The organism is Nitrospiria bacterium (genome assembly GCA_035517655.1).
GTDB lineage: Bacteria > Nitrospirota > Nitrospiria > JACQBZ01 > JACQBZ01 > JACQBZ01.
Genome location: DATIYJ010000030.1, coordinates 1 through 57,130, shown reverse-complemented (window position 1 = coordinate 57,130; position 57,130 = coordinate 1). Strand labels below are relative to the sequence as shown.

The following is a 57,130-nucleotide window of genomic DNA, read 5'->3' as shown; positions in this document are numbered from 1 at the left end:
ATCGTGATCGGAGGGTTCTTGAGGTCTTCCGGTGCGCCTGCGGGCGCTCTTGGAAGAAACGGCCCCGTACGTTCGCCGGCCCGTACGTGAAATCGCGGCGGGGCATGAAACCGAAGGCTTCGCTCAAGGGGCCCTGGATTGTCGCCGTCGGCGTCTTGGCGGTTCTGCTTCGCGCCGCGGCGTTTTTACACAATCCCGCCGCTTACGGTGTGGCGGTCTTCATCTGGTTGCTCGGCGTTTTAGTTTTCTTCGCCGTTTTGAGAAAATAAGCGTCGCACTTGGGGGCACGGGTTCATCGCATGGCCGTTTCAGGACCGACGTCCCGAATGTCAGACAAGGAGGTTCCCGATGGAAGACATAAAAGTCCTTCACCACATCAAGAAACTTGTCGAAACGGAAGAAGCGCTTTACTCGAAGAACAACCTGGACGAAAAGGACAAGCAGCGTCTGCGTCATCTGGAGGTCGAGCTGGACCAGTGCTGGGATCTGCTCCGGCAGCGCCGTGCGCTGCGCGACGTCGGGGGAAATCCCGATGAGGCCTCGATTCGGCCGCCGAAAATTGTCGAGAATTACGAGCAATAACGGTCCGGGCGTCGGATAAGGACGGGATCGTTGTCCGTACGCCCGATCCAAGGAAGGAGGCGCGAAAATTCCAGCCCGTAAGCCGGAGGAAGTTCATCGCTTGTTCGCCGAGACCTTTTCCGCGGGAGATCTGAACGCCGTCATGGCGCTTTACGAGCCGGGCGCGGTCCTTGTGGCCCAACCGGGCCAAACCGTCCGGGGCCACGCGAACATCCGCGAAGCCCTCAAGGGGTTTCTGGCCTTAAAGCCCCGGTTTGTTCTCCGGTTCGGCAAGGCCCTTGTGTCCGACGACATCGCGCTCTTGCTTTCAACATGGACCCTCCATGGAACCGGTCCCGACGGGAAGGCGGTCGAATTGGCGGGCCAGACGACCGACGTGGTGCGCCGCCAAAAGGACGGGACCTGGCTTCTGGTCGTGGACAACCCTTTTGGGATAGAATAATTCGCCGATTCGGCGGGGCGAAAATTTGGGGTTCTTCATCCGGGTGGTGTCGAGGATGAAGGCCGCGATCCGGAAACAGGCGATCAATTAAACGGAGAGTCCATTTTCGAGTGAATACTCTTGAACTGACCCTGCTCGTCGGGCTCGGCTCGATCGTGGCCGGGTTTTTCGGATCCTTGACGGGCCTGGGCGGCGGGGTCGTGATTGTGCCGCTGCTGACCCTGGCGTTTGGGATGGATATCCGATATGCGATCGGGGCCTCCCTGGTCTCCGTGATTGCCACCTCGTCGGGGGCCGCCGCGGCCTACCTTCGGGAAGGCTTCATCAATATGCGGATCGGGATGTTCCTTGAGATCGCCACCACCTTGGGCGCGCTGGCGGGAGCGCTCGTGGCTTCCCGATTGTCCACGTCGGTGATCGCGATGATCTTCGGGGTCGTGCTGGTCTACTCGTCGTATCTGTCGAGCCGGCCCCGCCGAGACCGGCCGGAACCGGATCGGCCCGACCCGCTGGCGACGCGCCTGAAAATGGATGGAAGTTACCCGTCGTTCGAAGGGCCGAAGTCCTACCACGTCCATGCCGTTCCTCTCGGTTTCGGTCTGATGTTCGTGGCCGGCACGATTTCAGGGTTGCTTGGGATCGGATCGGGGGCCGTCAAGGTCCTGGCCATGGACCAGGCGATGCGCATCCCGTTCAAGGTTTCCACCACGACGAGCAACTTTATGATCGGCGTCACCGCGGCCGCCAGCGCGGGCGTCTATCTGAACCGCGGCTACATCGATCCCGGTCTGGCGATGCCGGTCATGCTGGGCGCGTTGCTCGGCTCGCTGGTCGGTGCGCAAGAGTTGGTCAAAGCCAGAACGCGCCAGTTACGCATCGTCTTCAGCGTGATCATCCTGTTGTTGGCGGTTGAGATGATTTATAATAGCCTCAAGGGAGTGATCTAGAATGCCGAACCCCGGGTCCGCGTGGACCGAACCCCGGATGGAAATGATCGCGAGTCGCCTCTTAAGAGACGGGGTTATTCTTGCCGCCGTGATCGTCCTGCTGGGAGGAATGCTCTATCTGGCGCGTTACGGCGCCGCTTTTCCCGACTATCGGATCTTTCGCGGGGAGCCCACGGATCTTCGCAGCGTGGCCGGGATCGTGGTCGATGCCTTGTCGTTGCGCAGCCGGGGGTTGATCCAGCTGGGGCTTCTGCTGCTGATCGCCACGCCGGTGGCGCGGGTTGCGTTCTCCGTATTTGCCTTTGCACGGCAACGCGATCGCACTTACATCATCGTGACGGCGATCGTGTTGGCCTTGCTCCTGTACAGTCTTTCGGGAGCGCGATTGTGATCGGGCGGGGCGTGGAATCGCGCGGGCGCCGATGGCGAAGCCCCGGGAGGTGAAGGTCATGCGTGACGGGTCGGAATGGGCGCGGAGAGTGTACGCCGCGGTGGATGCGAAAGACGCCGATGGATTTGTCTCTCACTTGACGGAAAACGCGTGGTTTCGGTACGCAAATGCCGACCCCGTGGTCGGTCGTCCGGCCATCCGGGCCGCCGTGGAAGGATTCTTCGCATCCATCGAAAGCCTTCACCACGAGATTACGGGGCAGTGGCAGCAGGGTGACGACCTTCTTTTGCGGTTTGATGTCCGCTACACGCGGCAGGATTCCCGGAGCGTGACGGTTCCGGCGATGACGGTTTTTCAGATGGAGGGGGAGCTGGCCCGGAGGGTCCAGATCTACGTGGACGTCTCTCCCGTCTTCGCGCCCTAATCGGGGCGGCCGTCCCGCCGGGAGATCGCGGCCTCTTCGCGGTTTGGGTCGCAGCCCTTAAAACACTGCGCGCCGTTGCGCCGGCTTGACCGGAAAGATGCGGCCATGGAGATAAAGAACAAGTGGTTTCGGTCCGGAAAAACGGGTTGATCGGGCTCCTTTTTCTAATCACGGCCGCCCAGGCCGGCTGTTATCCGGCCACCATCTATAAACCGGTGGCCGCCGGGGTGGCGCCCGCCAGCACGCCCTGCGCCGGCCGCGGGGGATATCTTTTCGTCGATCGCAACGGTCTGCGCTTTGCGTTTCACACAACCGAAGAATCGGGAAAGTTCTATGTTTATATCTCGGTCCAAAAACCGCTCTCTCCGGTTCCCGCCAAGATAGAGCCGCCCGTCCAGATGAACTTATCGGAGTTTGTCGTTATGGATGAAAGCACCTTGGAGCGATTTAAACCGATCGCGTTTGATCGGCTCGAATCCCACGGGTCCGTTCTCGTTCGAAAGACGGTTTTCCCCGTCGATCCGGCGTTTACCTTCAATGCAAAGTCCGCGGACGTCCGGATCGGCTTCTCCGGCGAGGTTGCGGACCGCGACCATCTTTTCCTTCTCATCCCGAAATTGGTCATCGATGAACAATCCGTCCAACTTCCGGGCATTGAATTCATCAAGACGACCGAACTGCGCGGCCCGGCGCTGGATTGCGAACCGCAATGAGGTTTAGGCCCGGATCAAAGGGAACCCGGGCCGCATGAGATCGGCAGGAGGAATCTGTGGAGAGCCTTACGCCGCCGAACGAAAAGGACGTCCTGCACCGGCTGCATGAATGGCCGAAGAAATACCTGGAGGAATGGCTGGACTTCCCGGCGCATATCCATCATGCCTCGTATCGCATGACCAACCCGCCCGTCGAGCGGCCTCAAAGCCGGATGGAATTTCTCCGGCTGCTCCAGGGCCTTCGCATTCCGGAGACCCATGCGGTGGTGTCCGAGAAGTTCGGGTACGGCGTTCGGGTCGAAGCCGACGGCGATCGGCTCGTGATCGCCTGGGAAGCGCATACCGAGTATTACAGCTATCAGGCCTGGCACATTCCGGACGACAAGTCGCTGCTTCCGGAATTCGGACCCCTCGCCGTTCCCGGTTTTCAATTTCCGGTCCGTCCGCTGGGCACGCAGGTCACTGCGCTCGATATCGTCGTTTCCCCGGAGCGCGGGGCGTCTCCCGACCTGATTCGGGATCTGATTCCCGGGCCGCACCGCTTCGGCAGCCGGGTGTTCGGCGAGGAGATCTCGGTCGTCACGAGTTTCAAGCCCGATGACGCGCATCGGGAGCGGTACCTGATTTGCTCGACCTCTCCGGAGACGCTGCTGCGTCATCTGGCCAAGGTCATCGACGGCGTCGTGACGGTCGAGAACTACTACCATCTCCTGTTGCTCCCGTTTCCGGAATTCACGCGGGCGGTCGACCGGATTCACGAACTGGAGCAGCAGCATCTGGACCAGCGCGCCCGCATCACCGAACAGCTCGGCACCTCGGAGTCCAAGACCCTGCAGGAGTGGCTGAACCGTTTGACGATCGATTTCATGGAGGTCAGCCGGTTTGCGGAGTCCATGCGCTACCGGCTGTCCGCCTCCGTTCCGTACAACGCGATCGTTCATGCCGCCGTTCGGGGGTTTCAGGAACGGCCCCTGCCTCCCTTCCTGCCCCTTTCGGATTATGTGTTGGGAGGCATCTCCGGAATCGCCGACGGCTACCAACAGCTGATGAAGCGAATCGAAGCGATCGAGTCCGACTTCCAGAGCATGATCTCGGTCATCCGGACGCGGGTGAACCTGATGCAGCAGGAGCAGAACCTGGTTCTCGAGGATCAGAACCTCCGTCTCCTGGTCAGCATGAACAAGACCGCCAAGAGCCAGGCGATCCTGCAACATACCGTGGAAGGTCTTTCGGTCATCGTGATCGCCTACTATCTTTCCGGTTTGGCGGGCTATCTTTTTAAAGCGCTCGAGGAGTTCGGCTGGATCAAGAACGCCGTCGCCGCGTCGGGACTTTTTGTTCCGGTATCCCTGGCGCTCTCGTTGACGCTGATGCTGTTGGGGCGGATGTTCATCCGCAAACGCATGTCTTCAAAGGACGATTAAAGCCGGCGGCGCCAACCCGACGGAGGTGCATCGAACTTGGCCCTGTATCTGATCGCTCTTTTTGGCGCCCTGGTCGTGATCTGGACCCTCCAGGCCCGTTTTCAGAAAAGAAGGGACAAAAAAAATCTTCAGCAACTCCGGGCGACGATCGCGGAAGGACTGACGGAGCCCCCCTCGTTGCACCCCGTCATCGACCCGTATGTCTGCATCGGGTCCGGCGCCTGCGTGGCGGCCTGCCCGGAAGGCGATGTTTTGGGCATGATCGGTGGGAAGTCCGCGCTGATTAATCCCACGCATTGCATCGGCCACGGCGCCTGTCAGGCTTCCTGTCCGGTGCAGGCCATTACACTCGTGTTCGGAACCGAGAAAAGGGGCGTGGACATTCCGTACGTCAGCCCCACCTTCGAGACCAACGTTCCGGGGATCTTCATCGCGGGCGAGCTCGGAGGGATGGGGCTGATCCGGAACGCCGTCGAGCAGGGCCGCCAGGCCATCGAGGCGATCCGAAAACTGAAACCGACCGGATCCCCGCTGGATGTGGTGATCATCGGCGCGGGGCCCGCCGGCTTTTCGGCCTCCCTGGCCTCGCTTCAACACAAACTGCGTTCCATGACGATCGAGCAGGAAACGCTGGGGGGGCGCGTCGCGCATTTTCCCCGCGGCAAGATCGTCATGACCCAGCCGGCCAAGCTCCCGCTCGTGGGGCCGATCAAGTTCCGCGAGATCGGGAAAGAGAGCCTTCTCGACTTTATGCGCGACGTGGAAAAGAAGACGGGCGTCCGGATCCGGTACAACGAGCGGATGGAGGACATCCAGAAAACGGACCGGGGATTCGTCGTCAAAACCTCACGGGGATCGTACGAGACCCGGGCCGTTTTGTTGGCCGTGGGCCGGGGCGGGACGCCGCGCAAACTGGAGGTGACCGGGGAGGAACTCCCCAAGGTGGTTTACCGGCTGATCGATCCGGAGCAGTACCGCCGTCAGCGCGTCCTGGTGGTGGGCGGCGGGGACGCGGCGATGGAGGCGGCTTGCAGCATCGCCGCCGAGCCGGGCGCGACCGTGACGCTTTCCTACCGCGGAGACGCGTTTTCGAGGGCCAAGGATAAGAACCGGCAAAAGGTCAAGGAGGCCGAGGCCGGGGGGCGATTGCGGGTGATCCTGAACTCGAACATCAAAGAGATCCAAGCGCAGAAGGTGATGCTGGAGCGGCAGGGAGAGAGCATCGAGCTTCCCAACGAGGCCGTCCTCGTCTGCGCGGGCGGCGTTCTGCCGACGGAGTTTCTGAAGAAGATGGGGGTCCGGATCGAAACCAAATACGGCACCGCCTAGCGGGCCGCTGAAAAAGTCCATCTGTGTTGTTCTCAGTCCCTCGGCGATCTGTTAGGACCGTGAGTCGTCGGGCGATCCCGGGGCTTGCTTCGGTCAATGCTTCGTCGCGTCGCCGGCGGACCTCTCGGACGCCCGCCAGAGCCGGACGGCCTCGGGCATCTCGGGCGAGACCGCCTCGACGCCGACCGCGCGAAGCACCTCGGCCGTCGGGATATTCCCGTGGCGGCCGCGCAGCAGTCCTTTCACCAAGCCCACCGCAATCAATCCGCCCGGCCGTGTGAAACGCTGCTCGATGAAGAACCACTTATCATCCCAGCACAGGATCCGGCTCTTCACTTGGTAGCGCTGAAACGGATCCAAGGACTGCCGGAAACGGATCACGGCCGAGCCGACCAGCGGAGTCCACCGGCGTTTGAAAGCGACGCGGCCGAGGCCCGTCCGGATCATCAGGTCCACCCGCCCCAGGTCCATCAGGGTCAGATAGCGGCCGTTGTTCATGTGGCCGTTTAAGTCGAGATCGGTCGGCCAGACCCGAAAGTGCAGCACGGATTCCTCCATCGGGCCGAGCCGCCGGCCGAAAAACGCCCCCGTCAGCACGGCCAGAAGACGAAGATAGAGATTCATCGGACCCGCCCGAGCCGCGCCGCGATCCCCCGGCGCCCTCGGTCGACCGGACCTACCATTTTTTGAAGATGATGAACACGGCGACGATGATCAGCACAAAACCGACCAGGTAGTTCCATTTCAGCCCTTCTTTTAGATAGACCACGGAGAAGACGCAGAAGACGACGAGCGTGATGACTTCCTGAATCGTTTTTAATTGCGCGGCCGAAAACTGGCCGTAGCCGATGCGGTTGGCGGGAACCTGGAAACAGTATTCAAAAAAAGCGATCAGCCAGCTGATCAGGATGGCCTTCCAAAGCAGGGAGTCCCTGTACTTGAGGTGGCCGTACCAGGCGATCGTCATGAAGATGTTGGAGATCGTCAATAGGAGAATCGTCTTCATATAAGAACCGCATCATAACAAAAAGTTATTGGCCAAGCAACACGAAGGCCGGGAAGGATTGCAATTGCCCGGGGATCCGACTACAATGAAATCCATGATTTTCTCCAAGACGGAGCCGTGCGCGGCCCTCTCATGATTGAATTCAACCGCGGGATACGGATCATCGGCACGGATCTGTGGCTGGATTCGACGAAGGCGAGGCCGCTGGGTTTCATCTCCCACGCCCACGGCGACCACACCGCGAAACATCAGCGGATCATCGCGACGCCGGCCACGTGGTCGCTCTGCCGCCGACGGCTCGGCGCCAAACCCCGGACGCTTCCGCTTGCGTTTCGAACCCCGCATTCGGTGGACGGTTTCACGATCGAACTCCTTCCCTCCGGCCATATTCTGGGCGCGGCGCAGATCGTGATCCAAAACGGGCGGCGGATCGTCTACACGGGGGATTTCAAGCTCCGACCCAACCGGACGGCCGATCCGGCCGAGGTTCCGCCCTGCGATATTTTGATCATGGAATGCACGTTCGGAAAACCGCGGTACGTTTTCCCTCCGCCGGAGGAGGTGGAACGGCGGCTGATCGCGTTCATCGAGACCGCGTTTGAAGACCGGAAGATTCCCGTCCTCCTCGTGTACGCGATGGGCAAAAGCCAGGAGGTCTTAAAACTCCTCGGCGACCGGGGATACACGGTCTGCCTTTCCCAACCGGCGGTCGAGATCGTCAAAATCTACGAGAACTGCGGCGTCGCGTTTAAAAACTACGAGCGGTTTTCGAACGACAACCTTCACGGGAAGGTCGTTCTGTTGCCGCCCTACCTCGCCCGGACTCGGATGGCCGAGAAGATTTCCAACCGCCGGACGGCGGTCCTGACCGGATGGGCGATGGACGCCGAGGCGACTTCGCGCTACGGGGCGGACGTTGCGATTCCGATGTCGGACCACGCCGATTTTGAAGAGTTGAACGAGTACGTCGACCGGGCGAGGCCGTCCAAAATCTACACCGTCCACGGCGCGCCGGACTTCGCTCGGCATCTCCGAAAGCGCGGTTACCGCGCGGAGCATCTCGCTCCCGGGACGCAGCTGGAGTTGTGGTGATCGGGAGGCGCCGTTTAAGATGCGGGAGGGGAGGCCGGTGACGCCGCGACAGCTTGGTGTGAAAACGTGCGAAGCGGTATGCCGACGGTAGGATCCGGAGGCGAGTTTGCGGTGGAAACCCGCCGGCTGACGCGAGCCTTCGGCGCGGTCGCCGCGGTCAAAGGCGTCGACCTTCAGATCCGGTACGGGATGATCTTCGGACTGCTCGGACCCAACGGCGCGGGGAAAAGCACGATGATCAAGATGCTGACGACGCTGCTGGACCCGACGTCGGGGACGGCGGCCGTCGCCGGCTTCGACATCGTCCGGTCGCCGATGGAAATCCGGAAGCGGATCGGCTACGTGCCCCAGATGCTTTCGGCCGACGGCGCCTTGACGGGGCATGAGAATCTGTCCCTCTCCGCCCGGCTGTACGGGATGGGCGCGGCGGAACGGCGCGGCCGCATCCGGGACGCGCTGGAGTTCATGGGCCTGACCGACGTGGCTCACAAGCTCGTCAAAACCTATTCCGGCGGAATGATCCGACGCCTGGAACTTGCCCAGGCGATGCTCCATCGCCCCGCCGTTCTGTTTCTGGACGAGCCGACAATCGGGCTCGATCCGGTGGCGCGTCGGACCGTGTGGGATCGGCTGCAGGCCTTGAGAAAGCAGTACGGGATGACCGCCCTGATCACGACGCATGACATGGAGGAGGCGGACCATCTCTGCGACGAGCTGGCCGTTCTTCATCTGGGGGAGATCGTCGTGACCGGGGAGCCCTCGAAGCTCAAGGCCGCGGTCGGACCGGACGCCACGCTCGACGACGTGTTCGCCCACTACTGCGGCGGCACGATCCAGGAAGGAGGCACGTACCGGGATGTTCAGCAAACTCGAAGAACGGCCCGTCGGCTGGGCTGAGCGTTGGCCCGCGTTGAAGTTCGCCAACGACACCGTCGCCATCGCCGATGCGGAGCTGAGAAAGATCTTTCGGGACCCGACCGAGCTTTTTTCGCGCGCGGTCCAGCCCGTTCTTTGGCTGATCATCTTCGGCCAGGTGTTCAGCCAGATTCGCGGCATTCCCACGGGGAATATCAGTTATCTCGCCTTCATGACGCCGGGGATTTTGGCCCAGAGCGTGCTGTTCAGCGCGATCTTTTACGGGATCGGGGTCATCTGGGAGCGGGATCTGGGGATCGTTCACAAGCTGCTCGTGACGCCGTCCAGTCGCGGCGCGCTGGTTCTCGGAAAGGCGGTTTCCGCGGGTTTCCGGGGCATCGTTCAGGCGGTCATCATCTATCTGGTGGCCCTGGCGCTCCGGATCGAAATTCGCTGGGAAGTCTTTGCGATCGCCGGCGTCGTGTCCGGGGTGATCCTGGGCTCGGCGATCTTTTCGACCTTTTCGCTGATCATCGCCTGCATTGTCAAGACCCGCGAGCGCTTCATGGGGATCGGGCAGGTTCTCACGATGCCGCTGTTTTTCGCCAGCAATGCGATCTATCCGCTGGAGATGATGCCGGATTGGTTGAAACGCGTCGCGGGCTTCAACCCGCTCACGTTTCTGGTCGACGTCCTTCGTCGGCTCATGATCGAAGGGGGGCGCGGCGCGCACAGTCTCGCGGCGGACTTCGGGGTGATGGCCGTCGTCCTCCTCATCATGATCTTGATCGCGTCGCGGCTTTATTCCACGCTCGCGCGTTGAGGGGTGAATGAGAACCGGCACGAAACGCTCCGGCCTCGGGTTGATGCTGGACTTGCTCCTTCCCACCCGGTGCCGCATCTGTCAACGTTATTTCCGCGGGGACGCGAACCCCTGTTTTTGCCGGGACTGCTGGGCCACGGTCTCCCGGATCGAGGGGCCGTGCTGCCCCCGGTGCGGCAAGCCCTTCGCGTCCGAGGCGGCGCTCTCGCACAGCCCCGGCCATCTCTGCGGCGACTGCCGCCGGCGATTGCCGCATTTTGACCGGGCCGTCGCGGCGGCCTGGTACGAGGGCGTGCTGGCCGAGGCGATCCATCTCTTCAAGTACCGGGGCAAAACCCTTCTGGTCCGGCCGTTGGGGGGCCTTCTCCTTCCCGCGATGGAGCGGCTTTCCGAGGCGGACGTTCTAGCGCCGGTCCCGCTCCATCCCTCCCGGCTGCGCGAACGGGAATTTAACCAGGCGCTTCTGTTGTGCGATTTCATCCGGGCCGAGTCGGGCCTGCCGGTGCTTCCCGACGCCCTTGAACGAACCCGCGAGACGCCGCCCCAAATCGGGCTCTCGCATCAGGACCGATGGCGCAACGTGCGCCGCGCGTTTATCCCCAAGCGCCCCGAACGCCTCGAAGGACGGCGGATTGTGCTGATCGACGACGTCCTCACCACCGGAGCGACCGTGAACGACTGCGCGCGGGTCTTGAAGCGGGCCGGGGCCGAGCGGGTTTGTGTCCTGACGGTGGCGCGCACGCCCGACGGGCCGGGTTAGATCCGTCGCACCGGATCCTCGTCGATCCACAACGAATCCGAAGAGAGGGCATCATGTCCGGAATGGATATCCCGCGTTATTCGAATCGTCATCCCAAACGCCGGCGGATTGTTTTTCATCCGATCGGCATCGTCCGCTCGATGACCGCGGAGCCCCAGAACCGGGATTGGGACCGGGACGTCTCCGAGATTCATCTCGATTGGAAGTGGGCCCGGGGGCTGAAGGGCCTGGAGGATTTTTCCCACCTCATCGTCCTGTTTCATCTTTCCCGCGCCCGGGGGTTGAGCCTTCGGATTCATCCCAAGGGCCGGATGGACCTGCCGCGGGTCGGGATGTTCTCGACCCGCACCCCGCATCGTCCGAACCCAATCGCGATGACGATCTGCCGCTTGTTAAAACGACGCGGGACCCGTCTGACCGTCAAAGGCCTCGACGCCATCGACGGCACGCCCGTGATCGACATCAAGCCGTATATCCCGGACAACGATCTTGTCAAGCGCGCGCGGGTGGCGAAGTGGATCTATAAGTTAAGATAAGGATCATCAAAGATTGCGTTGAACGGACTTCTGTACACCATCTCGTTCCTATCCGGCGCCTCGGCCCTGATGTTTGAAACGCTCTGGTTTCGCCAGGCCGGCCTGGCGCTTGGAAACAGCGTCTGGGCCACCAGCCTCGTTTTGTCGGGTTTCATGAGCGGGCTGGCGATCGGCAACGCGCTGGCCTCCTACGAACAGGGGCGCGTCCGAAATCCCCTTCGCGTCTACGCCGGGCTGGAGCTCATGATCGGGGTTTCCGGCGTGGTGCTGGTTCGAGCCCTGCCCGCCTTCGGTCCGGCTCTGGCCCCGGCGCTTCGCGCATGGCTGGACCACCCCTGGATGCTCAATTCGATTCGTCTCGTGATCGCCTTCGCGCTCCTTCTAGTCCCCTCCTCCGCGATGGGCCTGACGCTGCCCCTTCTGGCCAAAACCCTTTCCGCGCGCGATCTGAATTTTGGACGCGTGCTGGGGCGCCTGTATGGATGGAACACGCTCGGGGCGGTTTGGGGAGCCGTCCTGCCGGAAATGTATCTTCTGAGTCGTCTCGGGGTCAGGGCGACGGCCCTCGGAGCCGGTCTGCTCAATTTGTTTGTGGCGGCCGCGGCGGTCTGGCTTTCGATGCGATATCAAAAACCCGCCGCGCCCGTTGCGGTGCCGATTCCGTCCCGAGATGCCGGGCGATCGGATCGGCGCTGGCTGATCGCGGCGTTTCTCTCGGGATTCTGTCTGTTGGCCCTGGAGGTCCTCTGGTTCCGCTTCCTCCTGTTGTTCATCCGGGGACATTCTGTTTCATTTGCCCTGATGTTGGGGGTGGTGCTGGCCGGTATCGCATCCGGGGGACTGGTCGCTTCGCGGTGGCTTCGTTTTCAGCCGGAGGCCTACCGTCACAGCGCCTCGGTCGCGTTTGCGGCCGGCCTCATGGTCACGGCGGAGTACGCCGCATTTTTCTGGGGCATCCGGGGCCTGCCCGCGCCGGTCAGTGATCCGGTCGGGGTGCTGCGGATCGGCACCCTTCTCATGTTTCTGCCCTCCTTGCTGTCCGGGATTCTTTTTGTATTGACCGGCGCGGCGCTTCGGACGATTCCACTTTCCGAGACCGAGGCCACGGGTCTCCTGACCCTCTCGAACACCGCGGGGTCCGCCATCGGCTCGCTGACGGCCGGTTTCATGCTTCTTCCGCTCCTGGGAATGGAAAAATCCTTTTTCCTGACGGCGCTGCTCTACGGAGCCGTCGGCGCGGCGCTGTTTGTGAAATCCCCGCCGCGGCGGCGGGCCGCCATGGCGGCGGCCGCGTTACTTCTCATCGGGTTTTTCCTTTTTCCGTTCGGGTCGATGAAAAGCCGGTATCTCTCGATTACGATCGGCTGGCATCTTCAGCCGGGGAAGGGGAGGGTGGCCGCCGTCCGGGAAGGGCAGATTGAGACGGTTATTTATCTGGAGCATCGATTTCTGGATCGTCCGCTTTATTACCGCATGCTGACCAATTCCTACTCGATGTCCAGCACGGTCTATCAAGCCCGGCGATACATGAAGCTGTTTGTCTATTGGCCGATCGCGTTGCATCCCGATCCCCGGCGCGCGCTTCTGATCAGCTACGGGGTCGGCAACACGGCCAGGGCCCTGACCGATACCCAGAGCATTGAAAGCATCGATGTGGTCGATATCTCCCGTGATGTCATGGAGATGAACGACATCGTCTATCCGAACAAGGTCGACCAGCCTCTCCGGGATCCCCGGGTCCGGGTTCATGTGGAGGACGGACGGTATTTTCTCCAGACCACCGACCGGCGGTTTGACCTGATCACGGGCGAGCCGCCGCCCCCCGGGGTGAAGGGGGTGGTCAACCTCTACAGCCGGGAATACTTCGGATTTCTCCGAGACCGGCTGGCCGAAGGGGGAATCGTCACCTACTGGTTTCCGCTTCACTCGCTGAGCGAGGTGTCCGCCAAGGCCGTCCTCCGTGCGTTCTGCGACGTGTTTGAGGATTGTTCGCTCTGGAACGGCGCGGGCACCGATCTGATGCTGGTGGGAACCCGAAATGCCCGCGGGCCGGCGTCGGAGGAAGTTTTTTTGCGACAGTGGAAAAACCCGACCGTGGCGGCCGAACTGGCGGCGCTCGGTTTCGAGCAGCCGGAGCAGCTCGGCGCGCTTTTCATCGGGGATGCGGATTACCTCCGCGATCTGACGAGCGGCCATCCGCCCGTGGTGGATAACTTTCCGAAAAGGATCTCGGCGCCGATCCGATCTCGGGGAGAGAAGGACCTCATGTTTCGGAGCCTTACGGATGTGCCCGCCGCGCGGGAACGCTTCCGTCGAAGTGCACTGATTCGAAAACTGTGGCCCGAGCGGATTCTTCAGTCCTCGCTGTCTTACTTTGAAGTCCAGGGCATCCTCAATGAGTTCTTATACGGGGAAGGGATGAGTTCGGACGCCGCCATTGGGCAGGTGCATTACCTGCTGACCCGGACCTCGCTGCCTGCGCCGGCGCTGTGGCTGATGGGCAGTTCTCCGGACGCCCAGCGGATTGTGGAGCAAATGAGCGCAGACCAACGATCCTGGCCGGACGTTCAGTTTCACGTGGGACTCCGGCGGTTATCCGAACGCGATTATGCCGGCGCCGCAGAATCTCTGCACCGGGCGGAAGAATCCCCGGAACTCCGGGAAGAGGCCTTCCGCTATCGGGTCTATGCGCTGTTCATGGCGGGTGAACGGAATCGGGCCCGGCACCTGATGCAGGAGCACATGGATGTATTGGCCAGACAGGAACTGGAACGGATGCAGCAATCAGGTGTCACGAGACCGGATCGGGTTCAACTTCCGCCGTTCTGGTCCTGGATTGAAGAGAATTTCGGTATCGGCGGATTGAGGGACGCTCCGGCCGGGCCCCGGTGAGGCACGGTTTGAATTATCTTCAAACGGGGCGCGTGGTGGCCCGGGATAATTCTTCCGCGCCCACTTCGGTCGTCGTGTACGGTTTTTTCTGGATGAGGTAGCCGTACCATTTGATCGCCGAGTCGGCGAGGATGATCACGGCCAGCCCGGCGACGATGCCCACCAACGTCGCGTCGAGCCGCAGGCTGAAAGCCCGGGATGCGTCCTCGGCCTGACCGGCCTGGGCCAGGTAGAGGAAGAACAACTGATAGCTGGCGGTCAAGGTAATGATCCCGACGAAGGCCATCGGCAGAACGGTCACCCACAGATAGTTCGCCTTTCCCATCTTGATCAGCACCGTTGTCCCAACGCAGAGCGCCAGCGTGCCCAGCAACTGGTTGGCCGCGCCGAACATCGGCCAGATCGTTCCGATGGTTCCGGTCGAGATGAGGTAGGCCCAGGCGAAGACCACCAGTCCGCTGGACAGGACGACCCCCGGCCACCAGTTTAGGTTTTTGAGCGGCGCGAAGGTCCGCCCGCCCGTTTCCTGGATCAGATAGCGGGCGATGCGCGTTCCGGCATCGATCGTGGTCAGGATGAAGAGCGCTTCGAACAGCAGCGCGAACTGGTACCAGTAGGCCATCAACGCCTTCATTCCGGGAAGCGAGGAGAAGATCGAGGCCATGCCGACGGCCAGCGAAACGGCCCCGCCGGGCCGGCCCGCTACATTCACCTCGACCAACCGGGAGAGTTCCTGGAGGTGAGCCGTCGGATAGCCCAGGGACGCCAGTGCGTCGGCCGGGAGCGTTGTGTTGATCGCGAAATAGTCGCCGGGGATCAGGACCGTGGCCGCGATCAGAGCCATGACGCCTACGAAGCTTTCCATGAGCATCGCCCCGTAGCCGATCATCGCGTGGGATTCGCACTGGAGCATCTTGGGCGTGGTTCCGGAGGAAACCAGCGCGTGAAAACCGGAGATCGCGCCGCAGGCGATCGTGATGAAGACAAACGGGAAGAGCGGGCCGGGAATGATCGGGCCGTTGCCGTGGATGAAGGCCGTGACGGCTGGCATCTGGATCGTCGGGGCCATCAGGATCACGCCGACGCCGAGAAGTCCGACCACGCCGACCTTCATGAAGGTGGAGAGATAATCCCGCGGAACCAGGAGCATCCAAACGGGAAGAACCGAGGCCAGGAAACCGTAACCGGCGAGAAGCCAGACCAAGGAGTCCTTTTCAAGGCTGAAGTACGGCGCAAGGCCGGAATGAGCGACCCAGCGGCCGGCCAACAGGCTGCCGAGCAACAACGAGACCCCGATGACGGACACTTCGCCCACCCGACCGGGCCGGAAGCGCTGAAGGTAGTGGCCCATGAGGAAAGCGACCGGGATCGTCATGGCCAGCGTGAAGGTGCCCCAGGCATTGTGATAGAGCGCGTTGACCACGGCGAGACCCAGTCCGGCGAGCGCGACGATCACGATGAACAGCACCGCGATCGTGGTGGCGATTCCGGTCAGAGGCCCGATCTCGTCCCGGGCGATCTGCGGAAGCGAACGGCCGTTTCGTCGCATGGAAGCGACCAGGATGATGAAATCCTGGACCGCGCCGGCCAGAACCGCGCCGATCACGATCCAGAGAAAACCGGGCAGGTATCCGAATTGAGCCGCCAGAACCGGACCGAGGAGGGGGCCGGCCCCGGCGATCGCCGCAAAGTGATGGCCGAACAGAACGAACCGGTTGGTGGGTTGAAAGTTCTGGTCATCGCGGAGACGGTGGGCCGGTGTGATCCTCCGGTCGTCCAAGTCGGCGACGCGCTTTTTAAGAAACCCGCCGTAAAATCGGATCGCGAGAACGTAACAGCAGGCCGCGGCCACGACCAGCCAGAGCCCGTTCACCTCTTCGGCGGGGTTCAAAATTCCGGTGACAATGGCGAGCGCCACGGCGCACAACACCGCCAGGGCCATCCAGCCGATATGTTTGAGCCATTCCATGGTCGTGTTTCATCCGCGTCAAGATATTTTTACCATTATAATAAGCGTCCCTCATACCGTCAAGCCGACGGCGCGCGCGATTGACAATTGAAGGGGCCGGATGCTACGGTGTCGTCGTGCCGACCGCAAAAAAAGCCCTGATCTTTTTCGCGAGGGTCCCAAAACCGGGCCGGACAAAGACAAGGCTCCTACCGGATCTGTCGCCGGATCAAGCCGGCCGGGTTGCTCAGGCATTGATCCTGGATACCCTGAACGCCACGGCGTTATTGAAAGGCGTGAAGCGTATTCTCGCGTGCGATTCGACGCGGCGAGATCCATTTTTCAAAGGGCTCGCGGACCGATTCGGCTTGACATTGATCGATCAAGAAGGGTCGAATTTGGGGGATCGCATGCGGAACGCGATCGCAGAAGCCTTCCGCCTGGGCTTGGACCCTGCCGTGGTCGTCGGAACGGATCTTCCGACGCTTCCCGTCGCTTCCATCCAAGACGCGTTTAAACAGCTCGAGAAGCGTTCCCAAACGCCTCCGCTTGTCCTGGGACCCAGTACCGACGGAGGCTATTATCTCATCGGCTGTTCGGGATCGGTCCCGCCGGTTTTCGACGGCATCGACTGGGGCACGGAGCGGGTTCTGGAGCAGACCCTCGCGCGGATCGCGAACAACGATCTGAACCTCACGCTTCTCCCGTTCTGGTACGATGTGGACAGGCTTCAGGATCTCCGGTTCCTCTCGGAGCACCTGCGCTATCTGGAACGGAAAACCGGAAAATCCGTGGCGCCTGAAACCGCCCGCGTGCTGAAGATGTTGGACTTGGACGCGTTGTAGGGCCGAAATTCCCTTGCGGCTCTCGGCGGGAGTATGATATAAGAAAAAACAAAAGGCGGCGTACCCAAGTGGCTAAGGGAGCAGTCTGCAAAACTGCGATTCGGCGGTTCAATCCCGCCCGCCGCCTCCATTCTTTCCGGGCCGATTTTGAAGCGTCGAAAAGTCCCATTTTACATCCTAGTCGCTCTGAGCCCTGTCTTCTTCACCGGTTGTGGGATCAATTATAAGACCGTTGTGGATGCCCGGGTCGTACCGATCAAGAACCAGGAAAAGATATATGAGATGGTGACCTCCAGGCTGATCGGCCTGGGGTTTGATATAAAACTTGCCGATAAAGATGTCGGTTTTATAATAACCAAGTATAAAAAATATGGACAGACGGGCCTCAATCCGCCCTTCGATTTGTATTTGCAAATTATTGTACGATTCACGCGCACGGACGGGAAGCCGGTGATCATTTTCGAACCCAGGGAGAGGCAGGTTGACCCGTCAAATCCGGACGCATTTTCGAATATCCAAACCATCTTTTTCGGCGATCAAGAGGATAAAAACAGCCACAAATTGAATTTTATAATCCGCAAACCCGGGTTCCTGCTCTTTACAAAGGTCGTCAAGGAAATCGCGGCGGACTTTGGCGCCCCGATGGATCAGGTCAAATTCAACACGGCGGATCGCAAGCAGATCATCGTTCGGCCCAATGCCATGTTAGAGTAAAAATTATCCGCCTCGGCCTTTGCAAGAACAAGCCCGCTTGTCCCACCGGCCCCGCCGATACCCATGGCCCCACGCCGTCGTGCTCCGGCATAAGCCGGGACAAATTACTTGGCGTACTCCACCTTTTCCGGCCAAATTCAAACCCCAAGAAATCGTTTGCCTTTCGGTCCGCACCGGCGTAGAAAACGGGTTTAGTCAGATCACCGTCCGATGCAACGGCTATAATTAAAACGAGTGCGAAGTTTGGGAAAAAGCGATTCATTACGATGACCTTTCTCGGTATCCACCTCTACGGATGATGAAGCGATTCAGTGCAAAAGAGATCAGGGCCCAACGTAAACGGTCGGACGACCGTTCGTTACTTGAAATCATTTGGAATATGATTCCGGAGGGAAGGGCGCTCTCCGAAGAGGAATGGAGGGTGCGGCACCGTGGAATTCTCATCCTGATCTACCTTCACGCCATCGGACTCGCGGTCTTCGGAGTGTACGAAGGGTTTGGAGTCGTTCAAAGCGCAAGCGAGGGGGCGGTGGTCGCCGCCATGGCCCTCGGCGCGACCTGGAACCGGATTCAACGCAGCTACCGGTCTGCGATCGCCAGCATCGGTCTCGTAACGTCCTCCGCGATCCTCGTCCAGTTTTCGGGCGGTTATATCGAGGCCCATTTTCATTTTTTCGTCGTGCTGGCCGTCATTGCGATCTACGAGGATTGGATTCCCTACCTGCTCGCGATCCTCTTTGTGGCCGTCGAACACGGACTCACCGGTCAGTTCGTTCCGACCGCCGTATTCAACCATCATGATGCGCTGATGCATCCCTGGAAATGGGCGGTCATCCATGCCGGGTTTATCCTGTGTGAAAGCGTGGCGCTATTGGTGGGTTGGCGTGTGAGCGAGCGGGCCCGGGCCCGCGCCGACCTTGTGTTGAACTCCGCCGGCGAAGGCATCGTCGGTTTGGACCTCGATGGAAGGATCACCTTTGCCAATCCGGCCGTGACGAAGATGACGGGTTATCCCGTGGAGGGGCTTATCGGGCAGTCCATCGATCGGATCCTGCAGGAATCCAACGGAAGGGGACCGCGTCGCCCGGCCGACGCCGTGGAGAAGTTTCCACGGGACAGTCCGCCGCGCGTCGCCGAAAAAACGGTTTTGCGCGTGGACGGCACCCGTCTTCCCGTCGACTCCATCAGCAGCCCGATCCGCGAGCACAGCGTGACCGTGGGGACGGTGATAACGTTGAAGGACGAAACCGAACGCCGGCGGGCGGATGAGGAATTGGGCCAATCGCTTTCTCTCCTTCGAGCGACGCTGGAATCCACCGCGGACGGCATTCTGGTCGTCGATCGCGAAGGAAAGATCGTCAGCTTTAATCAAAAGTTCGTGGAGATGTGGAACATCCCGCCCGCGGTTGTCGCATCGCGGGACGATGAAAAAGCCATCGCCCACGTTCTGAATCAACTCAAAGACCCGGAGGGGTTTTTAAGAAAAGTGAGAGAATTGTATGCGCAGTCGGGAGCGGAAAGTTACGACCTGCTGGAATTTAAAGATGGAAGGGTCTTCGAGCGCTATTCACAACCTCAGCGAATCGGAGGGGAGAGCGTCGGAAGAGTCTGGAGCTTCCGAGACATCACCCGACGGAAGCAAGCGGAAGAACGACTAACCTATTTGGCCAATTTCGACACGCTCACCGACCTCCCCAATCGCACCCTTCTCTGCGATCGTCTGGCCCAGGCGCTGACGCGGGTCCCATGGAGCAAACGCCTGGTGTCGGTCCTGTTCCTTGATTTGGATCGCTTCAAGAACATCAATGATACGCTGGGCCATGCCTTTGGCGACCGCTTGCTCAAGGCGGTTGCGGAACGATTAACGGGCTGCATCCGCGAGGGGGACACGGTGGCCCGGCTCGGCGGCGATGAATTCGTGCTGATCCTGGATAATCTCGCAAAACCCGGGGATACCCTGAACATCGCCCAAAAAATACTCACGGCCCTCTCGGCCCCGTTTAATCTGGACGGCCGGGAGCTGTATATTACCACCAGCATCGGAATCGCGGTCTATCCCAATGACGGAAAGGATTATGAAACCCTTCTTAAAAATGCCGATACCGCCATGTACCGCGCAAAAGAACAGGGAAAAAACACCTACCAACTCTATTCGCCCGCTTTGAATGCGAAGGTCTCTGAACGGCTGGCGCTCGAGAACAGTCTTCGACGTGCCCTGGAACGGAAGGAATTTCGACTTCACTATCAGCCCATCGTGGACCTGACCACCGACCGGGTGATCGGCACGGAGGCCTTGATTCGTTGGGAGCGCGCGGAGGTTGGGATCGTCTCCCCGGCCGAATTCATCCCCCTGGCGGAAGAAACGGGCCTGATCATACCGATCGGCGAGTGGGTCTTGCGAACCGCCTGCGCTCAAAACAAGGCGTGGCAATCGGCCGGTCTTCCGCCCATCCGCGTCGCGGTCAATCTTTCGGCCAGCCAATTTCACCGACAAGACTTGCCCCAAACGATTGCCGGGACGCTTGACGAAATCGGTCTCGATCCGAAATACCTGGGATTGGAACTCACCGAAAGCATTATCATGAGAAACGCCGAGGCCACGGCGGTGGCCTTGCGTCAGCTGAACGCCCTGGGGATGGAAATTTCGGTGGATGATTTTGGAACCGGTTATTCTTCCCTGAGCTATCTTAAGCGCTTTCCGGTGACCACCTTGAAGATCGACCGCTCCTTTGTGCGCGATGTCACCACCGATGCGGATGATAAAGCGATTGTGAGTGCGATTATCACGCTCGCACACAGCTTGAAATTGAAGGTGGTCGCCGAGGCCGTGGAAACGGAAGAGCAGCTCCGGTTTTTGCGTTCGCTCGGCTGCGACCAAATGCAAGGCTATTTGTTCAGCAAACCTCTGACGGTGGAAGGAATGACCCGGCTCTTAACCCAGGGACGAGGTTTGCCGTAATCCTTCTTCGTCCCGATTCAAAAATTCCTACCATCCCTTTAACACCATTCGCAATTTTTCGACCTCCGTCTCGTCGCACCAGACAAACGCCGAATAGCGGGCTTCAAACCCCATCGCATCGACCGCGTGGAGGTTGATGCCTTCCTGTGCAATCCGGTCGAGGGTGTCGGCCAGCGCGCCGGCCCGATCCTCGCCCGAGAGATGAAAGCAGCTGCCCTCGCGGAACACCCAGCCCGCTTCCCTGGCCGCGGTTCTGAAGACGGCGGCGTCCCATGGAATGGCGACGATCTCGGCGTTTCCCCGGCCCGTCCCGAAACTCCAGACGGCCGCCAAATTAATGTCATGATCCGACATCTGTTTTGAAAAACGGGCCAGTTGTCCCGGCCGATCCTCCGTTGAAATCACAAAAAATGTTTTTCGCGCGATATCCATGGCGGCCTCCATCGATGGTTAAGCCAGGCGATCTTTTCAGGCGGACCGCAACAACCGTACGGGAAAAGCCGGTGATAAGATACCGGACTCGTGTGGAAAAGGCAAGATGCGGCCCCATCAAGGAAAAACGATCGATCGGATTCCATGCGAGGTTTGACGTGTGGAAGGACTTACTTCTTGACAGGTTTCGAGACACTCAGTCATAATGAGAGTCGTGCCTGCACCCTCATCCCGTACGATATGACCAACAAACGTCAGCATAAGCGGGTGACGATCAAGTCGGTCGGAGACATCGTCTGCGTCGACGATCACACCCGTTTCGCGGCGTATGTGGGGGGGATCAGCCGGGGGGGCTTGGAACTTTATACACCCGAGAAAATGAACCCCGGCAGCCGGGTCAAGATGGCTTTGTCGTTTCTCGACAAGGACGGCAAGCTGACGGTGGAGAACCTATCCGGACAAGTCCGCTGGTCCGCGCCGTTCAAGGATGCGTATATCGCCGGAATCCAGTTTGATACGCTGGTCGATCGGGACTCGACGCCGGCGTTGAATGAATACATCGAGAATGCGGAACGTTATTTCGTCTAACGCTTCACCCGAAATGAGATGATCGGGACCCAAGCCAGCGGAGGAGAAAGCACGGTGCATGCGGTGATGTCCACCCGGGGGCCTTTTATGGTTTGCGACGCCTGTTTTTCGATGTTAAGGGCGGAGGGCAAGCTGGATCGAAACGGCCGGGCCGTCTCGGACGCGATCTCGGATGATTTCTGCGTGAATTGCTATGACCGGAATAAGATCCTGATTGATGATCTGGCCGGGAGTACGGAATAACGATGGATGATGAAGATGAGATAGAGCTCCCTATTTTGCCTCCTGCCATACCGGGTCCCGAATGTCCTTTTTGCGGGGAACCGACCGTGAATATCGATGGCGACTTCATCTGCCTGGATTGCAACGGCGCGAGTTACGGTCCCGAAACCGGATAAGTCGAAACAAGACGGCCCTTCTTAAAACCCGGACCCTCTGCCGGAATTTGAGGGAGACTTGCCCTAAAAATCAAGCGATCGGCCATGTCCTGGATGAATAAAGCGACCTGTTTTCTGTTAAGCGTTTCGATCCTGCTCTCGGGCTGCGCCGCGCCCCCGAAGCGGCATCCGCCTCCGTCCGCCGCGCCTCCTGAAGCCGAGCCGCAGATTCCGCAGGACCGCGGCAAGGAACTTGGAAAAGAATTCCTGAAGGAGGCCCGGAAACAGTACCGCTTCATCAAAGATCAAGAGGTCGTGGATGCCGTGAACCAGGTGGGCCGCCGCCTGGTCGCGGCCGCCGGAGGCGATCCGGAGGCGTTTCATTACTTCGTCCTCGACGACATTGAACTCAACGCGTTTGCCATACCGGGAGGATATATCTTCGTCTTTGACGGGCTTCTGACCAAACTAAACACGGAGGATGAGCTGGCCGGCGTCCTGGCCCATGAAACCGGCCACGTCATGCACAACCACTTTTTTAAAAACGAGTCCCAGATCTCGGCGCTGAGTCTGGCCACCATTGCGGCCATCCTCTTTTCGAGAGGCCGGGCGGCCGGCAGCAGCATCGCTCTGGCCACCAATACCGCCGCCCAGCTTCATTTCAGCCGCGAGAACGAAGACGAGGCCGATGCGTCCGGGATGGAGTACGTCAAAGAGGCCGGATTTGACCCGAAGGGAATGCTGAATTTTTTTCAAACCCTGTTGGACTATGAAAGAATCAACGGAGGGGACCAGATGCCCGCCTACCTTGAGACCCACCCGGAGTTGGATGATCGTATCCATCTGAGCGAGCTTCGCATGGTGCGCCCGGTGGACCACGTCCTGGCCGCGCCTCGAAAGTTCATCGACTGGGGACGCGTGGAGACCATCATCCGGGCCAAAACGGAGACATGGCAGGATCCCGCTCAACTGTTTCCGGAGCGATCGGCGGGGGCCGTTCCGGATGAGCGGCATCATTACCTGGCCGGCCTGGCTTATTTGACCACGGACCGCGTGGCCCAGGCGATCGCCGAATATCGGGCGGCGTTGGCCGTGTCGCCGACCAACCCGGTTTATCATGCCGATCTGGCGACGGCGTATTTAAAGAGCCAGGACATCGATCGGGCGAAAGCCGAAGCGCTTGAAAGTTTGAAGGAGTCGAAACCGGGCGAGGAGCTTCCGTCGGCGTATTTTGTTCTCGGCATGGTCGAGGAGCATGCCGGGCGGCCGGAAGAGGCGCGGCAGGCCTATGAAGAAGCGGTACGGCGGAATCCGGACCATGCCTTCGCCAATTATCATCTCGGACAGGTTTATCTTCAAACCGGGAAGACCTTGGAAGGAACCTATCACACGGCGCGCTACCTTCGGCTGAATATGGAACCGGAGGCGGCGCTCCAGGAGTTCAGGAACGCCAAGAAGCTTGCGCCGAAGGACGGCGATCTGGCCCGGAAGATCCAGGACCAAATCGATCAGATTGTCCGGGACGGGATCTGAATCGGAAACCGCGGTTGCGTCTTGACAGCCGCCGCCTCTCCCCCTTAAATTAAGCCTCTCAGATCGGCCGGAGTGGTGGAATGGTAGACACAAGGGACTTAAAATCCCTCGGGCTGAAAGGCCTGTGCCGGTTCGAGTCCGGCCTCCGGCATATCGTTTACCTCGGCGTCGCGTTTCATGCCCGATCGGCCGGCGGATTCCATGAAACGGAAATTGAATGCATCCGTTGAATCTTCATTTTTCCCGCCTTGACAAGGGTTTGCTGATTCGATACATTACCCGGCAGGAGAAAAATAGAGATGTCATCCAAAGGAGTAACCGTTTGGTTAACCGGCCTTCCCTCCGCCGGCAAAACAACCCTGGCCCACTTGGTGGGGAACAAGATTCGGGAGCGGGGCGTCACGCGGCTCGAGATTCTGGACGGAGATGTCATCCGCCTGAATCTTTGCAAGGATCTGGGGTACAGCCGGGAAGACCGGATCACCAACATCCGGCGGATCGCCTTTGTCTCCCAACTCCTGACCCGGCACGGCGTGATCGTGATCGTTGCGGCGATCTCTCCCTATCGTGAAAGCCGCGACCAGGCCCGGGAGGAGATCAAGGACTTCGTCGAAGTCTTTGTCAAATGCTCCATGGACGTCCTGATCCAACGGGACGTCAAGGGCCTTTACAAAAAGGCGTTGGCCGGCGACCTTCCTCACTTTACCGGGGTGTCGGATCCGTATGAAGAGCCGACTCGTCCCGACGTGGTCATCGAAACGGACAAAGAAAGCCCCGAGGCCTCGGCGGCGAAGATCATCGCCGTTCTTGAACGACTGGGACATCTGTCCGGCGCTTCCGAAACCCCCTTCGAAAAGCGGGCGCGATCGTGACGGACGACCGGTGGATCGATCTCCATACCCACAGCACGGCTTCGGACGGCAGTTTCACCCCCGTGGAACTGATCCGCTACGCGGCGACGAAACGACTTCGCGCCCTGGCCCTGACGGACCATGACTGCGTGGACGGTGTGGACGAAGCCGCGGCCGAAGGAGCCCGGTTGGGAATCGAGGTGATTCCGGCGGTGGAACTGAGCGCCGATCATCCCGACGGCACGATGCACATCCTGGGGTTTTTTGTCGATCGCCGGAATGAAGGCTTCGGGGGGCGCCTGCGGCGTCTCCAGGAGGCCCGGAGGGAGCGGAACCCGAAGATCGTTCAAAAGCTTCAGGCCCTGGGTTTGAAGATCACCTATGACGAGGTGGTCGCCGCTTCCGGAGGCGGCCAGGTCGGCCGACCGCATTTTGCCAAGGTGTTGATTCAGAAGGGATACGTCTCGTCGACGCCGGAGGCCTTCGAGCGGTATTTGAAAAAGGGCGCGCCGGGATACGTCGAAAAATTTCGCTTCAGCCCTCAGGACGCCATCGCCGCGATTCATGAGGCCGGCGGCGTCGCCGTTTTGGCGCATCCGTTCACCTTGTTCAAGGAGCCCTCGCCCCTTCTGGAGCCCTTGCTGGACACGCTGTCGGAAACGGGTCTGGACGGGATGGAGGTGATCTACAGCACCTATTCCGAGGAGCAGAGCCGTTATTACCGCGAGCTGGCCGGGAAGTACCGCCTGCTGCCGTCGGGCGGATCCGATTTCCACGGGGCCCACAAGCCGGGAATCGATCTGGGTGTCGGCCTGGGCAAACTTCACGTGCCCTTCGAGCTCCTCGAGTCGCTCCGGAAAAAAGCCCGAGGCTATGGAGCTTCGGCTCAAACCAACTGAACGGTTGTTTTCCCCTCCCCCGGTTCCTGTCGGTAGATAAGAGCGGAGTTAGGCATGCCGTCTTCCCTGACTCAGAAGGTCCTTGACCGGGCGCGGGCCCTGGGTTTCGACGCCGTCGGAATCGCCTCGGCCGGTGATCTGGATGAGGACGACGAGGCGCTTTCGCGATGGCTGGCCGAAGGGCGGCATGGCGGAATGGGATACATGGCGCGCGATCCGCGTCGCCGGTCGAGGCCGCGGGCCCTTCTTCCCGGCGCCCAAAGCGTGATCGTGCTGGCCGTGAATTACGCGCAGGAACGGCCTTCCGATCCGGGTCGGGTGACGGCCCCGCCTGCCGGACGGGCAGGGCGCCGCGCCCCGAGCATGGGCCGCGTCTCGCGTTACGCCTGGGGCGGGGATTACCATGATCTTATCGAAGCGCGGCTGTCGCAATTGGAGGTTTTTATCCGCGAGGCGTCCGGCGCGCAGACGGACTGCCGGAGTTATGTCGATCACGGACCGGTTTTGGAGAAGGCCTTCGCGCGGCAGGCCGGGATCGGCTTCATCGGGAAGAACACGCTGCTCATCACGGAGGAATTCGGCTCGTGGGTTTTCCTATCCGTGATCCTGACGACGCTGGCGTTGGAGCCGGGCCCGGCCCGGACCTCCGAATGCGGAAGCTGCCGACTGTGTCTTGACGCCTGTCCCACCGGCGCGCTCGTCGCCCCGTACCATCTTGATGCGAACCGTTGCATCTCGTATCTCACGATCGAGAACAAAGTTGAAATTCCGGATGCGTTGATCCCAAAATTAAACGGCTGGGTCTTCGGCTGCGACATTTGTCAGGAGGTCTGCCCTTATAACGCGCGTTCAAAGCCGACCGCGGTCGAAGAATTCCGGCCCGATCACGGCGCCGGGCCCTGGCTGGACCTGGAGAAGGTGCTGGCTTTAAAATCGGACGAGGAATTCCGCGCCGCCTTCCGCGACACGCCGCTGCTCCGTCCCAAGCGCGCGGGCCTTCAGAGAAATGCAAAGGCACTGATGCCATTTACGGCGTGAAATTTAAGGTGGCGGCTTGGCCAAGTCCTCGTCCGCTCAACGGCTGAGATTTGACCCGGCTAAGGCTCGTCCGCTCAATTTTCCGAAGGGGCTCTGCGGAAAATTGGCCCTGGCGGGCCGCGTCCTTCGCCAAGGCGGTGCCCAAATCTCAACCGAGTCGCGGTTTACGGTCTTGGCCAAGCTGCCACCACAAGTTGCGAGAAGGATTCGATGACGAAGCAGGAAGTCTCCGAGATTTTAGATGAGATCGCCACGCTGCTGGAGCTGAAGGGCGAGAACCCGTTCAAGTCCCGCGCCTACGCCAACGCGTCCCGCACGATCGCCGCGCTCGATATGGATCTCGATGAGGCCGTCCGCTCCGGCGCGCTCAAGGAGGTGAAGGGGATCGGCGCGGCGCTGTTTGAAAAAATCAGCGAATTGGTGACGACGGGGAAATTGGCCTATTACGAGGAGCTGAAGGCCGCGGTCCCGGCCGGACTGCTTGAGATGATCCGAATTCCGGGCCTGGGCCCCAAGCGCGCGAGTCTGATTCACGACCAACTCGGGATCTCGACGATCGGTGAGCTGGAGTACGCCTGCAACGAGAACCGGCTCTTGAAACTGGAGGGCTTCGGACCGCGGATGCAGGAAAAGATCCTTCAGGGCATCCAGTACGTGAGAAAGCAGAAGGGACAATTCCATTATCCTGTTGCGGCGGCCGAGGCCGAAAAACTCTACGATGCCTTGAAGGTTCACAAGACGGTCCGGCGGATCGCGATCGCCGGCAGCCTGCGGCGGAGAAAAGAGGTCGTGAAGGATATAGACCTGCTCGTGAGCGCGGAGTCTTCCGGTTCCGTGATGGAAGCCTTCACGACGCTTCCGGAAGTGGAAGAAGTGATCGCCAAGGGCGAGACCAAGTCCTCCGTCCGTCTCAAGTCCGGCATCAACGTCGATCTCCGCGTCGTCTCGGACGCCGAATTTCCCTACGCGCTGCACCATTTCACCGGGAGCAAGGAGCACAACGTCGCGATGCGCGGGCGCGCGCAGCGTCTGGGCTTCAAGATGAACGAGTACGGGCTATTTCAAGGAGAAAAACTCATTCCCTGCAAGAACGAAGAGGAGATCTTCTCGAAACTCGGTCTCGCCTACATTCCTCCGGAGCTGCGTGAGGACATGGGCGAGATCGCGGCGGCCGAGGCCGGGAGGCTTCCGAAGCTGATCGAGGAGAAGGACATCAAGGGCATCTTTCACAACCACACGGTCTATTCCGACGGCAGCGCCACGCTGGAGGCGATGGTCGAGACGGCGCGCGCGGCGGGCTACGAGTACATCGGCATTTCGGATCATTCCCGCTCGGCGCAATACGCCCACGGGCTCGAGATCGAACGGGTGAGGGAGCAGCAGGAGAAGATCGACGCGCTCCGGAAAAAATACAAGGACATCACGATCTTCAAGGGCACCGAGTGCGACATCCTTCCGGACGGCTCGCTCGATTATCCCGATGACGTCCTGGCGAGTTTCGATTTCGTGGTCGTCTCGATCCACAGCAAGTTCAAGATGACCGAGGCCGGGATGACGGACCGTATCGTCAAGGCGCTCCAAAACCCCTACGTCACGATCCTCGCGCATCCCACCGGGCGACTGCTCCTCACGCGCGAAGCCTATCCGGTGGACCTGCGGAAGGTCCTTCAGGCCGCGGGCGATCACGGCGTGGCGATCGAGCTCAACGCGAACCCGCTGCGGCTCGATCTTGACTGGCGGGTCTGCCCTACGGCCGTGGAGCTGGGCGTGCCCGTCAGCATCAATCCGGATGCGCACAGCGTCGAGGGCATCGGGGACGTCCGCTACGGCGTCGGGATCGCCCGCAAAGGCTGGCTCACACGCGAGGCCGTCTTCAACACCAAGTCGGCGGCCGAGATGAAAAAAGTATTGGCCCTTCGTCGTCCCGCGACGACTTGAACCATACACGAATACGAGTCTTGCGCAATCTTTTAATTATTAAGAAAGATTCCCCCCAACTGAATTGTATTCTCCGCCGCGACGAATATATTCGATTTGCATCATTATATATAGATAGAGAGAGAGGTAGAGGGTGAAATTGTAGGGGCTTGATTAATCAAGCCCCTACCGTTGTATAATGTCCAGTCCACTTGACGGATACGATCAAGAAGGGAGACGTGATATGGCCAAGAAAGTCGTGAAACTGTGGTATGACCCGGAAGGGGATTATCTCGAGGTGATTTTTGAGCAGAAGGAAGGCTATTTCCGTGAGACGGAGAATGATCAGGTGATGGAAAAAGTGGATCAGGCAGGAAATATTTTGGGCTTCTCCGTGCTCAGGGTCAGCAAGCTGAGCAAGAAGCCGCTTGAAGTCGCGCTGAAGTAACGAAATAATTCTTCCCCTTTGTGCAAGAGGCGCTTGCACAAATTCCATTTATCAGCTGACTTACTCTCTGCCGAAGCAGATCATGGGCCAATTGCCGACGATTGAAGAGTTGGAAAAAGAATCGGACGGAAAGGAGCGGAAGTAAACCGCTTGCCATCCTCCCCTCACTCCTTATCCCTTACGCCTTATTGACTCGTTTCACCTGAACCGATATAATCCGCCCTAACATTCCTCCGGCGCGCCCGCCTGCCGGACGGGCAGGGGCCGTCCCCACCGTCCATGATTCTTGCACGCGACGACATCCGCCGGAGGGAAAATCGAGGCCCCATGCTCCGCAGTGAATTGTACATCTTTCCTAAAGCATTAAAAATAAATCCGTCCCCATTTCCATTGTATGTATGTGGATGATCTCAAGTTTGTTGAATGTGCCTTATGCGGAGAATCTTCCGACCTCCGGGCAAGTCACATTGTCCCGAGTTTCGTCTTCCAATGGCTTCGAGATACGTCTGCCACCGGTTATATCCGGCTATCGGACGCGCCAAATCTGCGCGTTCAGGATGGTTGGAAATCCAGGATGCTTTGTGGCAAGTGTGAGCAAAGGTTTGGCGTATGGGAATAACCGTGATCAGGTAGTACCTGAGTAACGTTCTGGAAGGCAAAGAGATTCTGGAAAATAAAGGGCGTTTTTTGATCTTAGAAGTCTCTTTTTGAGGTCGAAAAAAGTGTTTTAAGAAAAAGGTTCTTTGCTCCCCTCAGGCTTCGCGCGCGGGGGGGGTGAGGGTGAGGAGGCATGATGAAAAGCCGGTACATGCCCGAGATTCATCATCGGCGATCCATCCGTTTGAAGGGCTATGAATACAGTCGGACGGGAGCGTATTTTGTGACGGTCTGTGTGAAGAACCGGGAATGCTTGTTCGGTGATATATTCGATGGCCGGATGGTTTTGAATGACGCGGGAAGGATCGTTGAACGCGTGTGGAAAGATCTCCCTGCAAGGTTTCCATCGGTTGAATTGGACGCGTTTGCCCTCATGCCCAACCATGTACATGGGATCCTTGCGCTTGTAGGGGCAGGGCTTGCCCTGCCCGATAAACAGGGCGCAGCAAGCAGCGCCCCTACACTGGGGGATGTTGTGCGCACGTTCAAATCGATGTCGGCCATACGGGTCAACCGTCTGTTGTCCTGTTCAGGACAACCGTTTTGGCAACGGAATTATTACGAACACATTATCCGGAATGATGACGAGTTGAATCGCACTCGCGAATACATCCAAGGCAACCCGGCGAATTGGTCGATGGATGAAAACCACTCGGATAGGATAGATCGACGATAGGTCGAAAGCCCGGTCGGACCTGAAAAAACATTAAGCTCCCCTCCGGCCCTTCGACTTAAGCTCAGGGTTTCACTCGCGCGCGGGGAGGGGAAGGGCTTAAAGGCGGTTAAAAGACCCGGGCCGTTTTATTTCCAGGAACGATTGGCTTCCTTTTTGGCTTTCTTCGCGGCTCTTTTTTCTTTCATGGTCCTCGCCGGCGCTTTCTTGGTTTGCTTTTTACTGTCCATTCCCTTGCTCATGGTCTTCCCTTCTTCGACGTTTAGGGTGAAGAGATCGCGGCTTGCTTCCCGCCGAGTCGCACTATACACCAGCGCGTGAAAAAAGGGAACAGCGAACGTTCATCTATGGCTTGACCCGCCACACCGACACCGAAGACTCCCGCAAAAACGGGGCGGCTCAGTGTTTGAGGCGCTTGAGGATGGCGTTCCAGATTTCCGTCACGCCCAAGCGTTCCGCCCAGTCGGTGATGTAACCGCAATCCACCTCGTCGCCGCTAATTCTCATAATGCCGGTGATATCGCGGAGATGTTTCTCGGAACCCCCTTCTTTGTAAAACTCCATTTTTTTCAGGATCACATCTTCCGGGGCGGCAAAATCGGCTTCATAATCCTTGGCCGGCCGTAGTCTTTTCTTCCGCGTAAAGCGACTCCGATCAAAAGGGGTGTCGCGACGCAGGATGAGATCAACTTTTAAGCCGGACGCCGGGTGGATGATGTTGAATTGCCCGGACCGCCGAAGAGCCTCCCGGATCATTTCTTCGCTCAAATAATATTCGGGGGCGGGAAAGGCCGCAAGGAGATCGCCGACCTGCCCCGGTTGAATCCCGGCGACAATGTCGATGTCGTTGGTCAGACGGGGTTCGCCGTAAGCCATGGAGGCGATGGACCCCGTTACAAGGTAGGGGATACGCAGCCGTTCCAGAACCTCCACCACCGCATGCAGGAGTTCATGCGGTTCCACGGGACATCCTTCGGGCGACCTCTCGCCGGATCTGTTCCTCCGTCCAATCCGGATGAGAAGCGGCCAGGTACGACGTCAGCATCTTCCGGGCTCCGGTCCAAAGACCAAAGCCGATGGCGATCCGCTCCCACGGCTCTTTCCGGCGCAGGATCTCCGCCATGGCATCGTCTACGACCTCAATCTGTCCTTCATCCAATCTCATTCCCGCGCCCGTGAAGTTTCAAGGATATTAGCACAATGCCGTTTGTTTTTGAACCGCCGCCCTGGACATGGACGGGCATAGGGGCCTGCGCCTACTTGTAACCTTGAAGTTCCTTCCAAATTTTCTCCAACTCCGCAAACAGTGTCATCTGGGTCGCTTCGTTGTCGGCGAAGGGCACCGGCTCGTCGTAGAGCGGTTTTTTGAGTAGAAAGTCAAAACCCGCTTTCGGAATGGGCGTGGACGCGCCGTCGGATTGATAAGTCCCCCGCCGGAAATGGCCCTCCGGGTCCGGATCCGTCATGAGCGCCCGGACGTATTGATCCATCACGTGGTCGCCGTCGAGATCGAGGTCCTCGCTGATAAAGGCCTCGATCCGCCCGTTTCCGTCCCGGTCGATCGCGAAGAAATTATAGGGCACGGGCTCTCCCTTCGCGTCCGGAAGCGTTCCGCCTCCCAGGATAAAGCAATCGGGTCTCCCTTTGCCGTCTGTATCCAGCATCACGCCCTTGTGCTCGCTCTGTTCGATGGAGGCCTCGCTCGGATCGGGCGACATGACGAAATAGTAAGACCGCTCGAAGGGTCCGGGGGAGAAGATCGTCAGATACCGCGACGACCCGGTGTGCTGGATGAAGGTCCGCTGGGCCGCGCGTCGTACCTTGTTGAAATCGAGCGGGATGGTCCAGTGGGGATGATAACACGCCGTTTCGGGATCGGACGGGGGAGGGGGAGGCGCCGCCGCGCAGGCGGAGGTCAGGAAAATCAAGACGGAGAGGGCCGGCGCTTTAAGGAAGGCTCTCAAGATATTTTTCGGCGTCCATGGCGGCCATGCAGCCGGTTCCGGCCGCCGTGACGGCCTGGCGGTAGCGGGGGTCTTGAACGTCCCCCGCCGCGAACACGCCCGGCAGCGAGGTCTCGGTCGTCTCTTTCTTCGTGACGATGTAGCCCCGCTCGTCCATGTTTAGTTGACCGGCGAAAAGCTTTGTATTGGGCTCATGCCCGATCGCCACGAACACGCCGTCGATTTTCATCTCGGTCACGTTTCCGGTCTTCACGTTCTTAAGACGCGCGCCGGTGACGACCGGATCGCCCAAAATTTCCTCGACCACGGTGTCCCAGATGATCCCGATTTGCCGATGGGTCCTGGCGCGGCCCTCCATGATTTTGGAGCAGCGGAATCTGTCCCGGCGATGGACGATCGTGACCTTGGATGCAAACTTGGTGAGGAAGGTGGCCTCTTCCATCGCGGTGTCTCCGCCGCCGATGACGATCACCTCCTTGCCCCGGAAGAAAAATCCGTCGCAGGTGGCGCAGGCCGACACCCCGCGGCCCATCAGCCGCCGCTCGGAGGGAAGGCCCAGCAGCTTGGCGGAGGCGCCGGAGGCGATGATCAGCGAGCGGGTCGAATAGGTCCCCTCCTCGGCCGTCAGGTGAAACGGGGTCTTTTTGAGATCGACCGCCGTGATGTCCCCCCGGATCAATTCCGTCCCGAAGCGCTCGGCCTGGGTCCGCATCTGCTTCATGAGCTCCGGCCCCAGGATCCCTTCCGGGAATCCGGGATAGTTCTCGACGTCCGTCGTGATCATGAGCTGGCCGCCCGCCTGGGTTCCCTCGATCAGGAGCGGTTTTAAGTCGGCCCGCGCGGCATAGAGCGCGGCCGTCAGGCCGGCCGGGCCGGAGCCGATGATGACGACGTCGCGGACGTTTTTGGGATCGGATGAATTCGTCATTTGTTCAACAAGATGTCAAGACGGGCGGGTCCTGCCACCCGCCCGTGTTTGGAACGGGACCTTATACAATGCGTCGGACTAAAATCTACTTTGCCGATAGGATCCGATTTATGCTATCATGAACGTCTTTATGAAATCAACACGACGGAAAACAAACGCGCCCCTTCGGTTCTTTGTGGCGGTGGTCCTGGCCGGATCGGCCCTAGTCTTCTCGTCCTGCGCGCTGAGACGCCCGCCTCCCGAGCCCGACATCGTGGCCGAAACGCCCCCCTACGGTCCGATTTCCTGGGCGGCCTTCAACACCCACGACGATCCCGTCCGCACCATGGCCATGGACGGCGACGATCTCTGGCTGGGCACGATGAAGGGGATCATCCGCTTCAACCCGCGGAAGAAGGAGTACGAGATCTTCACGCCGGCCAACACGGAAGGCGGCTTCATCGCCCGCGCGGTCTACATCCTTTCCGTGGATCCCAAGGGGAATAAATGGGTGGGAACCTACGGCGGAGGGCTTTCGCGCTACGACGGACACGCCTGGAAGCGTTTTTCAACGGACGACGGCCTGGGGGACAACTGGGTCTACGACATCAAGTACGACCGCGACGGGAAAATGTGGGTGGCCACCTGGAACGGGGTGAGCGTGTTGGAGGGGGAGCGCTTCCGGACCTATCGCGTGGCCGACGGGCTGCCCGACAAGTGGGTCTACTCGATCGCGTATGACCGCGACGGCGTCTTCTGGTTCGGCACCGAGGCCGGAATCAGCCGCTTCGACGGGAAATCCTGGAAGACCTATTCGCATAAGGACGGCGTCGGCGGAGAAATCGGGGAGAGTCCCGCGGGCGCCCGGCCGGCCTCTCCGTTCCCGGACCCGGAGGCGACGGAGGAAGGGGCCGGAGGCGGCTACGGGTCCTCGATTCTGGAACACCACTTGAAGATGGGAAAGCAGAATGCCGGCCCCAATCCCGATTTTATCATTTCCTCCCTGGTCGACGATCGGAATCGAAGATGGTTCGGGACCTGGGGCGGCGGTGTGGCGCGCTTCGACGGCGCCGCATGGACGAATTACACCGCGAAAGACGGACTGGGAGGCGACTTCGTCTTCACGATGGCTTCGGACCGGGAGGGACACGTCTGGGCCGGGACGAACGGCGGCGCCAGCTGGTTCGACGGGACGCGCTGGAGGACGATCAACCGCTCCAAGGGACTGATGGACGACTATGTTTTCTCCATCCTGTTCGACCCAAAGGGTCGTCGATGGTTCGGGACCACAAAGGGCCTGAGTGTGTTTAAAGGGAGCCTTCCGGCGGAGTAAGGTTCCGCAAAAATTGAATCGAGACAGAGAATCTTGTATACCATGAACGCGTTTCATAAAGTGAAAGTCGGCCTGGTCAATCTGGGCTGTCCGAAGAACCAGGTGGACTCCGAGGTGATGCTCGGAACGCTATCTCAAGACGGCTTCGAGCTGACCCCGGAAACGGAGCAGGCCGAGGTGATCGTCATCAACACCTGCGGCTTCATCGACGCCGCCAAACAGGAGTCGATCGACGCGATCATCGAGTTCGGCCGCTATAAAAAATCCGGCGCCTGCCGTGTTCTCATCGCGGCCGGCTGTCTGGCCCACCGCTATCCCAAAGAATTGATGGCCGAGCTGCCCGAATTGGACGCGGTGGTCGGCACGGGCGATTTCCCGAAGATCGCCGGCATCTGCCGGACGCTCCTGGCCCGGGGCCGACGCGGGCGCAAGGAACATATTTGGACCGCCTCGCCCACGGCGCTTTACGACGCCGCGACGCCCAGGCTCACGTTGAGCCCGCGCCACTGGGCCTACCTGAAAGTCTCGGAGGGCTGCAACTACCGCTGCTCGTTCTGCGCCATCCCGAATTTCCGCGGCGACCTGGTGAGCCGCGCGGTCGAAGACATTCTCATCGAAGCCCGTTCGCTGGCCGAGCGCGGCGTCGTGGAGCTCAACCTGATCGCTCAATCGCTCACCAGCTTCGGCTGGGACCGTCGCGAGAAGAGGGGGCTGATGGGGCTGCTGCGGCCCTTGGCCGGCGTGGACGGTATCCGCCGGATCCGGCTGTTCTACACCTATCCGACCGATCTCACGGATGAGCTTTTGGATTTCATGGCGGAGGAACCCAAGATCTGCAACTACGTCGATCTGCCGCTGCAGCACATCAACGACGCCATCCTCCGCAAGATGAACCGAAAGGGATCAAGCCGGATGATCCGCAGCCTCCTGACGCGCATCCGGGAGAAGGTTCCGGGCGTGACGCTGCGCTCGACCTTCATCGTCGGTTTTCCGGGAGAGACCGAAGCGCAATTCGAGGAGATCACCGATCTCATACGGGAGGTCCGCTTCGACCGGCTGGGCGTCTTCACGTATTCTCAAGAAGACGGCACGTCGGCCCATCCCTTGGGCGATTCCGTTCCGGCCGGGGTGAAGGCCGAGCGGCAGGAAAAGCTACTGGCCCTCCAGTCCGGGATCGTCCGTGAAAAACATGCGACGATGATCGGAACCGTTCAGGAAGTGTTGGTGGACGGCCCGTCCCGCGAGACGGATTTGCTGCTCGAAGGCCGCACCGAAGGCCAGGCGCCCGAGATCGACGGCGTGGTTTATATCAACGACGGCGCCGCCTCCGCCGGGGACATGGTGAAGGTCGAGATTACCCAGGCCGGCGAGCATGATCTGGTCGGGCATATCGTTGGGCCGGCTGCTGAAAAGATAAAAGCTGCTTCTCGACACCCCTCCGGGTTGACGGTTTTATAATGGTGGGATATGGCCGATGTGGGTAAGCGCCGTCTGGCGCTGAGCCCTTCGGCTCCGGCGGCTTTCGTTTGACCCGGCTAAGGCTCGGCCGCTCAATTTTCCGAAGATGCTCTGCCGAAAATTGACCCTGGCGGGCCGCGTCCTTCGCCAAGCCGGGAGCCCAAACGAAATCAGAGTCGCCTCTTGGGCCCAGTGCCAATCGGCGGGTGGCCGGAGACGGGGCGCCCCATCCGCCCGCAATGGAAAAGCCAAGGGCTCTTTCGTGAGGTTCCACGAATCGATCTTCGGAGCATGCAGAGTGAGGACGGATGGGGCTGTCGCAGGACAGGACCCGCCGATTGTAATGCGTTAGGGAGGATTCGATATGAAAGAGATACTTCCCGGCATTTATCAGTGGTCCTGGTTCTCGCAGGAAAAGGGCTACGACTTCAACGGCCATCTTATTATTTCGGGAGCCGAGCGGGTGATGATCGATCCGCCGCCGCTGTCTGCGGAAGTTGGGACCTGGTTGAAAACGCAGGAACCGATCACGTGCATCGTTCTGACCAACCGCGATCACGTTCGCGAGGCCGAGGCTTTTCGAAAACAGTTCAAGACGATCGTCCTGGCTCCGGAGGCGGATGCCCCGCTCATGGAAATAAAAATAGACCGCACCTTCAAAGACGGCGATCTTCTTCCCGGCGGCGTCAAGGCGGTCCATATCCCGGACGGCAAGTCGCCGGGAGAATCGGCCCTCTTTCTTGATCGCGGCAAGGGGGTCCTGATTCTGGGGGACGCCTTGATCGGAAAACCGTCCGGCAAGCTAAATCTCATGCCACCCGAGAAATACAAAGATCCGGCCGAGGCCCGCGATGGAATCCGCGTCCTGCTCAAATATCGATTCGACAGTGTCTTGGTTGGCGACGGAGTTCCGGTGCTGACGGGAGGCAAGAGAGCGGTCGAGGAGTTTTTGCGGTCGTAGAGAATGCGCTTAACATGAACGATGCTCAACGTAATGCCATCACTCAGTTCTTCACCGCGGTTGAAGAACAGAAGCGGGTTGGTGTTGCTCGTACAGATCGATTCCTTGGAGACATTGGAGAGTTCCTATGCCACGACGCCTTCGACATGGCACTGACGAAGTCCGCTCGCGAAAAGGGGTATGATGGATATATCTCCGGCGAGAAGGTTCAAGTGAAGTACCATGGTGGCAAAAGTACAACGGTCGACTGTGGTAATCCACCGGACTATGACCGCTTGCTTGTGGTTATTGGGCCTAAAAATGTTCTGCGTCCTAAGGGTGCGCAAGGGCGCTTTTTGGTCTAACGGTTGACTCAGCAAGAAGTCCTTCAGTTTAAGAAGGGCAATGGAAAATATCTCTGCCTCAAAAGCAACCTACCCAAGGAGCCGATACTTGTTCTGTGATCTATATGCGCGCATTCCCCATCGTTGTACGGGATGCCCGTTCCGCCACGCCCCGTAAATCTCAGCCCGCTTTCTTCAAGGGCCGCACGTCGAGCGCCAGTCCCATCGCGTTGAGGATGGATTCGATCGTCGTGATGCTGGGATTCCCGTCGTCCGAGAGGGTCTTGTAGATCAGGCGCCGGCGTGATTCGGATCCCTTGGCCAGCGAGCTGATGCCTTGCGCCCGGGCCACATTCATCAGTGCGTGAAGCAGAAGACGACTGCGAGCCGGGCCTGTTTCTTTTAAACAGTTTCGTATATAGGCCACCGCGACTTCGGGATCGGCCAGCGCTTCGAGCACGGCAGGTTCGATACCGACGGCACGCGCTTTTTGTTTTCTTTTTTTATGCATTTTTTCAGTAAGACGTCAGACATGCCTTACTATGGCAAAGGTTCAATCTTGTTCGGGAGTTGATGGTTCTGGGTGCGGTTCCAATCTTCCATGAGTTCTGCCTTGTGAAGTTCAGCCCATTCGACGACAAGACCCAAGGATCGCGCCGGCAGCCGTCCGGCTAAAACGCTCAAGGTTTGAATGCTGATCAGGGCCTCATGTTCTCCAATGACAATACCATAGAACCGACTGATCTCAGGCATGCGTTGCCTTTAGAACGCGCTTACCTGTAATTTCGGCATAGAGAGATTCCGGAGACAAATCAATTCCGCCCGGCCAGGCGACGGTATGGCTTTCCTTATCAATAAACACCGATTCAAAAAACCCGCGTTCCTTCCACTTGGAAAAAACACCTTTCCCGACAAGATCGGAAAGATCCACATGGCCTTCAACCCCGTCTTGGAATTTGACCCAGATTTTAAAGCCGGGCAGCGGTCGAACCTCGTTAATTTTTAACACAGCGATCACCCCCTTTTTATATTCTTAACAGAGCATGCTTCAAAAATCAAGACGATTCATGAATCAAGGTTGCGCTGAAAATGCAATAGGGCGTGGGAACTCTGGTTAAGAAGGTTGTGGGAGTCTTAAATTAGCTGCGGGACAATCTCGGCCGCGCGTCCGCGCAGGGCGACATGGGCCGCGGCGGTCGAGGCGTCCGGATTGATCTCGGCCACGAAGGCCCCGGCCGCGCGGGCCGTCGCGGCGAAGGAGGCGGCCGGCTGGACCACGCCCGAGGTTCCGATCACCAGCAGCGCGTCGCAGGATTCCAGCGCCTCGATCGCCCGGTCCATGTCCCGGGGATGCAGCGCTTCGCCGAACCAGACGATGTGCGGCCTCAGCATCTTCCCGCACGAGGCGCAGTGCGGCGGAATCGGGATCGGGACCCGCCGGTCCTCCGACACGGCGCCGCAGCCGGTGCAGCGCACCTTCCAGATGTTCCCGTGCAGCTCGACGAGGTCGCGGCTTCCGGCCCGCGCATGCAAACCGTCCACGTTCTGCGTCAGCAGACGAAACGGCGCCCGCCGCGCCTGCCTGCCGTCCGCCTGCCGGACGGGCAGGGACAGGCGGGATTCCATTTTGTTTTCCAGATCGACCAGCGCCCGGTGCGCCGGGTTCGGCTCCTTCGAGGCGATCAACTCCCGCCGCCAGTTGTACCATTCCCATACGAGGCTTGGATCGCGGGCGAAGGCCCGCGGCGTGGCCAGATCCTCCGCCCGGAAATTTTTCCATAGGCCCTCGGGGCCGCGAAAGGTCGGGATGCCGCTGTCGGCCGAGATGCCGGCGCCGGTGAGGACCGTCACGCGCCGGGCCGATGAAAGACGCTCACGAACCTGTTCAATCGGTGATGACATGCGGGACATTGTAGCGGGGGATCGGATTCAAAGCAAGGAGAGGGAAGCGGTCTTCAGATGGAACGGGAACCTGGGGTCGGAAGCGAACCGCGCTTGACGACGCCGATGTACTGATTGGTCTCGTCCAGGCCGTCCACGGTGCCGCCTAATTTGAGCGAGCGTTTCAAATAGTCGATCGTTTCCTTGCTGATCCGTTCGCCGGGGACAAGAACCGGGACGCCGGGCGGATAGACCGTGACGATCTCGGAGCTGATCTCGTTCGCGGCGTCGTCCAATGCGATATAATGATGATCGGCGAAAAAAGCCTCCCGCGGCGTGGCCAGGGCTTCGTTTTCGAAATTCAGGACCGCGATGTCGGGGGTCTCGGCGACCGCGGCTTTCCCCGCGTGTTCGGCCGAGATCTCGCGAAGCGCCTCGACCAGGCGGTTGAGGTCGTCCTTGCGGTCCCCGATGCTGACGATGACGAGAATATGAAAGGCATCGGCCATCTCGACCTGGATGTTGTAGCGGCTGTTCAGGATCCGGGAGACCTGGTAGCCGGGAAGGCCCAGGGCCGTGACCGTGATCGTCAGCTTCGTCATGTCGAAGGGGCCGACCTGCTCCTGGCCGAAGCAGAACAGGCCCGGGATCTTGTTGATCCGAAGCCGGGCTTCGCTCGAGAGTTGAATCGCCTTTTCCAGGAGTTTCTCCCCCTCGGTCGCCATCTGCATCCGCGCGAGATCCAGCGAGGCCATGAGAATGTAGGACGGGCTGGTGGTTTGCACGAAGCGCAGCACGTTGGTCAACATGGGGAAATCGATGCGGGCGCCCCGGGCGTGAAGCATCGAGGCCTGGGTCATTCCGCCGATGATCTTGTGGGTGCTCTGAACGCAGAGGTCGGCGCCGATCTCGACGGCCGAGGGCGGGAGGTTTTTATGAAACCGCAGATGCGGGCCGTGCGCCTCGTCCACCAGGATGATCAGGCCCAGGTCGTGCGCGTACGGGATGATGCGCTCCAGATCGGCGCAGAGCCCGTAATAGTTCGGGCTGGTGAGAAAAAGGATCTTGGCTTCGGGGTGGGCGTCGATCGCCGCGCGGGTTTCTTCAAAGGAGACGTTCCGCGTCAGTTTAAGCCGCGTGTCGATGGCCGGACGGAAGAAAATCGGCTGGGCCCCGCTGAGAATCGCGCCCGCGATGACCGACTTGTGCGCGTTGCGGGCCACGAGCATCTTGTCCCCCGGATTGCAGGCGGCCAGAATCATCGCGTGGTTGCCTCCGGTCGTTCCGTTGACCAGGAAATAGGATCGATCCGCTCCGTAGGCGCGGGCCGCCAGTTCCTGAGCCTCCTTGATCACGCCGCGGGGTTTGTGGAGCGAGTCCACCTCGTCCAGGGTGGTGAGGTCGATCGAGAAGATTTTGGGGCCGACGAATTTTCGGAAACGCGTCGAGATGCCTTTTCCGCTTTTGTGGCCGGGGGTGTGAAAGGAGACCTTTCGCGATTCGGCCAAAGCCACCATCGCGTCGAAGAGGGGCGTTCTCAGTTGTTCGTCCGGATCCATGAAGAAGCGGCGGTGCCTTGTTCAGGTGTAGGTAAACAGCGGGTGGTTATCCTCGATGATTCGAGTTTCGCGCTCCGCGTGCTGCCGAATGTGCTTGGGCAAGAGAAACTGTCCGTGATGAATCTCGCCGTTGTAGTACTGCAATTCGCCTTTTAAGCGCTCGGCGATCCGTTTGTCGATTTCAGCCTGAGAGAAACTCTGCGGGTCGAGCTGTTTGGAGGCCAGCGCGAAGCCCCACGGCAACCCGAAACAGGGGATGATGGCCTGGTAGGGGCGCACGATCGGGAAGACGGACTTCAAGGTCTGGTACACGGCCGAAAAACAGAGAAGCGCCGTCAGGGCCGTGGTTCCGGCCTGGAGCGAGATGAGGCCGTCCTTGCTCAGGCGGTTCATCACGATCTGGTAGAATTCCTTCGTGTAGAGGAGATAGGCCGGGCCCTCTTCCACCGGCTCTGAGATGTCGATGATGATGATGTCGTAGACATCCTTGGTCTCCTCCAGATACTTTCGCGCGTCCCGGAATTCGAGTTTCACACGCGGGTCGTCGAAGGATCCCCGGTGCCATTCGGGCAGATAGATTTTGCAGGCCTCCACGACATCCTGATCGATGTCGACCATCAGGACCTGCTCGACCGACTTATGCCGGAGAATCTCGCGGAGGGTGGCCCCTTCCCCGCCCCCCACGATGAACACTTTCTTCGGATGGGGGTGGGTGAGCATGGCCGGGTGGACCAGGGCTTCGTGGTAGATGAACTCGTCGTACTCGCTGGACTGCATCTTGCCGTCCAGGACCAGGCAGCGCCCGTAATTTCGGGTGAGCATGATCTCCATCTGCTGGAACTTGGTTTGCTTGGCGTGGAGGATCGTCTCCACGCCATGCATGTGGCCTTCGTCCGGGGTCAAGAAGTCAAGGAACCATTTGTAGCTCTTTGGTTCGGGCATATTCCACGACCTCTTTGACCGGTTTGTGAGGGAGTTTCATATCGCCGCGGATCAGGACGCCGCGCTTCAGTTCCACGATGGAAGGATCTTTGGATTGAAACTTGTCGATCAGGAGAGACGCGGCCGTTTCCGGTTGAAGAACGTCGCCGCAGGTGAAGATGTCGATGGCGGCGTAACCGTATTCGGGCCAGGTGTGAATCGAAATGTGGGATTCGGCGATAACAACGACACCGCTGATGCCAAAGGGACTGAATTTGTGGAAGGAGATCTCAACAATGGTGGCCTTGGCTTCCTTGGCTGCTGAGACCATGATCTCTTGCACCTTCTTCAGATCATTTAACACCTTGGAGTTGCATAATTTCAACTCCAACAGCAAATGCCTCCCGAGTGCGTGCAATCTATTTGCCCCCTTTCGTCACGGGTTAGTGGCTTCTGTGAGATCTTTGGAATCGCTCTCACCTCCTCACCCCGCTGATGAACGCCGAGGTGTCCATCCGAATTCTTCCCGGAATGCTTTCCGCGATTTTTTCCGATCCGCTTCCCCGGTTTTTCCTTCGCGAATGCCGACGACCGGAGTCGCGCGATGAGTTCGTCCTCTTCACGGCGACCGATGATCGCAACCGGTCGTCATCATTTAAATGTAAATATATCTGAATTTTTTTGTTTGTCAAGAAAAAAGTAGAAAAATTCCCCGAAATTTCTCTTCGAACGGTCGGTCTTCGTCGATGAGCGGGCCACAGCGTCGGTGAAAAAATGCGGAACGATTCTCCGACGGAAAAAAAGCGATCCGAACAGGGGTTTGATTTGCCGCGCGCGATCGAGCGATGGATCGCGCCTCGCCGAAAACCGGCGGCGCTCAAGCCCGCGGCCGCTTCCTTGACACCCTTCCGACCGGGTGTTAGAATGCGATCGAACTTTTTCCGGGTTCTTCCGCAGGTGTCGATTTGCCTCGATGGATTCGTTGGGTGGCGACCGGCTTCGGCGCCGGTTATGCTCCCGTGGCCCCCGGCACCGCCGGGAGCCTCGTGGGACTGGTCCTCGTTTTTCTGGTTCAAAACCGCTCGCTGATTTTTTATACGGTCGTCGTTCTGTCGGTCTTCGCGCTGGGCGTTTATTCGGCCGATCGGGTTGAGCGCGCCACCCGGGAAAAAGACAATCGATGCATCGTCATCGATGAGATCGCCGGGATGCTGGTGGCGGGTTTCCTGCTGCCCTCCGGCGCCGGCTATTGGATCGGCGGCTTTCTCCTGTTCCGAGCCCTCGATGTCTTGAAGCCGTTTCCGGCGCGCTGGATCGAACGCCATCTCGTCGGCGGGTGGGGCATTATGCTGGACGACACCGTGGCCGGGCTGTATGCCAATCTGATGCTGCAGGGCATCAAAGCGTGGGTCCAGCCGTCATGAAAACCCTGAGCGCTGAAATCATCGCGACCGGCTCGGAGCTGTTGTGGGACGGCCTGACCGACACCAATTCGGTTTACCTGGCCGACCGGCTGATCGAGTTGGGGTTTGAGCCGATCCACAAATCGGTCGTGGGAGACGAAGAGCGGCGGATGATGGAAGTCATCCGGCAAGCGGCCGAGCGCGCGCCGGTGGTCCTGATTACGGGCGGACTCGGGCCGACGGAGGACGACCTCACCAAAAAGGTGGTCAGCCGAATCGCCGGCCGTCGCCTGGTCCTTCAGGAAAAGCTCTTGGATGACCTTCGCAAGCGCTTTGCGGAACGGGCGCAGGCCATGCCGGTTCAAGTCGAGCGCCAGGCCCTGATGCCGGCCCGATCCGTCGTCATCCCGAACCCGGCTGGGAGCGCGCCGGGCTTGATCCTCCACTGGGAAAACAGTTATCTGATCTGCCTGCCCGGCGTTCCGCATGAGATGCGTTCGATGTACGAAGCGACGGTCGGGCCCTTCCTTCAGCAACGCTTTCCCTCCCGACCCTGGAACGAGTTGCATCTCTTCCGAACCTACGGGTTGATGGAATCGGGGGTGAATGAACGGCTGGCCGATCTGATGATCGGTCATCCCCGGGTCCGGATCGGCCTGACGGCCAAGCCGGTCGGGGTCGATGTCCGGATCTTGGGAAGCGGACGGAACCGGGAAGAGGTACGCGTCCTTCTGGAAGGCCTGCTCCAAAAAGTGGAAGAGCGGCTGGCGGACATTCTGTACGTCCGGGGTCGGGACGAAATGGAAGCGGTGGTCGGGCGGCTGCTGAAGGAGCGCCGGATGCGCTTGGCCGTGGCCGAGTCCTGTACCGGAGGATTGATCGGTCACCGCTTGACCAATGTTCCGGGAAGCTCGGACTATCTCGACCGGGTCGAGGTGTGTTATAGTAACCGTGCCAAGATCGAGGCCCTCGGCGTGCCGTCGGAACTGATCGAGGCGAACGGCGCCGTCAGCGCGCCGGTCGCCGCCGCCATGGCCCAGGGGGTCCGACGGCGAGCCGGGACCGATTTCGGTCTGTCCGTGACCGGCATCGCCGGGCCGGGCGGCGGGACCCCCGAAAAACCGGTGGGGTTGGTTTACTTCGGTCTGGACGACGGCCGGGAAGTGCGCACCTCCTTTGCGCGATTCTCCGGCGACCGCGCGGCGGTCAAGCTCCGCGCTTCTCAGCATGCGCTGGATCTGCTGCGGCGGGTGTTGGCAGGGCCGTCGCATGCGTCGCCCCTGCGGTAGAGCATGCGCGTCTTTGTCGCTTTCGAGTTTCCTTCGGTCATCAAGGAAGCCGCGGCCGCGATCCAGCGGGAGTTGATGAAGTCGGACGCGCCCGTCGCTTGGGTCCGAACGGACGGGATGCATCTGACCTTGAAGTTTTTGGGAGAGGTGCCGTCCGCGCGTCTGCCCGGCATCGAGGACGCCTTAAGGCTCGCTTCGGAGGGGACGGGGCCGATGAAGATCGCGGTGCAAGATATCGGCGTCTTTCCGAACCCGAAAACTCCCCGCGTTGTCTGGCTGGGCATCCGGCCGGAGGGCGACCGGCTCATGCGACTTCAGGAACGCATCGATCGTGCGCTGGCGCCGTTGGGATTTCCGCGGGAGGAGCGCGGGTTCCGGCCGCATCTTACCCTGGGCCGCGTCAAATCCTCACGCGGCCTGGACGGCTTGATGAAGGCCATCGCCGTCCGGCATCGTTTTTCCGCCGGAGAGAGCCTGTTGGATGAGCTTTATTTGATTCAAAGCGAGCTTCGGAGGGAAGGGGCGGTTTATACGAAGCTGTGGTCTGTGGCACTTTAATTGCAATCATTAATATAGGGCGGGCCCGGTTCATCACGCCGTTCCGTTACAAGGATTTTACGCACGCGGGAAGGCCGGACCGTTCACGCCGGGCTTGATATAGGGTGAACGGGTGTTACGATCCTCAACCACTGTTAAACCATAAAGGAGCATCCATGGCGGACAAAGAGAGTCGGGGCAAAGCGCTCGATCTGGCGGTGGCTCAGATCGAAAAGCAGTTCGGAAAAGGGGCCATTATGAAACTGGGCTCGGAGGAAGTCCTGTCGGATATCCCGGCGATCTCGACCGGTTCTCTGGGCCTGGACATCGCCCTGGGCGTGGGCGGTTTTCCCCGCGGTCGGGTGGTCGAGATCTTCGGTCCCGAGGCCTCCGGCAAGACGACGCTGACGCTGCACGCGATCGCGGAGGCCCAGAAGGCGGGAGGCGCGACGGCGTTCATCGACGCCGAGCATGCCCTCGACGTGACCTATGCGCGGAAGCTGGGCGTGAAGACGGACGATCTGCTGATCGCCCAGCCGGACACGGGCGAGCAGGCCCTGGAAATCGCCGAGACGCTGGTCCGCAGCGGGGCGCTGGACCTGATCGTGATCGATTCGGTCGCGGCGCTGGTTCCGCGCGCCGAACTGGAGGGGGAGATGGGCGACGCGCATATGGGCCTGCAGGCCCGGCTGATGTCGCAGGCGCTCCGGAAGCTGACGGCGACCATCAGTAAATCACAAACCACGGTGATCTTTATCAACCAGATCCGGATGAAGATCGGCGTGATGTTCGGAAACCCCGAGACCACGACCGGCGGAAACGCGTTGAAATTCTACGCCTCGGTCCGGCTGGACATCCGGCGGATTGAAGCGATCAAAGAGGGGCAGGAAGTGACCGGCAGCCGTGCGCGCGTCAAGGTGGTGAAAAACAAAGTCGCGCCGCCGTTCAAACAGGCCGAGTTTGATATCATGTTTAATGAAGGCATCTCCAAGGTCGGCGAGATCCTGGATTTGGGGGCGGAAAAAGGCGTAGTCGAAAAAAGCGGGGCCTGGTATACTTACAAGGGAGAACGTATCGGCCAGGGCCGGGAACAGGCCCGGACCTTCCTGAAGGGAAACCCCGCCATGGCAAAGGAGATCGAGGAGCGAATCCGGGAGGCCGCCCTGGCGCTTCGAAAACCGGCCGCAACGGGAAAGACGGCGGCGCCGGTCAAGACGGCCCACCCCGCGCGTGGACAACAGCCGATCGCCTGAGGAGAGATCACCATGTCCGTCACCATTAACGAACTGCTTAAGATTTCGATCGACCGAAAGGCCTCCGATCTTCATTTGAAGGTCGGAAACTATCCGATCATCCGCGTGGACGGTCACCTGATTCCGGTTGAAGAGCAGCCCAAGCTGAGTCAGGAGGACGCGATCCAGGTGGCCTTCTCGATCATGAGCAACCCCCAGAAGGAGAAGTTCAAGCAGCGCAGCGAAATCGACCTGGCCTACAGCGCCCCTGGAATGGGCCGTTTCCGGGTGAACGTCTTCCAGCAACGGGGAACGATCGGCCTGGTCTTCCGGGTCGTCCCGACCAAAATCCTGACGGTCGAGGAGTTGAATCTGCCGCCGGTTCTTGAGAAACTGGCGATGGAACAACGGGGGCTGGTCCTGGTTACGGGAACGACCGGCAGCGGAAAGACGACCGCCCTGGCCTCCCTGATCGATTTCATCAACCGGAACCGGATGGACAACGTGATCACGATCGAGGACCCGATCGAGTATCTTCACCGCGACCGGAAAAGCATCGTCAGCCAACGGGAAGTGGGCGCGGACACGGAGTCGTTCAGCGGGGCGCTGCGGTCGGCTCTTCGTCAGGACCCGGACGTCATCCTGGTCGGCGAGATGCGCGATTTCGAGACGATCTCGACCGCGCTGGTCGCCGCCGAAACGGGGCACCTGGTGATGAGCACGCTCCATACGCTGGACGCGAGCGAGACGATCAACCGGATCATCTCGGTTTTCCCCCCCTATCAGCAGAAGCAGGTGCGCATGCAGCTCGCCGCCGTCCTGAAGGGCGTGGTGTCCATGCGGCTGGTGCCCCGGTCGGACGGGGCCGGGCGCGTGCCGGCGGTGGAGGTGATGATCGCCACGCAGACCATCCGGGAATGCATCATCGATCAGGACAAAACCCGCAAGATCCCGGATGTGATTGCGGCCGGACAGTCTCAGTACGGAATGCAAACGTTCGACCAGTCGCTATTCGGTTTGTTTCAGAAGAACCTGATTACCTACGAAGAGGCGCTCCGGTGGTGCACCAATCCGGAGGACTTCACGCTCAAGGTCAAGGGCATCCAGTCCACCTCGGATGCCTGGGATGGACAGCCCGAACAGACCGTGGGCAAGGAAGCGGAACCCAAATTCAAGATCGACCGCTTCGGAAAATAGGTGGATGAGGATCTTCTGAGAAAGGCGCTGGACTCCGCCTACCGCTACCTGGCCCGCAGCCCCCGAACCCGCGCCGAACTGGAACGCCGCTTACGGGAAAAGAATTATCCCGAGCCGGTGATCCGTCAAGTCCTTCAACGGCTCGAAGCCTACCGGTATATAGACGATCAAGCCTTCGCGAGACAATGGGCCCGCGACCGGTTTACCCGCCGCCGCTGGGGTCCGTCGCGTCTCCGAATGGAGTTGGAACGCAAAGGCGTCGCCCGGGAATGGACCGAAGCGGCCGTCCGGGAGCTGTTTGAAGAGGGGGCTGAGGAAACCCGGGCGACGGAGCTCGTCGTGCAACGTCTCCGAGGGCGCGGTCTTCGCGATCCGAAGGAGTACCGCCGGTTGTTCGCCTACCTTTTCCGGCGGGGCTATTCCCCGGACGCCATCCAGAGCGCGTTGCGAAAAATGAAAGAGAGTTCGGAATAGAAAGAGCGGCGGTTACGACCGGATGACGTTGATCAGGAGTTCGGGCAACCCGGTTAGAAGGATTTCTTCCTGCGCCTTGGTGGTCATGTCCCGCAGAACGGCCTTCCCGGACTTCAGCTCGTTTTCACCCACGATCAGCGTGTACCGCGCGCCCAGCTTGTCCGAAAGACCCATCTGCTTTTTCAATCCCCCGCCGGAGTAGTCCATTTCAACCCGCCGGCCGTGGCCCCGAAGCCGGATGATCACGGGCAGCATCTGACGGACGGCTTCCTCTCCCAGCAGCGCAAAGAAGACGTCGGGCTTCGGTGTCTCGATCCGCGCCATGAGCGAGGCGATCCGCTCCACCCCCATCGCGAAGCCGATGCCGGGCGTGGGCGGGCCTCCGAGCTCTTCCACGAGGCCGTCGTAGCGGCCGCCGGCCGCGACCGCGTTCTGGGCGCCGAGCCTCGTCGTGGTGACCTCGAACGCGGTCCGCGTGTAGTAGTCCAGTCCGCGGACGAGACGCTCGTTCACGACAAAGGGGATCTTGATCCGGTTCAGTCCGTCCTTGACCTGCTGGAAATGAGCCAGGCATTCCGGGCAGAGATGGTCCAGCGGCGACGGGGCCTTGGCCGCGACGGCCCTGCAGCCCTCCTTCTTGCAGTCTAAAATCCGCATCGGATTCGTTTCATAGCGCCGCCGGCAGTCCTCGCAGAGTTCCGCGAGGCGGGTCTTGAAATAGGCCTTCAGCGTCTTCCGGTAGTGGGGACGACAGGCCGCGTCGCCCAGGCTGTTGATCTCGAGCTGAACCTCCGTCACGCCGACGTTCTGGAGCACGATCGTCAACATCGCAAGCACCTCCACATCCATCGCGGGACGGTCCGTGCCGAGGGCCTCGACGCCGATTTGGTAGAACTGGCGGAAGCGGCCGGCCTGGGGCCGCTCGTGGCGGAACATCGGGCCGAGATAATAGAGTTTGGCGACCGGCGCCCTCAGGTTTAATTGATGTTCGATGTAGGCCCGTACGACCGACGCGGTTCCCTCCGGCCGGAGCGTGATCTTTTTCCCGTCCCGGTCCTCGAAGGTGTACATCTCCTTCTCAACGATATCGGTCGTGGCCCCGATGCCCCGCGCGAACAGCTCCGTGACCTCGAAAATCGGGATGCGGATCTCGGAGAAGCCGTACGATTCGAAGACCGACCGCGCGGCCTGCTCGAGCCGCTGGACCGCCTCGATCTCGCCGGGCAGGATGTCTTTAACGCCCCGGATGGACTGGAATTTCATGGCGTCACTATAGACGCAACCCGTCGGAAAAGTCAACACGGTAAGGCCGTTGGCGGGAGGGAGATTGAAATGGAACGGAAGTTGGGTTACCATGGGGTCGGCGAAGATTGAAAGGTCCTTTTCCCGATGAAAAAGGAAACCCGAGAACAGCCTCCAAAGACGACCCGGACCGCTTCCCCGTTGCGCATCGAACTGCTCGGTCCGCTCGTCATCCACCGGAATGGAAATCCTCTTCCTTCAAAGGCCTGGGACCGCCAGAAAACCCGATCGCTTCTGAAGCTTCTCCTCACCGCGCCGGGCCGAATTTTTTCGCCGGATGAAATCATCGATCTACTCTGGCCGGCCCTCAAAGCGGAAGAGGCCGCCAAAAGCCTCCGTTCGGCCGTCAGCAAACTCCGGAAGGCCTTGGAACCCGACCTCCGTCAAGGCCGTCTCTCCCGGTATATTCTAACGGAACGAAGCGGATATGCCTTTATGCCCTCGCCCGACGCTCTCCTTGACACCGAGGAGGTTCAGGCGGCCCTTCGTCAGGGCCGTGAGAAACAGAAAGGGGAGCAATGGGAGGAAGCGCTGGCCCGTTATCGCACGGCCCTTTCCCGATTCCGGGGCGAGTTTTTGTCGGATGAGCCGGAGACCCTCTGGCTTTTACCCCATCGCGAGCAGTGGCGACAGGTCCGGCGAACCCTTCTGCTGGCCCAAATGGACTGCCATCTCGCGCTCGCCCAATATTCTTACGCGCTGGAAGCCGGTCAGGCCGCCTTGGTGATCGATCGCTGCGATGAAGAAGCCTACCGAAAGCTGATGTTGCTCCATTATTTGAGCGGCCACTTGAACGAGGTCGAGGTGCTTTTTAAGCAGTGCGGGGACGCCTTGCGGGAAGAACTGAGTGTGGATCCTTCGGAGGAGACGGTCCGACTGCATGATCAGATCCGACGGAGGCGGGTTCCCGGCATCGATAAAACCGTCCGTACCGCGGTCGAGATTCCGCGGACCGGACGGGTTCTGCATTCCCTGGGACGGCTTCGATTGATCGGGCGTGAAAATGAGATCGGCCTGATCGCGACGCACCTGGAGGACGCCGTCGAAAAAAAGGGGAGCGTCGTCGCCTTGGGCGGGGAGCCCGGCGTCGGCAAGACCCGCCTGGCCGAAGAGGTTTTGGTGTATGCCCGCAGCCGGAACTTTCTGACGGCGTCGGGCCGCTGCTACGCGCCCGCGCTGCGCCGGCCGTACGAGCCGATCGTCGAAATCTTCCGGGAGATCCTGAACGGGCCCCGGCGCCCCTCCCTGCTTTCGCTTTCTCCATTCCATCTGGCCTGCGCCGCACAGGTCGTTCCGGAGATTCCGGTTCCATCGAATTTGCCGGTTCTTCCGCCGCTTCCGGGCGAGCAGGTCAAGCAGCGTCTGTTCGAGGCGCTGACCCAGTTGCTGATCGGGCTCTCGAACGACGCCCCCCTCGCGCTTTTCCTGGACGATATTCATTGGGCCGACGACGAGACGCTCGCGATCCTGCATCATCTGGTCCGCCGGATTTCCCAAGACCGGATTCTGGTGATGCTCACCTATCGAACCGACGAGGCCTCCGCCCATCCGGTCGTCTCCCAGCTCCTCGCGGCGATTCAGCGCATCGCCTCGCGGATCCTCCCGCTTTCGCATCTTCCGCGCAAATCGATCCTCGATCTGTTTCGGATGATGAGCGCCAAAGGCGAGTCGGCCGCTCATATCGACCGGCTGGCCCTTCGCCTTTATGAAGAGACGCATGGAAATCCGCTCTTTGTCATGGAAGTGCTCCAGATCTTGATCGAAAAGGATCTGCTGAAAGTGAACCGTCGCGGAAGATGGACTGTCGGATCGCGGGAGAACGCGGACCAAACGTCCTGGGAGATTCCGGGAGGCATCCGGCGCGTCATCCTTTCCCGTGTGGAACGCGTCGGCCCGGAGGACCGGAAGAGCCTCGAAACGCTTTCGACGCTCGGCCGCGACTTCAGCCGCGATCTGATAAACCGCCTGCTCGGACCCGACGGGATCGACGGCGCGGACACGCTCGACCGCCTTCTCCGGGCCGGCTTCCTTCAGGAAGATCCCGGCCTCCGCGGCGTCTACCGCTTCGCGCACGAAAACATCCGGCAGACGGTCTACGACGCGCTTGGTCCGGGCCGGAAAAAGGCGCTCCACCGGCGGGCGGCCGAGGCGCTCGAGTCGTTTCCCGGTCCCGAGGCCTCCGCCCCGGAACTGGCCCATCACTTTCTCCTGGCCGAGGCCCGGCCCGAGGCGTTCCGCTATCTCAAGGAAGCGGCCGAGGCGGCGCGACGAACGTTTGCTTACGGCGCGGCCCTTTCCTTCCTCGACCAGGCCGAGTCGATCCTGTCTCTCCACGGCGCGAGCTTTCTGTCCCCCGATGAAAGGGTCCGCCGGCGGCTCCAGCTCTTTAAACTGAAGGACCATCTTCTCGCCGAGACCGGCCAGACCAAGAAGCGGGAAAAGGTCGTGGCCGAGACGATCCGCCTCGCCCGAAAATCGGGCGATCCGGTCGAGCTGGCCGAGGCCCATCTCTCCCTTTCGGGGCTTCACAGCTCGAACCGGGACTGGGACCGCGCGATCGAGCTGGCGAAGCAGGCGCTTGCCCTTTACGAGGCGCAGGGCCGAAAAGACGGCGCGGCCAAGACCTTTCGGGAGCTCGGCTACATCCACTGGGAATCGGGGCGGCTGGAGAAGGCGCTCGAGATGAACCAGAAGGCCCTCCGCCTGCACGAGGTGACCGGAAACGTAAAAGGCGCGGCGGGAGATCTTCACAACATCGGTCAGATCTATGCCAGCCTGGGGGATTACGCGAAGGGACTGGAATACTACCGGAAGGCGCGTTGGGAATTCCGAAGGATCGGCGAGCGGAACGAGGAGGGCCGGACGCTGAACATTCTCTCGCGGATCGCCCGGCTGACCGGGAATCAGGCCGAGGCCCTGTCCACCACGCTGGAGGCGCTGGCGCTTCATCGCGAGGAGAACGACCGCTACGGGGAGATACATTATCTGCTGGAGGCGGCCTCGCTCTATCTGGGCCTGGAAAATTTCGAGCAGGCGCGGGAGTCCTACGAGACGGCGCTCCGGCTTTCCAGGGAAATGGGCGGAAACACCGGGAAGGAGGGGAATGCGCTGCGGGGGCTGGGCATCCTTTACGAGCGGCGCGGCGACGCCGGACGGGCCGAGGCCTGTTTTTCCGAGGGTGCCGCGCTTCTGCTCGAGGCTGGCGACGTCATGGTGTGGGCCGACGTCTGCCAGCGTCTGGGGGATTTGATGGTGCAAGCGTTTCAAAAAGGTGAAAAGGCGCTGCATTATTACAACAGCGCAATGAACTATTACCGAAAGGAGGGTTCCTCCGAAGCCCTCCGTCCGCTTTTGAGCCGGATGGGACATGCCTGTTGGGTCGGCGGGAAACCGGGCGCGGCGATTCCTTTTTATGTCGAGGCGCTGGAGCTTGCACGGGCGCAACGGGACCGCGCCGCGGAGGGGGCGGCGCTGGCCGCGTTGAGCGTCGTCTACCGGCAGGCTGGCGACCTGAATAAGTCTCTGGATTGCGCGCTCGATGCCTGCGACTCGGCCCGGTCGCTCCGGGACCGTCTGGCCGAGGGCTTCGTTCTCTCGAGTCTGTGCGACACCTATCTCGCCATGGGACGGCGTCCGGAGGCGGAGGAAGCGGCGCTCGCCGCGCTGGACCTCCGTTCCGGTTCCGGGGATCGGGCGCATCTTGCATGGGCGCACCATCGCTTGGGAAAGGTCCTCAAAGAAAACGGAAAGGGGCGCGAAAGCCGGGTCCATCTTGACAAAGCGCTCGCGTTGGCTCAAGAATTGGGCGACCAAGAGCTTCTGAGGATCACACTACGACAAAAGGAGTAAGCATGCCCAGATTCCTGATCGAACGAAAAGTCGGAAAGCTGACCGAGGCCCAGATCGACGCCGGACTGCGTCAGGCGATGAAGGTCGCGGATGAGCTCCATGTCAAATGGATCCGGACCTATTACGCGGCGGACGAGGGGAAGATGTATTGCGAGTACGAGGCGCCCACGATCGATCTGATCTATGAGCACGCGCGCCGCGCCCAGGTCCCGGCCGACGTCGTCCGGATGGTGACCGAGCTCCAGCCGGCCATGTTTAGATAATAATTCCGCACACCAGATCCCTCTCCGCAACAATTCCGCAACATCCCCGGGTTAGACTCACTCCCGCGTATCGAGCAGCCGCTTTTCGGCGCTCGATGCGATTCATCAAAAGAAAGGGGGTGATGACCATGCCGAAGTTTGTCGCGATATTTGCCGCCACGCCGGCCGCCGTGCAGCAGACGATCAAGGAGCTGCCCGCGCGCGCCGACCTGGGAGGCGGGATCCGTCAGTACGCCCATTTCTTTTCCGGAACGGGAAAGATGTGCTGCGTCTTCGAGGCGCCGAACGAAAGCGCGATTCGGTCGTTTCTCAAGGACAGGACGCCGGGCGATCTTTATCCGGTCGATTTTGAGTGGGATCGGGCCACCGGGAAATTTGTTCAAGGATAAGCACAAACATTGAGCCCCGCCCCGGATGGGGCGGGGCTCATACAACCCTAAGGAGATAAAAGATGAAACGCATCATGAATCTCATCGCGATGATGGTCATCACCCTCAGCCTCACGGCCGTATCCATGGCCGATGAAGGCCATCAAATGGGCGGCAAAGGGGTCAAGGGCATGTCGAAGGAAGATCTGATCAAGCTCGCGCTCAGCGCCGCGCCTCCGGAAATTGCAAGGGATGCGTCGGTGATGCTCCCCGGCGAGGACGGCAAGATGATCGAGGCGAAGCACGGGACGAACGGATTCACCTGCCTTCCGGATATTCACGGTCAATCCATTCCCGATCCGATCTGTTCGGATCAGGCCGCCGCGCAGTGGATCAATGACATGATGAGCGGAGCTCCGAGACCGACCAACACCGTGCCGGGGATTTCCTACATGGCGCGGGGAGGCTGGCATTACGAGAAGGACGGAAAGGTCACCATGAAGGAGGGGGAAGCCGGATCAAAACTGGTATCGGAGCCGCCTCATTGGATGGTTTTCTGGTCGTTCGACTCCAAGACGAGCGGGATCCCCGCAGGTCCGAATAAGTTTGGGACCTGGATCATGTTTGAGGGGACACCCTACGCCCATCTCATGGTGTACCAAAATCCGGTCTGGATCAAGTAAGAAAAAGGATCCTTCGGGATCGAAAAGAGAAGGGCTCTGCCTTGCAGAGCCCTTCTGCATTTTTGTTCTCGATTCGCTCGGATTTTCATCTTTGTCTTGACAGCGAGCGGCCGGCCGATCTAATGTTCCAAAAGGGTTTGAACGGGGATGCTTCCATGACGGATTCGACGGGCGCGGAGAACGGAACGACTGAGGACGCGGGGCCGGAGGAATCGACTCCATCCGGGACCGAAGCGCCGACCGCTTCACCGGACGTTTCAACTGATCGGGTCGCCGAGCCGGAAGCGTCTTCCCCCTCCGCCCTCGAACTTCCCCCCGTTCGCTGGATTTACCGCCACGCGCTGCCCGTGCGCCTCGCCCACTGGATCAACGTCCTCTGCCTTCCGATTCTGGTGATGAGCGGTCTTCAGATCTTCAACGCCCATCCGGCCCTGTACTGGGGCGAGCGCTCGGATCGGGACCGTCCGATTCTCGCGCTGGACACCGACTATTCGGAAGCGGCGGGACTCCGCGGGATCACCCGCGTCTTCGGTCATTCCTTCGACACGACCGGATGGCTGGGGGCCTCCAAGGATGCAAGCGGACAACTTCATCGCCGCGGCTTTCCGGCCTGGGCCACGATTCCCAGCTTCCAGTGGCTGGCCATGGGGCGGCGATGGCATTTCTTTTTTGCCTGGGTCTTCGTCCTGAACGGAGTTTTTTTCGGTCTTTACGCCTTTTTGAGCAGGCATTTCGACCGGGACCTCTTCCCGCTTCCGCGGGACCTTCGCGGCATCGGGAAGGCCGTGGTCGATCATCTTCTCTTCCGCCACACTGCGGGAGAGGCGGCGGCCCGCTACAATGTCCTGCAAAAAATCGCCTACACGAGTGCGGTGTTCGTGCTGGGGCCGCTGATCCTCCTGACCGGAATGACGATGTCGCCGGGACTGGACGCCGCGTTTCCCGGCCTTCTCACCCTTTTCGGCGGCCGGCAGTCGGCGAGGACGGTCCATTTCATCGCCTGCTTTTCGTTCATCGGCTTCGTTGCGGTCCATCTTTTCATGGTGGCCGTGACCGGGCTTTGGAACAATCTTCGCTCCATGGTGGTCGGACGCTATCGTATTGCGGAAGTCGGAGGCGGGCTTCATGATCAAAAACCGAATTGACCGGCGGCGCTTCTTCGCCCGGTCCGCCCAGGCGGTCGGCCTGATGCTCCTGGCCGGCTGCGACAAGCTTTCGCAGTCCGAGTGGTTCCCGAAAATCCTCGGCCGCGCCGAAGGCCTGACCCGGAGCGTCCAGCGTCTCGTCACGCCGCGGAAGGCGATGGCGCCGGAATACGCCGAGGCCGATCTCTCGCCCGTTTTCCCGACCAACGGAAACATCGACCCGGAGAATCCGGACTATCAGGCCCAGGTCCGGAACGGCTTTGCCGACTGGAAATTGACCGTGTCGGGGCTTGTCGAGCATCCGGCCGAGTTCTCGCTGGAAGAACTACGTCGGCTTCCGTCCCGCACGCAGATCACGCGCCACGATTGCGTCGAGGGCTGGAGCGCCATCGCGAAATGGAAGGGCGCGCCGCTGGCCGAGATTTTGAACCGGGTCCGTCCGCTTCCCTCGGCGCGCTACGTCGTCTTCTATTGCGCCGACCCGGACGATTCGGGCGCCAACTATTATGAGAGCATCGATTTCGACGACGCCTACCACCCGCAAACGCTCCTGGCCTACGAAATCAACGATCAAATTCTCCCGGTCGCCCACGGCGCCCCGATCCGCCTTCGGCTCGAGCGGCAGCTCGGCTATAAAATGGCCAAGTACGTCGTGCGGATCGAGCTGGTGGAAAGTTTTGAGTCGATCGGCGGCGGCCACGGAGGGTATTGGGAGGATCAGGGCTACGAATGGTACGCCGGAATTTGAATTCCGTCGCGGTAAAACCGTAAAATAATTCGCTCCCCCTTAACACACGAAACGGTAACCCCTTTTTCTATTTTCATTCGATGCGTCCTTTCTTGACGTTCGGGCATGGTATCCTCCTTTTCATTAGCAACCCTAAAAACCCAAGGAGGATGACATGCAGGTAGAGATTTATCAACGTGAAATGGTTGAAAGCGCAGCCCCCGATTTTCTCGATGCCTTCGAGGAGTGGGAGCACCGGGCTTCGTTGGTCAAGGAGTTGGGCCTTTCAGGACAGCAACGGTACATGGACGGTCTGGGAAAAGCGAAAGACATTCCGTTTAAGCTGCTCAGTCCGGATGAGTGCATGGTTTGGAGAAGCTATCTCGGCAAGCGGTACTTGGAGGACCGGGAGCTGTCCGAGGAGAGGAACTTGAATCGAATACTCGGTCTTGAAATGCATCGCCTGACCGAGTATGCCCATGATTTGATTCCACTGACTGCGCTCAAAACATGGGCCGACTGTAAAGAGATGGGCTACTTCGATTCTTACCAGATCTGGACGGCCGAGCGGCGTTCGGATCCGATTCTGCTCGGTCAAGTGGGTCCTCTGCTCTTTCTAATCGCCCGTTGGGGAGAAAGCCTCAAGCCGGTTGAGGAGATCGAACGGGAGGTGCAGGAGCAGCGACGTCGGTGAGCACCGAGAGCAACGGAATGGACAGCCCCTCGATTCATATTGTACGATAACTCAACTTCCGCGTCTTACTCTGTAAGGAGATCGGTTTATGGCCCGCGGCGATCAAGCCCTCCGCCAATGGAAGATTCTGACCACCGTCATGAGCCGCGCCCGGTATGGAGTGACTCAGAAACAGCTTCTGGACGAGATCGAAGAACTGGTCCCCCGTGGAAAAGGGAAGCGGACGCTTCAGCGGGACATTCAAGTCCTGGAACAAGCCGGTTTCCCAATCGATCGGTCGGAACGAAATGAGGACGGGGAGGTTTCGTATAAGCTCCTTCCAACTTTCCATCAGGTTCCGCCGATCATGCCGACGGTCCAGGAACTGATCGCGCTGGCTGTTGCCCGCACTCACCTTTCCGTCTTCGAGGGCACGCCCTTCAAAGAAAATCTGGATAATTTCTGGCGGAAGGCCCAGGCGATTTTTCCGGAGGATGCGCGGGAGGCGTTAGAAGAAGCCCAGGGGATGTACGGAACGCTCGACCGTCCGGCGATGAACTACAAACAGTACAAACCGCTTCTCGAA

At 60.1% G+C, this 57,130-nt stretch carries 61 protein-coding genes and 2 tRNA genes; 47 read left to right on the top strand and 16 right to left on the bottom strand.

Translation table 11 applies throughout. The features are described from left to right. Nucleotides 1–104: 104 nt before the first annotated feature. From VLY20_06580 to VLY20_06540, 9 genes are all read left to right on the top strand, one after another. Nucleotides 105–269, top strand: coding sequence for a hypothetical protein (locus tag VLY20_06580; protein HUK56306.1), 165 nt, complete (start codon nt 105–107; stop codon nt 267–269). Nucleotides 270–348: 79 nt separating this feature from the next. Beyond that, nucleotides 349–582 (top strand): DUF2630 family protein, encoded by a 234-nt coding sequence (locus VLY20_06575; GenBank protein HUK56305.1) that lies wholly within the window; start codon nt 349–351, stop codon nt 580–582. A gap of 100 nt (nt 583–682) precedes the next feature. Next, on the top strand, nt 683–1,024 hold the full coding sequence (locus VLY20_06570; protein HUK56304.1) for an SgcJ/EcaC family oxidoreductase: 342 nt from the start codon (nt 683–685) through the stop codon (nt 1,022–1,024). 110 nt (nt 1,025–1,134) lie between these two features. Continuing rightward, the gene (locus tag VLY20_06565; protein HUK56303.1) at nt 1,135–1,971 is read left to right on the top strand and encodes a sulfite exporter TauE/SafE family protein; all 837 of its coding nucleotides are present in this window, start codon (nt 1,135–1,137) and stop codon (nt 1,969–1,971) included. 1 nt (nt 1,972) lies between these two features. Continuing rightward, entirely contained in the window at nt 1,973–2,362 is a 390-nt protein-coding gene (locus VLY20_06560; protein HUK56302.1) for a DUF1634 domain-containing protein, read from the top strand. Nucleotides 2,363–2,420: 58 nt separating this feature from the next. Beyond that, nucleotides 2,421–2,786: a nuclear transport factor 2 family protein gene (locus tag VLY20_06555; protein HUK56301.1), complete on the top strand. Its 366-nt coding sequence runs from the start codon at nt 2,421–2,423 to the stop codon at nt 2,784–2,786. A 122-nt stretch (nt 2,787–2,908) separates the two neighbouring features. Continuing rightward, nucleotides 2,909–3,499, top strand: a complete 591-nt coding sequence (locus tag VLY20_06550) for a hypothetical protein (GenBank protein ID HUK56300.1) — start codon at nt 2,909–2,911, stop codon at nt 3,497–3,499. Between the two features lie 56 nt (nt 3,500–3,555). Next, nucleotides 3,556–4,923 carry a DUF3422 family protein gene (locus VLY20_06545; protein HUK56299.1) on the top strand — a complete coding sequence of 456 codons (1,368 nt, stop codon included), beginning with the start codon at nt 3,556–3,558 and terminating at the stop codon, nt 4,921–4,923. Between the two features lie 36 nt (nt 4,924–4,959). Beyond that, nucleotides 4,960–6,252, top strand: coding sequence for an NAD(P)-binding domain-containing protein (locus VLY20_06540; GenBank protein ID HUK56298.1), 1,293 nt, complete (start codon nt 4,960–4,962; stop codon nt 6,250–6,252). Nucleotides 6,253–6,345: 93 nt separating this feature from the next. On the opposite strand, the gene VLY20_06535 is transcribed toward VLY20_06540, so the two are convergent. Beyond that, on the bottom strand, nt 6,346–6,876 hold the full coding sequence (locus tag VLY20_06535; protein ID HUK56297.1) for a thioesterase family protein: 531 nt from the start codon (nt 6,874–6,876) through the stop codon (nt 6,346–6,348). Between the two features lie 52 nt (nt 6,877–6,928). Further along, nucleotides 6,929–7,258: a DMT family protein gene (locus VLY20_06530; protein HUK56296.1), complete on the bottom strand. Its 330-nt coding sequence runs from the start codon at nt 7,256–7,258 to the stop codon at nt 6,929–6,931. A gap of 132 nt (nt 7,259–7,390) precedes the next feature. Between VLY20_06530 and VLY20_06525 the strand changes: the two genes are divergently transcribed. From VLY20_06525 to VLY20_06500, 6 genes are all read left to right on the top strand, one after another. After that, nucleotides 7,391–8,350, top strand: a complete 960-nt coding sequence (locus VLY20_06525) for an MBL fold metallo-hydrolase (GenBank protein HUK56295.1) — start codon at nt 7,391–7,393, stop codon at nt 8,348–8,350. Nucleotides 8,351–8,428: 78 nt separating this feature from the next. Next, entirely contained in the window at nt 8,429–9,247 is an 819-nt protein-coding gene (locus VLY20_06520; protein ID HUK56294.1) for an ATP-binding cassette domain-containing protein, read from the top strand. Next, nucleotides 9,207–10,028, top strand: a complete 822-nt coding sequence (locus VLY20_06515) for an ABC transporter permease (protein HUK56293.1) — start codon at nt 9,207–9,209, stop codon at nt 10,026–10,028. Before VLY20_06520 ends, VLY20_06515 begins: the two co-directional genes overlap by 41 nt. 7 nt (nt 10,029–10,035) lie before the next feature. Beyond that, entirely contained in the window at nt 10,036–10,788 is a 753-nt protein-coding gene (locus tag VLY20_06510; protein ID HUK56292.1) for a ComF family protein, read from the top strand. A 53-nt stretch (nt 10,789–10,841) separates the two neighbouring features. Next, a complete protein-coding gene (gene tsaA / locus VLY20_06505; protein HUK56291.1) occupies nt 10,842–11,324 on the top strand; it encodes a tRNA (N6-threonylcarbamoyladenosine(37)-N6)-methyltransferase TrmO in 483 nt (160 codons plus the stop codon). Nucleotides 11,325–11,342: 18 nt separating this feature from the next. Next, entirely contained in the window at nt 11,343–14,216 is a 2,874-nt protein-coding gene (locus VLY20_06500) for a fused MFS/spermidine synthase (GenBank protein HUK56290.1), read from the top strand. A 19-nt stretch (nt 14,217–14,235) separates the two neighbouring features. Here the strand turns inward: VLY20_06500 and VLY20_06495 are convergent, their stop codons facing one another. Further along, nucleotides 14,236–16,185, bottom strand: a complete 1,950-nt coding sequence (locus tag VLY20_06495) for a carbon starvation CstA family protein (protein HUK56289.1) — start codon at nt 16,183–16,185, stop codon at nt 14,236–14,238. A 116-nt stretch (nt 16,186–16,301) separates the two neighbouring features. Here VLY20_06495 and VLY20_06490 point away from each other — a divergent pair, with 116 nt between their 5' ends. From VLY20_06490 to VLY20_06475, 4 genes are all read left to right on the top strand, one after another. Continuing rightward, nucleotides 16,302–17,009 carry a TIGR04282 family arsenosugar biosynthesis glycosyltransferase gene (locus VLY20_06490; protein ID HUK56288.1) on the top strand — a complete coding sequence of 236 codons (708 nt, stop codon included), beginning with the start codon at nt 16,302–16,304 and terminating at the stop codon, nt 17,007–17,009. 54 nt (nt 17,010–17,063) lie between these two features. Further along, nucleotides 17,064–17,139 (top strand) — tRNA-Cys (locus VLY20_06485). 104 nt (nt 17,140–17,243) lie between these two features. After that, a complete protein-coding gene (locus VLY20_06480) occupies nt 17,244–17,723 on the top strand; it encodes a hypothetical protein (protein HUK56287.1) in 480 nt (159 codons plus the stop codon). Between the two features lie 298 nt (nt 17,724–18,021). Beyond that, on the top strand, nt 18,022–20,682 hold the full coding sequence (locus VLY20_06475) for an EAL domain-containing protein (protein HUK56286.1): 2,661 nt from the start codon (nt 18,022–18,024) through the stop codon (nt 20,680–20,682). A 27-nt stretch (nt 20,683–20,709) separates the two neighbouring features. Here the strand turns inward: VLY20_06475 and VLY20_06470 are convergent, their stop codons facing one another. Beyond that, the gene (locus VLY20_06470; protein ID HUK56285.1) at nt 20,710–21,114 is read right to left on the bottom strand and encodes a hypothetical protein; all 405 of its coding nucleotides are present in this window, start codon (nt 21,112–21,114) and stop codon (nt 20,710–20,712) included. A 177-nt stretch (nt 21,115–21,291) separates the two neighbouring features. On the opposite strand from VLY20_06470, the gene VLY20_06465 reads away from it, so the two are divergent. The 10 genes from VLY20_06465 to VLY20_06420 all read left to right on the top strand — a co-directional run bounded on the left by VLY20_06465 (nt 21,292) and on the right by VLY20_06420 (nt 30,098). Next, a complete protein-coding gene (locus tag VLY20_06465) occupies nt 21,292–21,702 on the top strand; it encodes a PilZ domain-containing protein (GenBank protein ID HUK56284.1) in 411 nt (136 codons plus the stop codon). Nucleotides 21,703–21,720: 18 nt separating this feature from the next. Continuing rightward, nucleotides 21,721–21,945 carry a hypothetical protein gene (locus VLY20_06460; protein ID HUK56283.1) on the top strand — a complete coding sequence of 75 codons (225 nt, stop codon included), beginning with the start codon at nt 21,721–21,723 and terminating at the stop codon, nt 21,943–21,945. A 239-nt stretch (nt 21,946–22,184) separates the two neighbouring features. Continuing rightward, nucleotides 22,185–23,612, top strand: a complete 1,428-nt coding sequence (locus VLY20_06455) for a M48 family metalloprotease (GenBank protein HUK56282.1) — start codon at nt 22,185–22,187, stop codon at nt 23,610–23,612. Between the two features lie 66 nt (nt 23,613–23,678). After that, nucleotides 23,679–23,763, top strand: a tRNA-Leu gene (locus VLY20_06450). A gap of 148 nt (nt 23,764–23,911) precedes the next feature. Continuing rightward, nucleotides 23,912–24,484: an adenylyl-sulfate kinase gene (cysC, locus tag VLY20_06445; GenBank protein ID HUK56281.1), complete on the top strand. Its 573-nt coding sequence runs from the start codon at nt 23,912–23,914 to the stop codon at nt 24,482–24,484. After that, entirely contained in the window at nt 24,481–25,362 is an 882-nt protein-coding gene (locus VLY20_06440) for a PHP domain-containing protein (protein HUK56280.1), read from the top strand. Before cysC ends, VLY20_06440 begins: the two co-directional genes overlap by 4 nt. A 54-nt stretch (nt 25,363–25,416) precedes the next feature. Beyond that, entirely contained in the window at nt 25,417–26,400 is a 984-nt protein-coding gene (gene queG / locus VLY20_06435) for a tRNA epoxyqueuosine(34) reductase QueG (protein HUK56279.1), read from the top strand. Between the two features lie 210 nt (nt 26,401–26,610). After that, nucleotides 26,611–28,338, top strand: coding sequence for a DNA polymerase/3'-5' exonuclease PolX (gene polX / locus VLY20_06430; protein ID HUK56278.1), 1,728 nt, complete (start codon nt 26,611–26,613; stop codon nt 28,336–28,338). Nucleotides 28,339–28,561: 223 nt separating this feature from the next. Continuing rightward, nucleotides 28,562–28,765 carry a DUF2283 domain-containing protein gene (locus tag VLY20_06425; protein HUK56277.1) on the top strand — a complete coding sequence of 68 codons (204 nt, stop codon included), beginning with the start codon at nt 28,562–28,564 and terminating at the stop codon, nt 28,763–28,765. 790 nt (nt 28,766–29,555) lie between these two features. After that, nucleotides 29,556–30,098 carry a transposase gene (locus VLY20_06420; GenBank protein ID HUK56276.1) on the top strand — a complete coding sequence of 181 codons (543 nt, stop codon included), beginning with the start codon at nt 29,556–29,558 and terminating at the stop codon, nt 30,096–30,098. Nucleotides 30,099–30,494: 396 nt separating this feature from the next. On the opposite strand, the gene VLY20_06415 is transcribed toward VLY20_06420, so the two are convergent. The 4 genes from VLY20_06415 to trxB all read right to left on the bottom strand — a co-directional run bounded on the left by VLY20_06415 (nt 30,495) and on the right by trxB (nt 32,987). Next, complete coding sequence (locus tag VLY20_06415; protein ID HUK56275.1) at nt 30,495–31,058, bottom strand: hypothetical protein; 564 nt, start codon at nt 31,056–31,058, stop codon at nt 30,495–30,497. Continuing rightward, nucleotides 31,045–31,260, bottom strand: coding sequence for a hypothetical protein (locus VLY20_06410; GenBank protein ID HUK56274.1), 216 nt, complete (start codon nt 31,258–31,260; stop codon nt 31,045–31,047). The genes VLY20_06415 and VLY20_06410 overlap by 14 nt, the downstream gene beginning before the upstream one ends. A 91-nt stretch (nt 31,261–31,351) precedes the next feature. Then, complete coding sequence (locus tag VLY20_06405) at nt 31,352–32,059, bottom strand: hypothetical protein (GenBank protein ID HUK56273.1); 708 nt, start codon at nt 32,057–32,059, stop codon at nt 31,352–31,354. Then, nucleotides 32,043–32,987, bottom strand: a complete 945-nt coding sequence (gene trxB, locus VLY20_06400; GenBank protein ID HUK56272.1) for a thioredoxin-disulfide reductase — start codon at nt 32,985–32,987, stop codon at nt 32,043–32,045. The genes VLY20_06405 and trxB overlap by 17 nt, the downstream gene beginning before the upstream one ends. Before the next feature lie 130 nt (nt 32,988–33,117). On the opposite strand from trxB, the gene VLY20_06395 reads away from it, so the two are divergent. The 4 genes from VLY20_06395 to VLY20_06380 all read left to right on the top strand — a co-directional run bounded on the left by VLY20_06395 (nt 33,118) and on the right by VLY20_06380 (nt 37,062). Further along, entirely contained in the window at nt 33,118–34,299 is a 1,182-nt protein-coding gene (locus VLY20_06395) for a two-component regulator propeller domain-containing protein (GenBank protein ID HUK56271.1), read from the top strand. A gap of 42 nt (nt 34,300–34,341) precedes the next feature. Next, a complete protein-coding gene (gene rimO / locus VLY20_06390; protein HUK56270.1) occupies nt 34,342–35,757 on the top strand; it encodes a 30S ribosomal protein S12 methylthiotransferase RimO in 1,416 nt (471 codons plus the stop codon). A 364-nt stretch (nt 35,758–36,121) separates the two neighbouring features. Then, nucleotides 36,122–36,718, top strand: coding sequence for a hypothetical protein (locus tag VLY20_06385; GenBank protein HUK56269.1), 597 nt, complete (start codon nt 36,122–36,124; stop codon nt 36,716–36,718). A gap of 14 nt (nt 36,719–36,732) precedes the next feature. Continuing rightward, a complete protein-coding gene (locus VLY20_06380) occupies nt 36,733–37,062 on the top strand; it encodes a hypothetical protein (GenBank protein ID HUK56268.1) in 330 nt (109 codons plus the stop codon). 160 nt (nt 37,063–37,222) lie between these two features. Here VLY20_06380 and VLY20_06375 read toward each other — a convergent pair whose 3' ends face one another. The 7 genes from VLY20_06375 to speD all read right to left on the bottom strand — a co-directional run bounded on the left by VLY20_06375 (nt 37,223) and on the right by speD (nt 41,820). Then, on the bottom strand, nt 37,223–37,552 hold the full coding sequence (locus VLY20_06375; GenBank protein HUK56267.1) for a transcriptional regulator: 330 nt from the start codon (nt 37,550–37,552) through the stop codon (nt 37,223–37,225). 29 nt (nt 37,553–37,581) lie between these two features. Then, nucleotides 37,582–37,794, bottom strand: a complete 213-nt coding sequence (locus VLY20_06370) for a DUF4160 domain-containing protein (protein HUK56266.1) — start codon at nt 37,792–37,794, stop codon at nt 37,582–37,584. Next, nucleotides 37,787–38,059: a DUF2442 domain-containing protein gene (locus VLY20_06365; GenBank protein HUK56265.1), complete on the bottom strand. Its 273-nt coding sequence runs from the start codon at nt 38,057–38,059 to the stop codon at nt 37,787–37,789. The genes VLY20_06370 and VLY20_06365 overlap by 8 nt, the downstream gene beginning before the upstream one ends. 116 nt (nt 38,060–38,175) lie before the next feature. Then, on the bottom strand, nt 38,176–38,943 hold the full coding sequence (locus VLY20_06360; protein ID HUK56264.1) for an NAD-dependent deacylase: 768 nt from the start codon (nt 38,941–38,943) through the stop codon (nt 38,176–38,178). A 53-nt stretch (nt 38,944–38,996) separates the two neighbouring features. After that, a complete protein-coding gene (locus tag VLY20_06355) occupies nt 38,997–40,481 on the bottom strand; it encodes an aminotransferase class I/II-fold pyridoxal phosphate-dependent enzyme (protein ID HUK56263.1) in 1,485 nt (494 codons plus the stop codon). Nucleotides 40,482–40,502: 21 nt separating this feature from the next. Next, complete coding sequence (speE, locus tag VLY20_06350; GenBank protein HUK56262.1) at nt 40,503–41,423, bottom strand: polyamine aminopropyltransferase; 921 nt, start codon at nt 41,421–41,423, stop codon at nt 40,503–40,505. Continuing rightward, on the bottom strand, nt 41,389–41,820 hold the full coding sequence (speD, locus tag VLY20_06345; protein HUK56261.1) for an adenosylmethionine decarboxylase: 432 nt from the start codon (nt 41,818–41,820) through the stop codon (nt 41,389–41,391). Before speD ends, speE begins: the two co-directional genes overlap by 35 nt. 547 nt (nt 41,821–42,367) lie before the next feature. On the opposite strand from speD, the gene VLY20_06340 reads away from it, so the two are divergent. From VLY20_06340 to VLY20_06315, 6 genes are all read left to right on the top strand, one after another. Then, entirely contained in the window at nt 42,368–42,826 is a 459-nt protein-coding gene (locus VLY20_06340; GenBank protein HUK56260.1) for a phosphatidylglycerophosphatase A, read from the top strand. Beyond that, nucleotides 42,823–44,094: a competence/damage-inducible protein A gene (locus VLY20_06335; GenBank protein ID HUK56259.1), complete on the top strand. Its 1,272-nt coding sequence runs from the start codon at nt 42,823–42,825 to the stop codon at nt 44,092–44,094. The genes VLY20_06340 and VLY20_06335 overlap by 4 nt, the downstream gene beginning before the upstream one ends. 3 nt (nt 44,095–44,097) lie before the next feature. Continuing rightward, nucleotides 44,098–44,652 carry an RNA 2',3'-cyclic phosphodiesterase gene (thpR, locus tag VLY20_06330; protein ID HUK56258.1) on the top strand — a complete coding sequence of 185 codons (555 nt, stop codon included), beginning with the start codon at nt 44,098–44,100 and terminating at the stop codon, nt 44,650–44,652. A gap of 155 nt (nt 44,653–44,807) precedes the next feature. Continuing rightward, entirely contained in the window at nt 44,808–45,884 is a 1,077-nt protein-coding gene (recA, locus tag VLY20_06325) for a recombinase RecA (GenBank protein HUK56257.1), read from the top strand. 12 nt (nt 45,885–45,896) lie between these two features. Then, complete coding sequence (locus tag VLY20_06320) at nt 45,897–47,060, top strand: PilT/PilU family type 4a pilus ATPase (protein HUK56256.1); 1,164 nt, start codon at nt 45,897–45,899, stop codon at nt 47,058–47,060. Next, nucleotides 47,061–47,534 carry a regulatory protein RecX gene (locus VLY20_06315; GenBank protein HUK56255.1) on the top strand — a complete coding sequence of 158 codons (474 nt, stop codon included), beginning with the start codon at nt 47,061–47,063 and terminating at the stop codon, nt 47,532–47,534. A 12-nt stretch (nt 47,535–47,546) separates the two neighbouring features. Here the strand turns inward: VLY20_06315 and hisS are convergent, their stop codons facing one another. After that, complete coding sequence (hisS, locus tag VLY20_06310; GenBank protein HUK56254.1) at nt 47,547–48,797, bottom strand: histidine--tRNA ligase; 1,251 nt, start codon at nt 48,795–48,797, stop codon at nt 47,547–47,549. Between the two features lie 126 nt (nt 48,798–48,923). Here hisS and VLY20_06305 point away from each other — a divergent pair, with 126 nt between their 5' ends. From VLY20_06305 to VLY20_06270, 8 genes are all read left to right on the top strand, one after another. Then, on the top strand, nt 48,924–52,685 hold the full coding sequence (locus VLY20_06305; GenBank protein ID HUK56253.1) for a tetratricopeptide repeat protein: 3,762 nt from the start codon (nt 48,924–48,926) through the stop codon (nt 52,683–52,685). 2 nt (nt 52,686–52,687) lie between these two features. After that, complete coding sequence (locus tag VLY20_06300; protein ID HUK56252.1) at nt 52,688–52,948, top strand: DUF4242 domain-containing protein; 261 nt, start codon at nt 52,688–52,690, stop codon at nt 52,946–52,948. Between the two features lie 128 nt (nt 52,949–53,076). Beyond that, nucleotides 53,077–53,337 carry a hypothetical protein gene (locus tag VLY20_06295; protein ID HUK56251.1) on the top strand — a complete coding sequence of 87 codons (261 nt, stop codon included), beginning with the start codon at nt 53,077–53,079 and terminating at the stop codon, nt 53,335–53,337. A gap of 62 nt (nt 53,338–53,399) precedes the next feature. After that, nucleotides 53,400–53,999 carry a hypothetical protein gene (locus tag VLY20_06290; protein ID HUK56250.1) on the top strand — a complete coding sequence of 200 codons (600 nt, stop codon included), beginning with the start codon at nt 53,400–53,402 and terminating at the stop codon, nt 53,997–53,999. 155 nt (nt 54,000–54,154) lie between these two features. After that, nucleotides 54,155–55,144, top strand: a complete 990-nt coding sequence (locus tag VLY20_06285) for a cytochrome b/b6 domain-containing protein (protein HUK56249.1) — start codon at nt 54,155–54,157, stop codon at nt 55,142–55,144. Further along, a complete protein-coding gene (locus VLY20_06280) occupies nt 55,125–55,892 on the top strand; it encodes a molybdopterin-binding protein (protein ID HUK56248.1) in 768 nt (255 codons plus the stop codon). The genes VLY20_06285 and VLY20_06280 overlap by 20 nt, the downstream gene beginning before the upstream one ends. Before the next feature lie 154 nt (nt 55,893–56,046). After that, nucleotides 56,047–56,565 (top strand): hypothetical protein, encoded by a 519-nt coding sequence (locus VLY20_06275; protein ID HUK56247.1) that lies wholly within the window; start codon nt 56,047–56,049, stop codon nt 56,563–56,565. An 88-nt stretch (nt 56,566–56,653) separates the two neighbouring features. Further along, nucleotides 56,654–57,130 (top strand): hypothetical protein (locus VLY20_06270; protein ID HUK56246.1); only part of this gene is annotated, 477 nt, incomplete at its 3' end.

Coding starts and splice junctions, on each gene's coding strand:
- rimO (HUK56270.1), top strand. CDS start 34,342: ATGAACGCGTTTCATAAAGTGAAAGTCGGCCTGGTCAATCTGGGCTGT.
- VLY20_06510 (HUK56292.1), top strand. CDS start 10,036: ATGAGAACCGGCACGAAACGCTCCGGCCTCGGGTTGATGCTGGACTTG.
- VLY20_06395 (HUK56271.1), top strand. CDS start 33,118: ATGAAATCAACACGACGGAAAACAAACGCGCCCCTTCGGTTCTTTGTG.
- VLY20_06455 (HUK56282.1), top strand. CDS start 22,185: ATGTCCTGGATGAATAAAGCGACCTGTTTTCTGTTAAGCGTTTCGATC.
- VLY20_06370 (HUK56266.1), bottom strand. CDS start 37,794: ATGCCTGAGATCAGTCGGTTCTATGGTATTGTCATTGGAGAACATGAG.
- VLY20_06285 (HUK56249.1), top strand. CDS start 54,155: ATGACGGATTCGACGGGCGCGGAGAACGGAACGACTGAGGACGCGGGG.
- tsaA (HUK56291.1), top strand. CDS start 10,842: ATGTCCGGAATGGATATCCCGCGTTATTCGAATCGTCATCCCAAACGC.
- VLY20_06380 (HUK56268.1), top strand. CDS start 36,733: ATGAACGATGCTCAACGTAATGCCATCACTCAGTTCTTCACCGCGGTT.
- VLY20_06420 (HUK56276.1), top strand. CDS start 29,556: ATGATGAAAAGCCGGTACATGCCCGAGATTCATCATCGGCGATCCATC.
- VLY20_06360 (HUK56264.1), bottom strand. CDS start 38,943: ATGTCATCACCGATTGAACAGGTTCGTGAGCGTCTTTCATCGGCCCGG.
- VLY20_06425 (HUK56277.1), top strand. CDS start 28,562: ATGGCCAAGAAAGTCGTGAAACTGTGGTATGACCCGGAAGGGGATTAT.
- VLY20_06535 (HUK56297.1), bottom strand. CDS start 6,876: ATGAATCTCTATCTTCGTCTTCTGGCCGTGCTGACGGGGGCGTTTTTC.
- VLY20_06275 (HUK56247.1), top strand. CDS start 56,047: ATGCAGGTAGAGATTTATCAACGTGAAATGGTTGAAAGCGCAGCCCCC.
- VLY20_06555 (HUK56301.1), top strand. CDS start 2,421: ATGCGTGACGGGTCGGAATGGGCGCGGAGAGTGTACGCCGCGGTGGAT.
- VLY20_06470 (HUK56285.1), bottom strand. CDS start 21,114: ATGGATATCGCGCGAAAAACATTTTTTGTGATTTCAACGGAGGATCGG.
- VLY20_06375 (HUK56267.1), bottom strand. CDS start 37,552: ATGCATAAAAAAAGAAAACAAAAAGCGCGTGCCGTCGGTATCGAACCT.
- VLY20_06530 (HUK56296.1), bottom strand. CDS start 7,258: ATGAAGACGATTCTCCTATTGACGATCTCCAACATCTTCATGACGATC.
- thpR (HUK56258.1), top strand. CDS start 44,098: ATGCGCGTCTTTGTCGCTTTCGAGTTTCCTTCGGTCATCAAGGAAGCC.
- VLY20_06295 (HUK56251.1), top strand. CDS start 53,077: ATGCCGAAGTTTGTCGCGATATTTGCCGCCACGCCGGCCGCCGTGCAG.
- VLY20_06300 (HUK56252.1), top strand. CDS start 52,688: ATGCCCAGATTCCTGATCGAACGAAAAGTCGGAAAGCTGACCGAGGCC.
- hisS (HUK56254.1), bottom strand. CDS start 48,797: ATGAAATTCCAGTCCATCCGGGGCGTTAAAGACATCCTGCCCGGCGAG.
- VLY20_06305 (HUK56253.1), top strand. CDS start 48,924: ATGAAAAAGGAAACCCGAGAACAGCCTCCAAAGACGACCCGGACCGCT.
- VLY20_06290 (HUK56250.1), top strand. CDS start 53,400: ATGAAACGCATCATGAATCTCATCGCGATGATGGTCATCACCCTCAGC.
- VLY20_06560 (HUK56302.1), top strand. CDS start 1,973: ATGCCGAACCCCGGGTCCGCGTGGACCGAACCCCGGATGGAAATGATC.
- queG (HUK56279.1), top strand. CDS start 25,417: ATGCCGTCTTCCCTGACTCAGAAGGTCCTTGACCGGGCGCGGGCCCTG.
- VLY20_06335 (HUK56259.1), top strand. CDS start 42,823: ATGAAAACCCTGAGCGCTGAAATCATCGCGACCGGCTCGGAGCTGTTG.
- trxB (HUK56272.1), bottom strand. CDS start 32,987: ATGACGAATTCATCCGATCCCAAAAACGTCCGCGACGTCGTCATCATC.
- VLY20_06355 (HUK56263.1), bottom strand. CDS start 40,481: ATGGATCCGGACGAACAACTGAGAACGCCCCTCTTCGACGCGATGGTG.
- VLY20_06320 (HUK56256.1), top strand. CDS start 45,897: ATGTCCGTCACCATTAACGAACTGCTTAAGATTTCGATCGACCGAAAG.
- VLY20_06385 (HUK56269.1), top strand. CDS start 36,122: ATGAAAGAGATACTTCCCGGCATTTATCAGTGGTCCTGGTTCTCGCAG.
- recA (HUK56257.1), top strand. CDS start 44,808: ATGGCGGACAAAGAGAGTCGGGGCAAAGCGCTCGATCTGGCGGTGGCT.
- VLY20_06525 (HUK56295.1), top strand. CDS start 7,391: ATGATTGAATTCAACCGCGGGATACGGATCATCGGCACGGATCTGTGG.
- VLY20_06575 (HUK56305.1), top strand. CDS start 349: ATGGAAGACATAAAAGTCCTTCACCACATCAAGAAACTTGTCGAAACG.
- VLY20_06520 (HUK56294.1), top strand. CDS start 8,429: ATGCCGACGGTAGGATCCGGAGGCGAGTTTGCGGTGGAAACCCGCCGG.
- VLY20_06475 (HUK56286.1), top strand. CDS start 18,022: ATGAAGCGATTCAGTGCAAAAGAGATCAGGGCCCAACGTAAACGGTCG.
- VLY20_06515 (HUK56293.1), top strand. CDS start 9,207: ATGTTCAGCAAACTCGAAGAACGGCCCGTCGGCTGGGCTGAGCGTTGG.
- VLY20_06410 (HUK56274.1), bottom strand. CDS start 31,260: ATGAGATTGGATGAAGGACAGATTGAGGTCGTAGACGATGCCATGGCG.
- VLY20_06280 (HUK56248.1), top strand. CDS start 55,125: ATGATCAAAAACCGAATTGACCGGCGGCGCTTCTTCGCCCGGTCCGCC.
- VLY20_06495 (HUK56289.1), bottom strand. CDS start 16,185: ATGGAATGGCTCAAACATATCGGCTGGATGGCCCTGGCGGTGTTGTGC.
- polX (HUK56278.1), top strand. CDS start 26,611: ATGACGAAGCAGGAAGTCTCCGAGATTTTAGATGAGATCGCCACGCTG.
- cysC (HUK56281.1), top strand. CDS start 23,912: ATGTCATCCAAAGGAGTAACCGTTTGGTTAACCGGCCTTCCCTCCGCC.
- VLY20_06460 (HUK56283.1), top strand. CDS start 21,721: ATGATCGGGACCCAAGCCAGCGGAGGAGAAAGCACGGTGCATGCGGTG.
- speE (HUK56262.1), bottom strand. CDS start 41,423: ATGCCCGAACCAAAGAGCTACAAATGGTTCCTTGACTTCTTGACCCCG.
- VLY20_06580 (HUK56306.1), top strand. CDS start 105: ATGAAACCGAAGGCTTCGCTCAAGGGGCCCTGGATTGTCGCCGTCGGC.